This window comes from Marmoricola sp. URHA0025 HA25 (assembly GCF_054059435.1).
Genome location: NZ_JBSSCD010000001.1, coordinates 2,135,215 through 2,191,236, shown reverse-complemented (window position 1 = coordinate 2,191,236; position 56,022 = coordinate 2,135,215). Strand labels below are relative to the sequence as shown.

Below are 56,022 nucleotides of genomic sequence, written 5' to 3'. Positions count from 1 at the left end.
GGATCGCGTAGTGCAGCCCCAGCACCTCGCCCACACGGTCGCGCAGCCAGCCGCTGTTGCCGTGGAAGCGGGCGAAGCGGCGGATGTCGACGGCGGTCAGGTCGGAGGTCGGGTCACCGTCGACGATCCACTCCGCCAGGGCGCGCCCGGCACCGCCTGCCGACGCGATGCCGACCGAGTTGAACCCGGCGCCGACGTAGAAGTTCCGCAGCTCCGGCGCGGGGCCGAGGATGAACTGGTTGTCCGGGGTGAAGCTCTCCGGGCCGTTGTAGAACTTCCGGACGCCGGTGTGCCCGAGCGCGGGGATCCGGTGCAGCGCGCTGTCCATCAGCACCGAGAAGTGCTCCCAGTCCTCCTCCAGCAGCTGGAACTCGAAGGGGTACGGGATGTCCTGCGGCGACAACCAGGGCTTGGCCGCCGGCTCGAAGCCGCCCACCACCAGGCCGCCGACCTCCTCCTTGAAGTACGTGTAGCCGTCCGGGTCACGGAGGATCGGGAGGTCGGGCCGCACCCCCTCGATCTGGTCGGTCACGACGTAGAAGTGCTCGGCGGAGTGGAGCGGGACGTTCACGCCCGCCATCGCACCCACCTGGGCGGCCCACTGGCCGGCGCAGTTCACGACGATCTCGGCCTCGATGTCGCCGGCATCGGTCCGTACGCCGGTGACGGCACCGTCCTCGGTCAGCACGTCGAGCACCCGGGTGCGCTCGAGGACGACGGCGCCGCCCTGGCGCGCGCCGCGGGCGAGTGCCTGGGTCACGTCCGTGGGGTTGGCAGTCGCGTCACCGGGCAGCCACAGCGCGCCGGTCAGGTCGTCGGTGCGCATCAGCTGCCAGCGCGCGAGCGCCTCGGCGGCGGTGAGCAGCTCGCACTCGAGCCCGTACGCCGCGGCCGACGCGGCCGTGCGGCGCAGCTGCGCCATCCGGTCAGCGGTCCGCGCGACGGTCACGCCGCCGACCCGCTTGAAGCCGGTCGACAGCCCGACGTCGGCCTCGAGCGACTCGTAGAGGGAGGCGGAGTACTGCACCAGCCGGGTGCCGCTCTCCGTGGCGCGCAGCTGCCCGATCAGGCCGGCGGCGTGCCACGTCGTACCGCCGGAGAGATGGCCCTGCTCGAGCAGCACCACCTCGGTCCATCCGAGCCGGGTGAGGTGGTAGGCGACGCTGGCACCGACGATGCCGCCACCGACGACGACGACGCGGGCCCGCGAGGGCAGCTCACCCACCACCGGCCTCCTCCAGGAGCTGCGTGAAGTCGGGGAGCGCGAACCCGGCGCGCGCCTTGTCGTACCGCTCGACGCCCCACGACCAGAAGTCGAAGTCGAGCGGGCTCGCCGCCGCCTGGATGAAGCCCCACAACGACCAGCCGTAGGAGCTGCACAGCGCCTGGAGCCGCACGCGCGCCAGGTCCGCCCGCGTCGGTGCGCCGAAGTACGCCTCGGTCCAGGCCTCGGTCATCTCGGGGCTGAAGCCACACTCGGCAACGGTGTTGCCCAGCTCGAAGCACGCGTCGTTGTTGCCGGAGTACTCGTAGTCGATCAGCCACACGCGATCGCCGTCGTCGATGAAGTTGGCGGCCAGCAGGTCGTTGTTGCAGGGCACCGTCGGCGGTGCGGTCGCCTTGAGCGCTCGCCGCACCCGCTCCCAGTCGTCGACGTGGTCGTCGTAGCCGGCCGGCAGCCGGAAGCCGCGCTCCGCGATCGTCGCCCGGTACGCCGCCTGCCGGGCGAACATGTCGAAGTCACCGACGAACCGCGGACCCGTGTGCAGGGCACGGACCGCAACCGCCGCCCGGCCGAGCACAGCGGGATCCGTGAAGTCCGCGTCGCACAGCGCACGGCCGGGGAGGAAGCCGATGACGAACATGCGGAGCTCGGGGCGGAACTCCACCACCGGCGCGCCCACTCCTGCGACGGCAGCGGCCACGGTGTTCCGGTACTCGGTCTCCCGGTCGATGCCCAGCAGGGAGGGATCACCACGCGAGCAGCGCACCACCACGTCGAGAGCGGGCTCCCACCCGTCGTCGGTCGTGACCCGGAGGTTGACGTTCGTGAGCCCGCCGGACAGCTCGACCGAAGACCAGGACCGCCCCGCCAGCACGGCGAGGCGGTCCATCCCCTCGGTCACCCCCAAAACGCTGCGTCAGCCGACGGGCTCGAGCGGCGGCTCGTCGACCGTCCGGACGGGTCCCTTGAACCAGTGCTTGACCGAGACCTCCCAGTAGATGGTGAGGAGCACGAGCGCGACGGGGACGACGATGATCGCGTAGTTGACGTACTTCATCGAGAAGCCGTCCATCCACGGCACGCCGACGCTCGCCGTCGGGAGCAGCCCGACGATGCTCATGATCACGATCTCGACGACCGCAATCGGGTTCATCCACCGGTACTTGCTGCCGTTGTTCCACGTCCCGACCTCGAACTTGTCGCCGTGTCGCCACCGCAGGAAGATCGGGATCCCGAACGCGAGGTAGAGGCCGATGACGCCGATCGAGACGACGGCGAAGAACGCGACCGGGACCGGGGCGCCGTTGATGTCGACGGTGATGAGTGCCGGCAGGGTCAGAACCAGCGCGATCACCGCCGAGGCGATCACGCCGTACACCGGGACCCGCTGGGCGTTGAGCCTGGACAGCAGCTGGTGGCCGGGAACGACCCGGTCGCGGCTGAACGCGAACATCATCCGGCTGGTGCTCGTCATGCAGGCACAGGTGCAGAAGAACTGGCCGGCCATCGAGATGAACACGACCAGGCCGGCGGTGTGCGCGCCGAGCGCCTGGTTGAAGATCCCGAAGATGCTCCCGCCCGCTGCGGTCTCGTCGCCGACCGACTGGACCGCGAAGAGGAAGGTGAGCAGGAGGATCCAGCCCCCGATCGCGGAGTACAGGATCGACTGCCAGATGCCGCGCGCCGCCGAGTCAGCGGCGTCGTGGGTCTCCTCGGAGAGGTGGACCGACGCGTCGTAGCCGGTGATCGTGTACTGCGTCAGGATGCCGGACAGCGGCAGCACGTAGAGGATGAAGCCGAGGCCCTTGTTCCCTCCGAAGAGGCCCGTGTTGTTGACCGTCGTGCCGAAGACGTCCTTCAGCGACGCGTGGTCCGCGCCGTCCTTGAGGAAGAACCAGAGGATCGCCACGACCACCAGGGATCCGATGACGTGCCACCACACCGAGACGTTGTTGATCACCGCGAGCAGGTGGCTCGAGAAGATGTTCACCAGCGCGGCGAGCGCGAGCACGATCACGAACTCGATGAACACCCGGGACAGGGAGTAGTGCTTCGCCCACGAGTCGCTGAAGTAGCCGAGGAACGCATCGAAGAAGCTCGCGCACCCGTACGCCACGGAGGCGTCGATCGCGAGCAGGCCGATCAGGTTGAGCCAGCCGGTGAAGAAGCCCGCCTTGGGACCGCCGAGCTTGGAGGCCCACCAGTAGATGCCGCCCGACGTCGGGTACGCCGAGACCAGCTCCGACATCGTCAGGCCGATGATCAGGATGAACACCGACAGGATCGGCCAGCCCCAGGCGATCGCGGCCGGGCCACCGTTGTTCCAGCCGAGCGCGAAGCTCGTGAAGCAGCCGGCGAGGATCGAGATGATCGAGAAGGAGATCGCGAAGTTCGAGAAACCGGACCAGCTCCGGGACAGGTCCTGCTTGTAGCCGAGCTTCGCGAGGTGCAGCTCGTCCGCGCTCAGGACGTGGTGCTCGGGGACGGGCTCGTGGGCTTCCGGCATGGTGCACCTCTCGGGTCGGCGGAATCTCTGACGGACGCTAGACCCGGCTTCGACGGTGTGTAAACAGGTGCCCGTAAAATTGGTATGAACTCCGACCTTTGTGCAGTCCTACCGTTGACAGCCCTCCCACTTGAATCGAGACTGACCCGATGCCCCGTGCCGCGCTCGACCTGCCGCGGGCGGTGCTGCGTCCGGTCCGGAGCCACCACGCGTTCGAGGCCTGCGTCGAGCAGCTGGCGACCGCGATCCGCCTAGGCGTGTACCCCTACGGGTCCTCGCTGCCGGCCGAGCGGGAGCTCGCCGAGCAGCTGGGCGTCTCGCGGGCCACGCTGCGCGAGGCGATCGCCGCGCTTCGGTCGGCCGGGATGGTCGAGACCACCCGCGGACGCGGCGGCGGCACGATGGTGCGACGACGCCCGGCCCGCCGCAAGACCGCTGCCCGGGCGGCGATCAGGGGCCGGCACGACGACCTGCTCGACTCCCTCCGGTTTCGGGGCGTCGTCGAGCCCGGCGCGGCCGCTCTGGCCGCGGAAGGTGATCTAGACCAGGCGACCCGCATCATGCTCGAGGAGAGCCTTGCCGCGGTCTCCGAGGCCGGGGCAGGTCCCGACCACCGCCAGTGCGACTCAAGGCTCCATCTCGCGATCGCAGCCGCCAGCGGTTCGCGACGGACGATGGCCGCCGTCACGGAGGTCCAGGCCGATCTCGACGAGCTGCTCCAGGCGATCCCGGTGCTCCCGGTGAACATCGCCCACTCGACCGCACAGCACAAGGCGATCGTCTCGGCGATCCTCGCGGGGAACGCGCGCAAGGCCAGCAGGGTGATGACCGAGCACTGCGAGGACACCGCGGCACTCCTGCGCGGTCTGCTCGGGTGACGACGAAGGACTGGGTGAACGGGACGATGGCAACGCCTCCACGGAACAAGCGCATGCTCACGGTCGAGGACCTGCGTGGCCGGATCGGCACCGGCGACGTCGACACGGTCGTCGTCGCCTTCACCGACATGCAGGGTCGGCTCCAGGGCAAGCGACTGCACGGTCAGTACTTCGTCGACTTCGTCCTCGGCCACGGCACCGAGGGCTGCAACTACCTGCTGGCGGTCGACATCGACATGAACACTGTCGACGGCTACGCGATCTCCTCCTGGGAGCAGGGCTACGGCGACATGGAGTTCGTGCTCGACCTGTCGACGATCCGGCTGCTCCCGCACCTGCCCGGCACCGCAATGGTGCAGTGCGACCTCGCCTGGCCGGACGGTCGCCCCGTGGTGCAGTCGCCGCGGGCCATCCTCGCGCGGCAGGTCGAGCGGGCGGCCGAGGCGGGCTTCATCGCACTTGCCGGCACGGAGCTGGAGTTCATCCTCTTCGACGCGACGTACGAGGAGGCGTGGAGCTCGGGCTACCGCGACCTGCAGCCCTCCAACCAGTACAACGTCGACTACTCGATCCTGGGCACCACGCGGGTCGAACCGCTGCTGCGCGACATCCGCAACACGACGTACGCCGCGGGCATGAACGTCGAGGGCGCGAAGGGGGAGTGCAACTTCGGCCAGCACGAGGTCGGCTTCCTGTACGACAACGTCGTGGTCACCGCCGACAACCACGCGGTCTACAAGACGATGGCCAAGGAGATCGCCTCCCAGCACGGCAAGGCACTGACGTTCATGGCGAAGTACAACGAGCGTGAGGGCAACTCCTGCCACATCCACCTGTCGCTGCGGGCGAGCGACGGCACGCTCGTCTTCGGCGAGGATGCCGGCCGGTCACCGGTCTACGACCACTTCATCGCCGGGCTGCTCGCGACCATGCGCGAGTTCACCCTGCTCTACGCGCCCAACGTGAACTCCTACAAGCGGTTCGCCGCCGGGTCGTTCGCGCCGACCGCGATCGCGTGGGGCCTGGACAACCGCACCTGCGCGATCCGGCTCGTCGGCACCGGCCCCTCGGCGCGCCTCGAGAACCGGGTGCCGGGCGGCGACGTCAACCCCGTACCTGGCGATCGCCGCGATGCTCGCCGGCGGCCTCCACGGCGTCGCCGAGGAGCTGCCGCTGGAGCCGGAGCTCGTCGGCAATGCGTACGCCTCGGACAAGCCGCACGTCCCCTCCACGCTGTCGGAGGCGCGCGACGCGTTCCACGGCTCGGCGATCGCGCGGAGCCTGCTCGGCGACGAGGTCGTCGAGCACTACACGAACATGGCCGACGTCGAGCTCGCCGCGTTCGGCGCCGCGGTGACCGACTGGGAGCTGCGGCGAACCTTCGAACGCATGTGAGAAGCCAGTGACACAGCGAACGGATGTGAGAAGCCAGTGACACAGCGAGAGGATGTGACGTGAGCCAGACCGTGCACGAGGTCGTCAACCCGGCGACCGAGGAGACCGTCACCGAGGTCAGGCTGGCCTCGCTCGCCGACGCGGACGCCGCGATCGAGCGGGCCCACGAGGCTTTCGGGTCGTGGCGGTCGGTCGCGCCGGGGGAGAGGGCGCGGCTGCTCCGCCGGTTCGCAGCGCTGGTCGACGACGCGGTCGAGGAGCTCGCCGAGCTCGAGGTCCGCAACTCCGGCCACACCTGGGGCAACGCCGTCTGGGAGGCGGGCAACGTCCGCGACGTCCTCAACTACTACAGCGCCGCGCCGGAGCGGCTGTCCGGCCGGCAGATCCCGGTCGCCGGCGGCCTGGACGTCACCTTCCACGAGCCGCTGGGCGTGGTCGGGGTGATCGTGCCGTGGAACTTCCCGATGCCGATCGCCGGCTGGGGCTTTGCACCCGCGCTGGCGGCCGGCAACACCGTGGTCCTGAAGCCCGCAGAGCTGACCCCGCTGACCGCCGTCCGGCTCGCCGAGCTCGGGCGCGAGGCGGGGCTGCCGGAGGGCGTGTTCACGGTCCTCCCGGGCAAGGGCTCCGTCGTCGGCGAGCGGTTCGTCACCCACCCACTGGTCGCCAAGGTGTGCTTCACCGGCTCCACGGAGGTCGGCAAGCAGATCATGCGCGGCTGCGCCGACCAGGTGAAGCGGCTGACCCTCGAGCTCGGCGGCAAGAGCGCCAACATCGTCTTCGCGGACGCCGACCTCGCCAAGGCGGCCGCGACGGCGCCGTACGCAGTCTTCGACAACGCCGGCCAGGACTGCTGCGCCCGGTCCCGCATCCTCGTGGAGCGCTCGGCCTACGACGAGTTCGTGGGCCTGCTCGAGCCCGCGGTCACCGGCCTCCGGGTCGCCGACCCCAGTGACCGCGACAGCGAGATGGGTCCGCTGATCTCGGCGCAGCAGAAGGCCGTCGTCCAGGGCTTCGTCGACGAGGTCGAGGTCGCGTTCGCCGGCAGCGCACCCTCGGGGCGCGGCTACTGGTTCCCGCCGACCGTGGTGCTGGCGAGCTCGACCCAGGAGCGGATCTGGCGCGAGGAGGTCTTCGGGCCGGTGGTCGCGGTGATGCCGTTCGACGACGAGGCCGACGCGATCAGGCTGGCCAACGACACGGAGTTCGGCCTCTCCGGGTCGATCTTCACCCGCGACCTCGGCCGCGCGCTGCGCGTCTCCCGCGCCGTGGACGCCGGCAACCTCAGCGTCAACTCGCACTCGTCGGTCCGCTACTGGACGCCCTTCGGCGGCTTCAAGCAGTCCGGTCTCGGCCGCGAGCTCGGACCGGACGCCCCGAACGGCTTCACCGACGTCAAGAACGTCTTCTACGCACACGACTGAGCAGCTCTCACCGCACCAGGAAAAGGATCCCCGCCATGCCAGGACGCCTCGCAGACCGCACCGCCGTGATCACCGGTGGCAGCTCCGGCATCGGTCTCGCCACCGCGCGGCGCTTCGCCGAGGAGGGTGCCCACGTCGTCGTGGCCGACATCGACGACGCCCGGGGTGCGGAGGTCGCCGAGGAGATCGGCGGGCTCTACGTGCACACCGAGGTGACCGACAAGGAGCAGGTGGACGCACTGTTCGCCCGGGCCAAGGAGGCCTACGGCTCGGTCGACGTCGCCTTCAACAACGCCGGCATCTCGCCTCCCGACGACGACTCGATCCTCGACACGGACCTCGACGCGTGGCGCCGGGTGCAGGAGGTCAACCTCACCAGCGTGTACCTGTGCTGCAAGGCGGTGCTGCCGTACATGCTCGAGCAGAAGCGCGGATCGATCATCAACACGGCTTCGTTCGTCGCGGTGATGGGCGCCGCCACGTCGCAGATCTCCTACAGCGCCTCGAAGGGAGGCGTCCTGTCGATGTCGCGCGAGCTGGGGGTGCAGTTCGCCCGCGAGGGCGTCCGGGTGAACGCGCTCTGCCCGGGCCCGGTGAACACACCGCTCCTGCAGGAGCTCTTCGCGAAGGACCCGGAGCGCGCGGCCCGTCGCCTCGTGCACGTGCCGATGGGCAGGTTCGCGGAGCCCGAGGAGATGGCCAACGCCGTGCTCTTCCTGGCCTCGGACGAGTCCAGCTTCATCACGGCCAGCACGTTCCTCGTCGACGGCGGCATCGCCGGCGCCTACGTCACGCCACTGTGAGGACGCCGTGACAGCCGTGCCGGTGATCGGGATCACCACCTACCGCGAGCAGGCGCGCTGGGGCGTCTGGGACGAGATCGCCGACCTGCTGCACGCGGCGTACGCCCAGACGCTCGAGGCAGCGGGCGCTGCCGTCGTGCTGCTCCCGCCGGGCGATCCGTCCCGGGCCGCGACGGTGCTGAGCCGCCTGGACGGCCTCGTCGTCGCCGGCGGTGCGGACGTCGACCCGGAGCGGTACGCCGAGCCGCGGCACCCACGCACCGGCGGGATCCGTCCCGACCGTGACGCCTGGGAGCTCGCGCTCCTGGACGTGGCGGCCGAGAGGGACCTGCCGACGCTGATGGTGTGTCGCGGCATGCAGCTCGAGGCGGCCCGCGTGGGTGGCGCACTCGACCAGCACACGCCCGACGTCGTGGGCCACGAGCGGCACTCGCCGGGCGGTCCGGTGTACGGCGAGATCGAGGTGGCCACCGTGCCCGGGACGGCACTCGCGGCACTGATCGGCGATGCCCAGCGCGTCCACTGCCACCACCACCAGTCGGTGCGCGAGCACCCCGGCCTGGTGGTCGGTGCGCGGGCGGACGACGGCACGGTGGAGGCAGTGGAGCACCCGGGGCGCCGGTTCTGGATCGGCATCCAGTGGCACCCCGAGACCCTTGCCGACGTCGGCCTGTTCCAGGGGCTCGTGGTGGCCGCCCGCCCGTCCGACTGAGGTCCGGATCACGTTTGTGGCCGGGGTCGGCGGGTACTCGCCGGGATGACCGCGCGTGCGGTCCGACCGGATCCGAAGAGGATCGACCCGAGCAAGGATGGGGGACCCCGATGGGTACCGACGACAAGCTCGAGAACAAGACCGACGAGGCCATGGGCAAGGCGAAGGAGACCTTCGGCAGGGCCACGGACAACGAGGACCTCGAGGCCGAGGGCAAGGGCGACCAGACCGAGGCCAACGTCAAGCAGGCCGGCGAGAAGGTCAAGGACGCAGCCGGCAAGGTGAAGGACGCGTTCTCCTGACCTGCTGATCCACAGTCCCTGCGGGTGATGGAAACCGGGGACCGGCGACACCGCGTATGTCGCGGTTGCGCCGGTCCTCGGCCGTCGCCGGCCTGTTAGGATCTGCCCTGTTCGACATCCTTTAACGATCCGTCCCGTGAGGCGGAGAAGGAGGTCAGGCGCGATGTCGCCTACCCGACCCGAGCTCGCCGCCCAGTCCGACGCCGCTGCGCCGTCCGATCCGGGCCGCACGGTGCTCGACGCCCGTGACGTCACCCGGGCACTGACCCGCATCTCGCACGAGATCCTCGAGCGCAACCGCGGCTCGAGCGACCTGGTGCTCCTCGGCATCCCCACCCGCGGTGTGCACCTCGCCCGCCGGATCGCCGAGAAGATCTCCGAGGTGGAGGGCATCGAGGTGGCGGTCGGCTCGCTCGACGTGACCATGTACCGCGACGACCTCCGGATGCGCCCGGCGCGCACGCTGCTCCCCACCGAGATCCCATCCGGCGGCATCGACGACAAGACCGTCGTGCTGGTCGACGACGTGCTCTACTCCGGCCGCACCATCCGGGCCGCGCTCGACGCGATGAACGACATCGGCCGTCCCCGCGCGGTGCGCCTCGCGGTGCTGGTCGACCGCGGCCACCGCGACCTGCCGATCCGGGCCGACTTCGTCGGCAAGAACCTGCCGACCTCGACGGCCGAGTCGGTCGCCGTACGCCTGAGCGAGCACGACGGGGAGGACTCGGTGACCATCAAGTGAAGAAGCACCTGCTGAGCGCAGCGGACCTCAGCCGCGACGACGCCGAGCTGATCCTCGCCACCGCCGAGGAGCTCCGCTCGCTCGCCGACCGGCCGATCAAGAAGCTGCCCGCCCTGCGCGGTCGCACGATCGTGAACCTCTTCTTCGAGGACTCCACCCGCACCCGGATCTCCTTCGAGGCCGCGGCCAAGCGACTGTCGGCCGACGTCATCAACTTCTCCGCGAAGGGCTCCTCGCTGAGCAAGGGCGAGTCGCTCAAGGACACCGCCCTGACCCTCGAGGCGATGGGCGCCGACGCCGTCGTCGTACGCCACTGGGCGTCCGGCGCACCGCACAACCTGGCCAACGCCGGCTGGTCGCGGTCGAGCGTGATCAACGCCGGCGACGGGACGCACGAGCACCCGACCCAGGCGCTCCTCGACGCCTTCACGATGACCCGGCACCTCGCCCCGGAGAAGGGGCAGAGCCTCGACGGGCGGCGGGTCGCGATCGTCGGCGACGTGCTGCACAGCCGGGTGGCGCGCTCCAATGCCCTTCTCCTGCACACGCTGGGGGCCGAGGTCACCCTGGTGGCGCCGCCGACGCTGCTCCCGTACGGCGTGGACACCTGGAACGTCCAGACCTCCTACGACCTCGACGCCGTGCTGCCCAAGACCGACGTGGTGATGATGCTGCGGGTCCAGCGCGAGCGGATGAACGCGTCGTACTTCCCCAGCGTCCGGGAGTACTCCCGCCGCTACGGCCTCGACGCGCGCCGGATGGCGACCTTGCAGGACCACACGATCGTGATGCACCCGGGCCCGATGATCCGCGGCATGGAGATCACCGCCGACGTCGCCGACTCCGAGCGTTCGGTGATCGTCGAGCAGGTCACCAACGGGGTCGCGGTCCGGATGGCCGTCCTCTACCTGCTGCTGGGCGGCAACGAGCCGGCCCTCTCGACGACCGAGGCCGTGCCGGCCGAGGAGGGCTCCGCATGAGCGAATACCTGATCAGGAACGCACGGGTCCTCGGTGGAGACCCGGTCGACATCTTCATCGAGGACGGCAGGATCGCGGCCATCGGTGGTCGAGCAGCGAGCGCCAGCGAGCGATCAGTCGAGACCCGACCAGTCGAGACGATCGACGCCACCGGCCTGATCGCGCTGCCGGGCCTCGTCGACCTGCACACCCACCTGCGTGAACCGGGTCGCGAGGACGCCGAGACCGTCGAGACAGGCACGCGTGCCGCGGCCATGGGCGGCTTCACTGCCGTGCACGCGATGGCGAACACCGACCCGGTCGCGGACACGGCCGGTGTCGTGGAGCAGGTGTGGCGGCTGGGGCGCGAGGCCGGCTACTGCGACGTGTTCCCGGTCGGCGCCGTCACCGTCGGGCTCGCGGGGGAGCGGCTCGCCGAGCTCGGCGCGATGGCCGACTCGGCCGCGCGCGTGCGGGTCTTCTCCGACGACGGCAAGTGCGTCTCCGACCCGGTGCTCATGCGCCGCGCGCTGGAGTACGTCAAGGCCTTCGACGGCGTGATCGCCCAGCACGCCCAGGAGCCGCGGCTCACCGAAGAGGCGCAGATGAACGAGGGTGAGCTGAGCGGCCGGCTCGGTCTTCGGGGCTGGCCCGCGGTGGCCGAGGAGGCGATCATCGCCCGCGACTGCCTGCTGGCCGCCCACGTCGGGTCGCGGCTGCACGTCTGCCACGTCTCGACCGCCGGATCGGTGGAGATCCTGCGCTGGGCGAAGGCGCAGTCGCAGAAGGACGGTGGCTGGAGCGTGACCGCCGAGGCCTGTCCGCACCACCTGCTGCTCACCGACGAGCTGGCCGCCACCTACGACCCGATCTACAAGGTGAACCCGCCGCTGCGCACGCAGGCCGACGTGACGGCGGTGCGTGCGGGCCTGGCAGACGGGACCATCGACGTCGTCGCGACCGACCACGCCCCGCACCCCCACGAGGACAAGGACTGCGAGTGGCAGGCCGCCGCCTTCGGGATGCTCGGGCTGGAGACGGCGCTGTCGATCGTGCAGCAGACCATGGTCGACCCGGGACTGGTCGACTGGGCCGGGGTCGCCGAGCGGATGTCCTACGTGCCGGCGCGGATCGGGCGGCTCGACGGCCACGGCCGGCCGATCGCCGAGGGCGAGCCGGCCAACCTGGTGCTGTACGACGCCTCCGCGACCCGCACCGTCGAGGCCAGCGAGATGGCGTCGCTCTCCCGGAACACCCCGTACGCCGGCCTGGAGCTGCCCGGTCGTGTCGTCGCCACGTTCCTCCGTGGCAAGCCGACCGTGCTCGACGGAAAGCTCACCTGATGACCCCACCCCGGATCTCCCTGCTGCGCAGGCGGGCGCCGCGATTCCCGCCGCTGGTCGCGCCCCCTCCGGTGGCCGACCTGCCGACGGCGAAGCTGCAGGCGGCCGCCCGCTATCTCGGCACCGTGGACGAGTCCGGCGAGACGGTGATCGGGCAGTCCCTCTCGGCGCGCAGCGCTGCCCGGCTGTCGCTGTCCACCGAGGCGCTCGACGTGATCCGCATCGCCGGCTCGTTCCGCATCCCGGTCGGCGCGCTCCGGGGTGCTGCCGGTGGTGAGAGGTTCAAGGGCAAGGTGGTGCCGGACCTGCTCCTGGTCCGCTGGGCGCACGGCGGGCACCGCTGGGAGACCGGCTTCCGGATGGAGCCCAGCAAGACGGTGAAGGACGGCACCCGCGCCCCGGACGTGGGCGCCTGGGTGCGGACGATCTCGAAGATGGCAAGGGGCAACGATGACTGAGGCGATCCTGGTCCTGGAGGACGGGCGCACGTTCCGCGGCGAGTCCTACGGCGCGACGGGGGAGACCTTCGGCGAGGCGGTGTTCTCGACCGGGATGACGGGCTACCAGGAGACGCTGACCGATCCGTCGTACCACCGCCAGGTCGTGGTGATGACCGCGCCGCACATCGGCAACACCGGGATGAACGACGACGACCCGGAGTCCAGCCGCATCTGGGTCAGCGGGTACGTCGTCCGCGACCCGGCCCGGATGCCCTCCAGCTGGCGCTCGACCGGCACGCTGGACGACGCGCTCCGCGACCAGGGCGTGGTCGGGATCAGCGGCATCGACACGCGCGCCCTGACGCGGCACCTGCGCGAGCGCGGTGCGATGCGCGTCGGCATCTCGAGCGTCGAGAGCAACCCGAGGGCACTGCTCGAGCGCGTGCTGGCGAGCGCGGAGATGAGCGGCGCTGAGCTCGCCGACGAGGTCACCACCTCCGAGGCCTACGTCGTCCCCGCGGTCGGCCCGAAGGTGGCCACCGTCGCGGCCGTCGACCTCGGCATCAAGGCGAACACCCCGCGGATGATGAGCGAGCGCGGCATCGAGGTGCACGTGCTGCCGGCGACGGCGACCATCGACGACGTCCTGGCCGTGCAGCCCGACGGCCTGTTCTTCTCCAACGGGCCGGGTGACCCGGCGGCGACCACCCATCAGATCGCCCTCCTCCAGGACGCCCTGGAGCGCGGCCTGCCGTACTTCGGGATCTGCTTCGGCAACCAGCTGTTCGGCCGGGCGCTCGGGTTCGGCACCTACAAGCTCAAGTACGGCCACCGGGGCATCAACCAGCCCGTGATGGACCGCACCACCGGCAAGGTCGAGGTGACGGCGCACAACCACGGGTTCGCCGTCGATGCCCCGCTCGAGGGCAGCACGACGACGCCCTACGGGGAGGCGACCGTGAGCCACGTCTGCCTCAACGACGACGTGGTCGAGGGCCTGGAGCTGCGGGACGCGGACGGCCGGCTCGCCGCGTTCTCGGTGCAGTACCACCCGGAGGCGGCCGCCGGTCCGCACGACGCGGCCTACCTGTTCGACCGCTTCCTCGACCTCATGAACGACCGGAAGGCCTGACCCGTGCCGAAGCGCGAAGACCTCAAGTCCGTCCTGGTGATCGGCTCCGGGCCGATCATCATCGGGCAGGCGTGCGAGTTCGACTACTCGGGCACGCAGGCCTGTCGGGTGCTCAAGGAGGAGGGCCTCCGGGTCATCCTGGTCAACTCCAACCCGGCCACGATCATGACCGACCCGGAGTTCGCCGACGCCACCTACGTCGAGCCGATCACGCCCGAGTTCGTCGAGAAGGTGATCGAGAAGGAGCGCCCCGACGCGCTGCTCGCGACGCTGGGCGGCCAGACCGCGCTCAACACCGCCATCGCGATGGCCGAGAACGGCGTCCTGGAGAAGTACGGCGTGGAGCTGATCGGCGCGAGCATCGAGGCGATCCACCGCGGGGAGAACCGCCAGTCGTTCAAGAAGATCGTCGAGGAGCTCGGGGGAGAGGTCGCCAGCAGCGTCATCTGCCACTCCATGGACGACTGCCTCGGTGCGGCGGAGCAGCTCGGCTACCCCGTCGTGGTCCGGCCGTCCTTCACGATGGGCGGCACCGGCTCGGGCATCGCCTACGACGAGCGCGACCTGCACCGGATCGCCGGTGCCGGACTCTCCGCCAGCCCGACCACCGAGGTGCTCCTCGAGGAGTCGATCATCGGCTGGAAGGAGTACGAGCTCGAGGTCATGCGCGACCAGGCCGACAACGTCGTGATCGTGTGCTCCATCGAGAACCTCGACCCGATGGGCGTGCACACCGGTGACTCGATCACGGTGGCGCCGGCGATGACCCTCACGGATCGCGAGTACCAGCACCTGCGCGACCTCGCCATCGGGATCATCCGCTCGGTCGGCGTCGACACCGGCGGCTGCAACATCCAGTACGCCGTGAACCCGGCCGACGGCCGGGTCGTCGTGATCGAGATGAACCCCCGGGTGTCGCGGTCCAGCGCGCTGGCGTCGAAGGCGACCGGCTTCCCGATCGCGAAGATCGCCGCGAAGGTCGCGATCGGCTACACACTCGACGAGATCCCCAACGACATCACCCTCGAGACCCCGGCGAGCTTCGAGCCGACGCTGGACTACGTCGTGGTGAAGGTGCCTCGGTTCGCGTTCGAGAAGTTCCCGACGGCCGACACCACGCTCACCACCCACATGAAGTCGGTCGGCGAGGCCATGGCGATCGGCCGCAACTTCACCGAGGCGCTGCAGAAGGCCCTGCGCAGCCTGGAGAAGAACGACGCCGCCTTCGACTGGCACCACCGCTGGGTCGACCTCGACAAGCAGGCGCTCCTCGAGCAGATCCGGCGGCCCACGGACGGCCGGCTGAAGGTGGTGATGGACGCGATCCGGGCAGGTGCCACGCCGGAGGAGGTCCACGAGGCCACCGGCATCGACCCGTGGTTCGTCGACCAGCTCGCGCTGATCAACGAGATCGCCATGGAGGTCATCGACGCCGAGGAGCTGACCCCGGCGCTGCTGCGCAGGGCCAAGCGGCACGGCTTCTCCGACGCCCAGCTCGCCAAGATGCGCAACCTGGGCGAGGACGTCGTCCGCGGTGTGCGGCACGCCCTCGGCATCCGGCCGGTCTACAAGACCGTGGACACCTGCGCGGCCGAGTTCGCGGCGCGCACGCCGTACCACTACAGCTCCTACGACGAGGAGACGGAGGTGCAGCCGAGGGAGAAGCCGGCCGTCATCATCCTGGGCTCCGGACCCAACCGGATCGGGCAGGGCATCGAGTTCGACTACTCGTGCGTCCACGCGTGCCTGGCGCTCTCGGAGGCCGGCTACGAGACCGTGATGGTCAACTGCAACCCCGAGACGGTCTCCACCGACTACGACACCTCCGACCGGCTGTACTTCGAGCCGCTGACCCTGGAGGACGTGCTCGAGATCGTGCACGCCGAGACCAAGGCGGGCCCGGTGGCCGGAGTGATCTGCCAGCTCGGCGGGCAGACCCCGCTGGGACTCGCCCAGGGCCTCGAGGACGCCGGCGTCCCGATCGTGGGCACCACGCCTGAGGCGATCGAGCTGGCCGAGGAGCGCGGCGCGTTCGGCCGGGTGCTCAAGGAGGCCGGGCTGGTCGCGCCGAAGCACGGCACTGCGAGCTCGTTCGCCGAGGCGCAAGAGATCGCCGCCGAGATCGGCTACCCGGTCCTCGTGCGGCCGTCGTACGTGCTCGGCGGCCGGGGCATGCAGATCGTGTACGGCGACGACGCGCTGCGCGGCTACATCGCGGCGGCGACCGAGGTGAGCCCTGACCGCCCCGTCCTGGTCGACCGGTTCATCGACGACGCCGTCGAGATCGACGTGGACGCGCTGTTCGACGGCACCGACCTCTACCTGGGCGGGGTGATGGAGCACATCGAGGAGGCCGGGATCCACTCGGGCGACTCGGCCTGCGCGCTGCCGCCGATCACGCTGGGTGCGCGGGAGATCCTGCGGATCCGCGAGGCCACCGAGGCGATCGCCCGGGGCATCGGGGTGGTCGGCCTGCTGAACATCCAGTTCGCGCTCGGCGCCGACGTGCTCTACGTGCTCGAGGCCAACCCGCGGGCCAGCCGCACGGTGCCGTTCGTCTCCAAGGCGACGGCGACGCCCCTTGCCAAGGCGGCCGCCCGGATCATGCTCGGCGAGTCGATCGCGTCGTTGCGCGAGGCCGGCGTCCTGCGGGTCAAGGACGGCGGCGAGCTGCCCGGTGACGCTCCCATCGCCGTGAAGGAGGCGGTGATGCCGTTCAACCGGTTCCGCACCCCCGACGGCGGCCACGTCGACACCCTCCTCGGACCGGAGATGAAGTCGACGGGTGAGGTGATGGGGTTCGACGCCGACTTCGGCACCGCCTTCGCCAAGTCGCAGGCCGCGGCGTACGGATCGCTGCCCACCTCGGGTCGCGTGTTCGTGAGCATGGCCAACCGTGACAAGCGCACGATGATCTTCCCGATCAAGGTGCTGGCCGACTCCGGGTTCGAGATCTACGCCTCCCAGGGCACCGCCGACGTGCTGCGCCGCAACGGCATCAAGGCCACCGTGGTCCGCAAGCACTTCGAGGGCACCGGGCCGAACGGCGAGCCGACGTCGGTGCAGCTGATCCTCGACGGCCAGGTCGACCTCATCGTGAACACGCCGGCAGGCAGCGGCGCGGGCGGCGACTCGCGCATGGACGGCTACGAGATCCGCACGGCCGCGGTGCTGGCCGGGGTCCCGTCGATCACGACCGTGCAGGGGCTCGCCGCCGCCGTGCAGGGGATCCAGGCGCAGCGGGCCGGGTCGATCGGGGTGCGCTCGCTGCAGGAGTGGGCCGCCGCCGCCATCGTGCCCGCGCTGGACGGTCCTGGATGACCGGTCCGTACCGTGCGCTGTTCGACCGCGTGCTGACCCGGGTCGACCCCGAACGCGCGCACCATGCGGCCTTCGCCGGCATCCGGGCGGCCGCACCCGCCCTGCGCGGCTTCGACAGGCTCGACCACCGTCGGGGGCGGACCGGCGTGCACACCATGGGCATCGACTTCCCCGGTGTGCTCGGGCTCGCGGCCGGCTTCGACAAGAACGCCGTCGGCATCGACGCACTGGGCGCCCTCGGCTTCGGGTTCGTCGAGATCGGCACCGTCACCGGCGAGCCGCAGCCCGGCAATCCGCAGCCCCGCCTGGTCCGGCTGCCGGCCGACCGGGCGGTGGTCAACCGGATGGGCTTCAACAACGACGGTGCCGAGGCGGTGGCGAGGCGACTGGCGCGACGCAGGCGGACCCGGCGTGGACCCGTGCTCGGGATCAACATCGGCAAGACCAAGGTCGTGCCGGAGGACGCCGCGATCGGCGACTACGAGAAGAGCACCGGGCTGCTCGCGCCCCACGCCGACTACCTGGTCGTCAACGTGTCCTCGCCGAACACCCCCGGACTCCGCGACCTGCAGTCGGTGGTCAAGCTCGAGCCGCTCCTGCGCGCCGTACGCCGTCGCGCCGACGAGGTCACCGAGAGGCGGGTGCCGCTCCTGGTGAAGATCGCCCCCGACCTCGACGACGACGACGTGCTGGCCGTCGCCGACCTGGCGCTGGCGATCGGGCTCGACGGCATCGTCGCGACCAACACGACGACCAGTCGCGAAGGTCTCTCCTCGCCCCCGGAGGCGGTCGAGCGCGCCGGTGCCGGCGGTCTCTCCGGAGCGCCCTTGCGACGCCGCGCCCTCGAGGTGATCGGGTTGCTCCGGGAGCGGGTGGGCGACGAGGTCACGCTGATCGGCGTCGGTGGCATCGCCTCCGTCGACGACGCCGTCGAGCGGATCGCCGCCGGCGCCGACCTGCTGCAGGCCTACACCGCATTCGTCTACGAAGGACCACTCTGGCCGCGGCGCATCAACGCCGCCCTCGCTGAGGAGCGACGTCGATGACCACGTTCGGAGCCCGGCTGCGTGCCGCCATGGACACCCGCGGACCGCTGTGCGCCGGCATCGACCCGCACTCCGGCCTGCTGGCCGCGTGGGGCCTCCCCGACACCGTCGAGGGGCTCGAGCGCTTCTCGCTGACCGCGGCTGAGGCCTTCGGCCCGACTGTCGCGGCGGTCAAGCCGCAGTCCGCGTTCTTCGAGCGGTTCGGGTCGCGCGGGATCGCGGTGCTCGAGCGGGTGGTGCACACCTGCCGCGAGGCCGGCGCCCTGGTGGTGCTCGACGTCAAGCGCGGCGACATCGGCTCGACGGCCCAGGGCTACGCCGACGCCTACCTCGACCCGTCGTCCCCGATCGCGGCCGACGCCATCACCGCCAGCCCGTTCCTCGGCTTCGGCAGCCTGGCGCCGATGCTCGACAGCGCGGCCAAGCACGACGCCGGCGTCTTCGTGCTGGCCCTGACCTCCAACCCGGAGGGCGCCCAGGTGCAGCGGGCCACCACGCCCGACGGCCGGATGGTCGCCGCGACCGTGCTCGACTCCTTGCGCGCGGCCAACGCAGGGGCACAATCGCTCGGCTCGTTCGGTGCGGTCGTGGGCGCCACCATCGACGCTCCCGGCGGCGAGATCGATCTCGACGTCAACGGCCCGCTGCTCGTGCCCGGGATCGGCGCGCAGGGCGGCACCGCTGACGACGTACGCCGGATCTTCGCCGGCGTCCTCGACAAGGTCCTGCCGAGCAGCAGCCGCGAGATCCTCGGCGCCGGGCCGGACCCGGCGTCGTTGCGAGCGGCCGCGGAGCGCGCAGCCGCCGAGTTCGCGGCGCTCGTCGGATGAGCCGGGCCCGCCTAGCGACTCTCGGTGCTGTCCTGCTGCTCTCGCTGCAGGCGTGCGGCGGCGGCAGCGACAAGGGCTACTGCGACGCGCTGAAGGCCGACCAGCCGCTCTTCGCCCAGATGCAGGACGACACCAGTGGGCTCGGGCTGCTGAAGCACCGGGCCGCGCTGCACGCGCTCGCCGACAAGGCTCCGGACGACCTCGGCGACGAGTGGCAGACGTTCCTCGGGGCGCTGGACGCCTTTGCCGGGACGCTGAGCGACCTGCACGTGGCGCCGGGCGACTTCGTGGACGGCAAGCCGCCGGCCGGCCTCGGCGAGGACGCCCGCAACCGGATCGCGTCGGCGGCCAGTGAGCTGTCGTCGGCCGACGTGGTCGAGGCAGCCGACGGCATCGAGCAGCACGCGAAGGACGTCTGCAAGCTGCAGCTGGGCCTGTGAGACCTGCGTTTCCGGTGGCCCGCGTTGCAGCCGGTGAGCACTGCTGACTACATTGCTGCACACCGCAGGTGCCCGCGCTGACCTGCACGTCGAGCATCGAGAAGAGGTCACGGCTGTGGCGTTGCCACCACTCACCCCCGAGCAACGCAGAGCGGCCCTGGACAAGGCCGCGGCCTCCCGTCGGGAGAGGGCCGCGGTCAAGAACCGGCTCAAGCACTCCGGCGCGTCGATCGCCGACGTTCTCGCCGAGGGCGAGCACAACGAGGTGATCGGCAAGATGCGCGTCAACGAGCTGCTGCAGTCCATGCCCGGCCTGGGCAAGGTCCGGGCCGCCCAGGTGATGGACCGGCTCAAGATCTCCGAGAGCCGCCGCGTGCGCGGCCTCGGCGCCAAGCAGGTCGCGGCACTGGTCGCCGAGTTCGGCTCCGGTGACTGACGCCGAGACAGCCCATCGCGAGGCGGACCGGCCCCCTGCACGACTGACGGTGCTGGCGGGCCCGACCGCAGTCGGCAAGGGCAGCGTCACCGCCTGGCTGCGCGAGCACCATCCTGAGATCTGGATCTCCGTCTCCGTCACCACCCGGAGGCAGCGTCCCGGCGAGGTCGACGGCGTGCACTACCACTTCGTGGACGACGAGGAGTTCGACCGGCTGGTCGCCGGCGGCGAGCTGCTCGAGTGGGCGGTGGTCCACCAGCACGCCCGCTACGGCACTCCCAGGCTGCCGGTGGACCAGGCGCTCGCGCAGCAGAGGCCCGCCCTGCTCGAGATCGACCTGCAGGGTGCCCGCCAGGTGCGGGACCGGATGCCGGAGGCCAGGTTCGTGTTCCTGGCGCCGCCCTCGTGGGACGAGCTGGTCCGCCGCCTCGTCGGTCGTGGCACCGAGGACGAGGCCGAGCGCGAGCGGCGGCTGGCGACCGCGCGCGCCGAGCTGGCAGCCGAGCCGGAGTTCGACGCGACGGTCGTGAACCACACGATTCCCGCTGCGGCCGAACAGTTGGTAGAGTTGATGCGGTCCTGAGGCCTTCTGCCCAGGACGCTGCGCACTGCAGACTTTCCAACCTCCGAGAGGCTCGATGAGCGTGTCCGGCTCCCTGCCCGTTGCCGAGGGGATCACCAACCCCCCGATCGACGACCTCCTGACCAAGACCGACTCCAAGTACAAGCTGGTGCTCTACAGCGCCAAGCGTGCTCGGCAGATCAACGCCTACTACTCCCAGCTCGGCGAGGGCCTGCTGGAGTACGTCGGCCCGCTGGTCGACACCCACGTCCAGGAGAAGCCGCTGTCGATCGCGCTCCGCGAGATCAGCGAGGACCTGCTGGTCTGTGAGGACATCGACCCCGAAGAGGCCGCCGCCGAGGCAGCGACCGAGTAGCACCCTCCGGGTCGTGACCACCAGCTCGTCGACCACGTCGACCGACCAGTCCCGCCCTCACGTCGTCCTCGGCGTGAGCGGCGGGATTGCCGCATACAAGGCCTGTGAGCTCCTCCGGCTGTTCAAGGAGGCAGGCCCCGGCGCCTTCGAGGTGACCGTCGTGCCGACCGAGGCGGCGCTGGAGTTCGTCGGAGCCCCGACGTGGGCCGCCCTGTCGGGCAAGCCGGTGGCGACCGACGTGTGGACCGACGTCCACCTGGTGCCGCACGTGCGGCTCGGCCAGACCGCCGACCTCGTCGTCGTCGCGCCCGCGACCGCCAACGTGCTGGCCAAGGCGGCGCACGGCCTCGCCGACGACCTGCTCACCAACACGCTCCTCACCGCGCGCTGCCCGGTGGTGTTCGCCCCGGCGATGCACACCGAGATGTGGGAGCACCCGGCCACGGTCGCCAACGTCGCGACCCTGCGCGAGCGTGGCGCCCTGGTCATCGAGCCGGCCGAGGGCCGCCTGACCGGGGCCGACACCGGCAAGGGCCGGCTGCCCGAGCCGGCGGAGATCTTCGCGATCGCCACCGACCTGCTCTCGCGGGTCTCCACCGGGGCCACGGCGACGCAGGACCTCGCCGGGCGGCACGTGGTCGTGTCCGCCGGCGGCACCCGTGAGTACCTCGACCCGGTGCGCTTCCTCGGCAACCGGTCCTCCGGGCTGCAGGGCTACGCCCTGGCCCGCACCGCTGCCGCGCGTGGCGCCGAGGTCACCCTGGTGGCGGCGAACGTCTCCCTCCCCGACCCTGCGGGCGTCAAGGTGGTCCGGGTGGAGACGACCGAGCAGCTGCAGGTCGAGGTCGTGGCTGCCTGCCAGTCGGCCGACGCCGTGGTGATGGCCGCGGCGCCCGCCGACTTCCGGCCGGAGAGCCTGGCGGAGGCCAAGATCAAGAAGACCGACGACGGGTCGGTGCCGGACATCCGCCTGGTCCAGACGCCCGACATCCTGGCCGGACTCGCGCACGACCGGCCCAACCCCGGGCTCGTCGTGGTCGGCTTCGCCGCGGAGACGGGCGACGAGTCGGGCACGGTGATGGACCACGCCCGGGCCAAGCTCGCCCGGAAGGGCTGCGACCTCCTGGTCGTCAACGACGTCGCCGGCGGAAAGGTCTTCGGCGCCGAGGACAACGAGGCCGTCGTGCTCGGTGCCGACGGCGAGGCCAGCCCCGTGGCCCGTGGCTCGAAGAGCGCGCTGGCGCAGGTGATCTGGGACCGCGTGACCTCCCTGCTGCAAGCGCGTTGACTGGTGCGGGAGTCGTCTCCTGAGATGCCGTCTCACGATGAGGACAGTCGGTTAGGCTGACCGTTCTTGCCCACCATGGATAGCCCTACCTACTGGTCGAGATCCGGCCAGGGAAACTGCAGGAGAACCAAGTGACTGGACGTCTGTTCACCTCCGAGTCGGTGACCGAGGGTCACCCGGACAAGATCGCCGACGCGATCAGCGACACCGTGCTGGACGCGATGCTCGCCGACGACCCTGACAGCCGGGTCGCCTGCGAGACGATGCTGACCACCGGCCTCGTCATCGTCGCCGGTGAGGTGACCACCAAGACCTACGCGCCGATCGCCCAGCTGGTGCGCAAGAAGATCCTCGAGATCGGCTACGACTCGTCGGTGAAGGGCTTCGACGGCAACTCCTGCGGTGTCCAGATCGCCCTGGGCACCCAGTCGCCCGACATCGCCCAGGGCGTGGACAAGGGCCACGAGGCCCGCGTCGGCGGCTCGGGCGACGAGCTCGACAGCCAGGGCGCCGGTGACCAGGGCCTGATGTTCGGCTACGCGTGCGACGACACCAAGGAGCTGATGCCGCTCCCGATCAGCATCGCCCAGCGCCTGGCCGAGAAGCTCACCGAGGTCCGCAAGAACGGCACGCTGGACTACCTGCGGCCCGACGGCAAGACCCAGGTCACCATCGAGTACGACGAGCAGGACCGCCCCGTCAAGGTCGACACCGTCGTCCTGTCGAGCCAGCACGCCGAAGAGGTCAGCCTCGAGCAGCTGCAGGCCGACGTGAAGCAGCACGTGATCGACCCGGTCCTCGCGACGTTCGACATCCCCTCCGAGGGCTACCGCCTGCTGGTGAACCCGACCGGCACGTTCGTGGTCGGCGGCCCGATGGGCGACGCCGGCCTGACCGGCCGCAAGATCATCGTCGACACCTACGGCGGCATGGCCCGTCATGGCGGTGGCGCCTTCTCTGGCAAGGACCCCTCGAAGGTCGACCGCTCGGCGGCGTACGCGATGCGCTGGGTCGCCAAGAACGTCGTGGCCGCGGGCCTGGCCCGTCGCTGCGAGGCCCAGGTCGCCTACGCGATCGGCAAGGCGGCCCCGGTCGGCGTCTTCATCGAGACCTTCGGCACCGGCGTGGTCTCCGACGAGACGATCCAGAAGGCGGTCCTCGAGGTCTTCGACCTGCGCCCCGCCGCGATCATCCGCGACCTCGACCTGAAGCGGCCGATCTACGCGCTCACCTCGGCCTACGGGCACTTCGGTCGCGAGCTCCCCGAGTTCACCTGGGAGCGCACCGACCGCGCCGACCAGCTCAAGAAGGTCGCCGGCATCTGAACCAACGCCGAGGCGGCGCAGGTGAAAGCCCGAACGACGCCGAGGCGGCGCAGATGAAAGCCTGAAACGCCTCGAGGCGGCGCAGATGAAAGCCGAGCTCTTTCATCTGCGCCGCCTCGGCGCTCCTGGGCAGTCACCGGGGGATCGGGACGTCGGGACCGGCTGGTTGGATGGCGCCATGACGGCGGGGCAGGAACCGGAGGGCGACACCCAGCTCTCGCTGCCCGGGGTCGCCCGTGCGGAGGCCCGGAAGGCCAAGCCGCCGGTGGAGAAGAAGCCGGCCGCGCTGGCCGCGGTCGATCCGGTCGCGCGCGTGCTGGTCGACGTCCCGCTCGCGCACCTGGACCGCGAGTTCGACTACGCGGTCCCCGAGACGATGGCGGAGGCCGCCGTGCCCGGGTGCCGGGTCAAGGTGCGCTTCGCCGGGCAGGACGTCGACGGGTTCGTCCTCGCGCGGGTCGCGGAGTCAGAGCACCCGGGCCGACTGCAGCCCCTGCGCCGGGTCGTCAGCCCGGAGCCCGTGCTGACCCCGGAGGTCGCCGACCTCGTGGCCGAGGTCGCCGCCCGGTACGCCGGCACGCGCTCCGACGTCCTGCGGCTCGCCGTCCCACCGCGGCACGCGACCACCGAGAAGGCACCCCGACCCGCCTTCCCCGTCCCGTCGGCGGAGCCCGAGCCCGGTCGTTGGTCGGCGTACCAGGGAGGCAGGGCGCTGATCGACGCCCTGGGTCGCGGTGAGCCGGCCCGGGCAGTGTGGACCGCGGCGCCCGGGGACGACTGGCCGGCGCTCCTCGCGGAGGCCGTGCTCGCGACCCGCCACACCGGTCGCGGCGCGCTGGTGTGCCTGCCCGACCGGCGTGACGTCGACCAGCTCGATGCAGCGCTCGTGCGGCGACTCGGCGCGGGCGCCCACGTCGTACTGGTGGCCGATGCCGGCCCGGCCCAGCGCTACGCGGCCTTCCTGGCCGTCTCCCGCGGCGACGCCCGCATCGTCATCGGCACCCGCGCCGCCGCGTTCGCCCCGGTGCACGACCTCGGCCTGGTCGCGGTCTGGGACGACGGTGACGACCTGCACGCCGAGCCGCGTGCGCCCTACCCGCACGTACGCGAGGTGCTGCTCATGCGCGCACAGCGCGCGGGAGTGGCCGCGGTGGTCGGCAGCCACGCGCGCAGCGTCGAGGCCGAGTACCTCCTGCACAGCGGCTGGGCGCAGGAGGTGACGCTGCCGCGCGAGGACCTGAGGCGCCGGGTCAGCGTGACCGTCAGTGGCGACACCAGCTTCGACCTCGCCCGCGACCCGGCGGCCCGCACCGCGCGGCTGCCCCGCGACGCGTTCGAGACGATCCGCACCGGGCTGGTCAGCGGACCGGTGCTGGTGCAGACGCCACGCGCGGGCTACGCGACCAGGCTGACCTGTGACCAGTGCCGCACGCCGGCCGAGTGCAGCGTGTGCCACGGCCCGCTGCGGATCACGGCCACGGGCCGTCCGCCCGAGTGCGCCTGGTGCGGCACCGTCGCGGACGCCTGGAGCTGCCGCGAGTGCGGCGGTCGCGGACTTCGCGCCCCGGTCGTGGGGGAGCGGCGGACCGCCGAGGAGCTCGGCCGCGCGTTCCCGTCCGTGCCGGTCCGCAGCTCCTCGGGCGACCGGGTGCTGACCGAGGTCCCCGCGAAGCCGGCGATCGTGGTCGCCACGCCCGGTGCCGAGCCGACGGTTCCCGGCGGGTACGCCGCCGTCGTGCTGCTCGACACCTGGCTCCTGCTGGCGAGGTCCGACCTGCGGGCGGCCGAGGAGGCCCTGCGCCGCTGGACCAACGCAGCCGCGCTCGTCGGCTCCGGGGCGGCGCCGCGGCACGTGATCGCGGTCGGCGATCCCGGCCACCCGGCGCTGCAGGCGCTGGTGCGCTGGGACCACTCCGGATTCGCCCGCCGCGAGATGGAGGAGCGTCGCACCGCGCACCTGCCGCCCGCCTCCCGGGTCGCGACCCTGTCCGGCGATGCCGACGAGCTCGAGACCGCGCTCGCCACGCTGTCCTTGCCGGCCGGTGCCGAGGTGCTCGGCCCGGTCCCGGAGGGGGAGGAGACCACGACGCAGCGGTACGTCGTACGGGTGCCGCGGGCTGCGGGCGCCGACCTGTCGGCGGCGCTGGTGCGGATGCAGGCGCAGCGCTCAGCACGCAAGGAGCCGCACCTGCGCGTCGAGGTCGACCCGGTCAGCCTGGGTTGAGTCTCGACTAGGCTCGACCACCGACGTTCCCGCCCGACCACCGACGTTCCCCGCCCGACCCGAGACGTTCCCCGCCCGACCCGAGACGTTCCCGCCCGACCCCACACGTTCCCCGCACGACCCCACGAGGAGAAGCACGTGTCCATCAGGCCGATCCGGCTGTTCGGCGACCCGGTCCTGCGCACCGCCGCGGCGCCGGTCACCGACTTCGACAAGGAGCTGCGCACCCTGGTCGCGGACCTGACCGACACGATGCTGGACGCTCCCGGAGCCGGCCTCGCCGCTCCGCAGATCGGTGTCGGCCTGCGGGTCTTCACCTGGTACGTCGAGGGACAGGTCGGCCACCTCGTCAACCCGCAGCTCCGGCTCTCCGAGGAGACGCAGGACGGCCCCGAGGGCTGCCTCTCGCTCCCGGGGCTGTCGATCGACTGCCTGCGGGCCCGCGACGTCGTCGCCCACGGCTTCGACGTGCACGGTGAGCCGCTGGTGGTCGAGGGCTCGGAGCTGCTGGCGCGGGCGATCCAGCACGAGACCGACCACCTCGACGGGATCCTGTTCATCGACCGGCTCGACCGCGAGGCTCGACGTGCGGCCATGAAGGCGATCCGCGAGTCCGAGTGGTTCGGGACCGACACCCAGGTGCGGCTGTCCCCGCACGCGACCGGCGGGCTCGGGCTCTGACCGTGCGAGTCGTCTTCGCCGGCACGCCCGAGGTGGCGATCCCCGCACTGGAGGCAATCGCAGCCAGCAGCCACGAGCTCGTCGGGGTGGTGACGCGTCCCGACGCGCCCGCGGGCCGAGGCCGTCACCTGGTCGCCTCCCCGGTGGCGCAATGGGTCGAAGAACGAGCGGAGGACGTACCGGTGCTCAAGCCCGCCCACCCCCGCGACGGCGACTTCCAGACGGCGCTGGCCGCCCTCGAGCCGGACTGCTGCCCGGTCGCCGCCTACGGGGCGCTGCTGCCCGAGTCCGCGCTCGCGATCCCGCGGCACGGCTGGGTCAACCTGCACTTCTCGGTGCTGCCGCACTGGCGCGGTGCCGCACCGGTGCAGCACGCCATCCTGGCCGGCGACGAGGTGACCGGCGCGACGACGTTCCGGATCGTCAAGGAGCTCGACGCCGGGCCGACGTACGGGCTGATGACCCAGACGATCCGCTCCGACGACACCGCGGGCAGCCTGCTCGCCAAGCTCGCGGAGGGCGGCGCCGGCCTGCTCGTCGCCACGCTCGACGGCATCGAGGACGGGTCCCTGGAGGCGCGCGAGCAGCCCGAGGAGGGCATCAGCTACGCACCGAAGGTGCTCGTCGAGGACGCCCGCGTCGACTGGACCGATCCGGGGCTCGCGATCGACCGGCTGACCCGCGCGTGCACCCCGGCGCCCGGCGCGTGGACGACGCACGCGGGCGAGCGGCTGAAGCTCGGGCCGGTCACGCTGGTGGACTCCTGGGCGGGCCACGACCCGCTGGCGCCGGGCGTCCTCGAGGTCGCCAAGGACGCCGTCCACGTCGGCACCGGCAGTGCACCGGTGCGCCTCGGCGAGGTCAAGCCGTTCGGCAAGAAGGCGATGCCGGCCGCCGACTGGGCGCGCGGCGTCCGGCTCGAGACCGGCGCCCGACTGGGTGAGTAGCCTCGCGTCATGAGCCGTCGTGCCATGCCTGCCGACGTCGACCAGATCTGCGGGTCGTTGCCCGAGACGTGGTTCGGCGCGAGCTGGGGCGACGTGCCGACCTGGCTGGTGCCGCACCGGTCCGGCCCCTCGGGCCCGAAGGGGCGCGGCTTCGTGATGTACCGCAAGCCCCACAAGACCGCGATCGACCCCGAGACCGGCGAGATGTACGACGACCTGCTGGTCATCCGCACCGGCAACGACGACGACACCCGCGCGCTCGTCGAGGCGAACGGCCCGTTCTTCACCGTCCCGCACTTCCGGGGTTACGACGCGGTGCTGGTCCGGCTCTCCCGGCTCGGCGAGATCTCCCGTGACGAGCTTGCCGAGGTGATCGCCGACGCGTGGCGGGCGTGCGCGCCGAAGAGCCTGGTCAAGGCGCACTCCGGAGATGCACTGGCCGCAGGTCGTGGCGAGGACTGACCCGGCGCGCCTGGTCGCGTTCGACGTGCTGCACGCCGTCGCCGAGCAGGACGCCTACGCCAACCTCGAGCTGTCCCGGCTGCTGCGGGAGCGCCGCATCTCGGGCCGCGACGCGGCGCTCGCGACCGAGCTGGTCGGCGGGACGCTCCGCCTCCGCGGCGCCTACGACGCCGTCGTGGACCAGCTCGTGCGCCAGCCGCTCGACGAGCCGGTGCGCAACGCACTGCGCCTCGGCGTCCACCAGCTCCTGTCGATGCGGGTGCCCACGCACGCCGCGGTCGACTCGTCGGTCGAGCTCGTCAAGGAGCGCATCGGGCGCCGCCCGGCGGGCCTGGTCAACGCCGTGCTCCGCAAGGTCGCGCAGCGGAGCCTCGAGGAGTGGCTCAGCGGCCGACCGGTCGCCGAGCGGCTCTCGCACCCCCAGTGGGTGGTCGACGCGCTCGACCGTGCCCTCGAGCGGCCCGACGAGCTCGAGGCACTGCTCCGGGCGGACAACGAGCGGCCCGCGGTCACGCTCGTCGCCCGGCCCGGCCTGGCGTCGCGTGAGGAGCTCGGCGGCACGCCGCTCGCGGTCTCGCCGTACGCCGTGACGCTGCCGGGCGGCGACCCCGGTGAGCTCGCCGCGGTCCGGGAGGGACGAGCCGGGGTCCAGGACGCCGGCTCGCAGCTGGTCGCCCTCGCGCTCACCCGGGCGCAGCTCGTCGGTGGGGACACCCGGTGGCTGGACCTGTGCGCCGGCCCGGGCGGCAAGACCGCCCTGCTCGCCGCGCTCGCCACCCAGACCGCGGCTCGGGTCCTGGCCAACGAGCGCCAGCCGCACCGTGCCGGCCTGGTCGCCCAGGCGACGCGAGCAACGAGGGCGGGTCTCGCCGGGGTCATCGCCGGCGACGGCACGGTGCCGGCCTGGAGCGCCGGGTCGTTCGACCGCGCTCTGGTCGACGCCCCCTGCACCGGGCTCGGGGCACTCCGGCGTCGTCCGGAGAGCCGGTGGCGACGGCGGGCAGCCGACGTCGACGAGCTGGTCCCGCTGCAGGTCGCCCTGCTGGAGAGCGCGGTCGACTCGGTGCGCGCCGGGGGAGTGGTGGTGTACGCGACCTGCTCGCCGGTGGTCGAGGAGACCGCCGGTGTCGTCTCCACGGTGCTCGGCCGGCGGTCCGACGTACGCCTCGAGCCCGCGTTGGACCTGGTGCCCGAGGTCGACGACGCGGAGTCGGCACACCTGGCCGGGGCGATCCAGCTCTGGCCGCACCGCCACGGCACGGACGCGATGTTCATCGCCCTGCTGCGCCGCACCTGAGGGCGACCGGTCAGGTGAGCCCTCGGCGCACCAACAGCGGCTCCAGGGCTGGCTCGTGCCCGAGCAGCGCGGCCGTCGCGGCCATCAGGTCGACGGTGTCGCCGCGCGAGAGCACGAGGTCGCGGAACCGGTCGCCGTTCGCCCTCGTCGGGCCGCCGTTGGCGCGGAACCAGTCCACCGTCTCGGCATCCAGCGTCTCGCTCCACATGTAGCCGTAGTAGTTCGCGGCATAGGTGTCGGGACCGTCGCTGAAGACGTGCACGAAGTAGGTGCTGCGGTAGCGCGGCGGGATCAGCGGGTCGCGCAGGCCGTGCCGCTCGAGCGCCGCGCGCTCGAAGGCCTCGACCTGGTCCGCGGACATGGGCTCTTCGGCGGGGGACACCTGGTGCCACTCCCAGTCCAGGACCGCCGCAGCGAGGTGCTCGTGGGTCGCGAAGCCCCGGCCGTGCGACTCCGCCGCGTGCAGGCGTTCCACGAGCTCGCCGGGAATCGGCTCGCCGGTCTCGTGGTGCACGGCGTACGCCGAGAGCAGGCTGGGCCACCAGGCCCACATCTCGTTCACCTGCGAGGGGAACTCGACGAAGTCGCGCGCGACGTGCGTGCCGGAGGTGCGCGGGTAGGTGCAGTCCGAGAGCAACCCGTGCAGGGCGTGGCCGAACTCGTGGAACGCCGTGGTGACCTCGGTGGTGGTCATCAGCGCCGGGTGGCCGGGCGCGGGCCTGGGGATGTTCAGGTTGAGGGTGACGACGGGGCGCGTGCCGAGCAGCCTGGACTGACCGACGAACTCGTCCATCCAGGCGCCGCCGCCCTTCGAGTCGCGGGTGAACCAGTCGCACACGAGGAGCCCGAGATGCGTGCCCGCGGCATCCGTGACCTCGAAGACCTCGGCGTCCGGGTGCGGCAGCGGCAGGTCCGTGCGCTGCTCGAATTCGAGCCCGTAGAGCTGGGCGGCGGCCGCGAAGATGCCTTCGCGCAGGACGTTCTCGAGGGCGAGGTACGGCCGCAGCCGCGACTCGTCGACGTCGTACTGCTCGGCGCGCACCCGCTCGCTGTAGTAGGCCCAGTCCCACGGTTCCAGGGGACCGGCGAGGCCGTCCGCCCGAGCTGCCTCCTCGAGCACTGACCGTTCCGTCGCGACGTTGCGGATCGCGGGTGCGGCAAGCGCTTCCAGCCGCGTCGTCACGGCCTCGACGCTTCCGGCGGTCTGGTCCTCGACGACGTACGCCGCGTGGCTCGGGAACCCGAGCAGGGCTGCCCGGCGCGCCCGAAGGGCGGCGATCTCCGCCAGCGTCTCGCGGGTGTCATGGGAGTTTCCGCGCATGGCTCGCGTGGTCGAGGCCTCGAAGAGCCGTCGGCGCACGTCGCGTCGGCGCAGCGACCCGAGCGCCGGCTGCACCGTGGGTGACACGAGCGACAGCAGCCAGCCCTCGACGCCTCGCTCCACGGCTGCTCGCCGCGCGGAGTCGACGACGTCGGCGGACAATCCGTCGAGGTCATCCGCATCGGTCAGGTGCAGCGCGAGGTCGTTGGCGTCCTCGAGCACGTGCTGGACGAACCGCTCGCCGAGGGCAGCGAGCCGGCTGTTGAGCCCGCGGAGGGTGGCCTGGTCGTCCTCGTCGAGTGCTGCCCCGGCGCGCACGAAGTCGGTGTGCAGGCGCTCGACAAGGTTGACCTGCTCGTCGGTCAACCCCGAGTCGTGACGCGTCGCGTGCACCGACGCGAGGCGCTCGAACAGCGCCGGGTCGAGGTGGACGGCGTCGCGGTGCTCGCTGAGCTCGGTCGCGAGCTCCACCGCGAGCTCGCGCATCGCGGGTGTGGAGTCGCTCGCGACGAGGTTGAAGAACACCCCGCCCACCCGCCGCAGGATCGCCCCCGAGCGCTCGAGCGCCTCCGCGGTGTTGGCGAACGTCGGCGGGTCCGGGTAGGCGCCGATGGCCGCGACCTCGGCGCGCTGCTCCGCCATCCCCGCGTCGAACGCCGGGCGGTAGTGCTCTAACCGGATCCGGTCGAAGACCGGGTACTCGTCGGGCAGCGGGCTCGCGAGCGCGAACGGGTTGTCAGCCGGCAGCATGCCGACATCCTGCCCCAACCCGCGTGGGCGCGCCCGCACGCGGGCGGCCTAGGATCAGCCCCGTCATGGGCATCCAGATCACGCCGAGCGTCCTCAACGCCGACCTCTCCCGCCTCGCCGACGAGGTGGCCCGCATCCCGAGCTCCGACTGGGTGCACCTCGACGTCATGGACAACCACTTCGTCCCCAACCTGACCATCGGGGTCCCGGTGTTCGAGTCGCTGGCCAAGGCGACCGACCTGCCCCTGGATGCGCACCTGATGATCGAGGACCCGGACCGCTGGGCGCCGGCGTACGCCGAGGCTGGCGCCGGGTCGGTCACCTTCCACGTCGAGGCGGCGAAGGCGCCGGTCCGGCTCGCGCGGGAGCTCCGGGCCAAGGGGGCCCGGGCGTCGATGGCCCTCAAGCCGGCGACCCCCATCGACCCGTACGCCGACCTGCTCGGCGAGCTCGACATGCTGCTGATCATGACCGTGGAGCCCGGCTTCGGCGGCCAGAAGTTCCTCGACGTGTGCCTGCCGAAGATCCGGCGCACCCGTGAGCTGATCTCCGCCGCGGGCCTCGAGGTGTGGCTCCAGGTCGACGGCGGGGTCTCGACGGAGACGATCGAGCGCTGCGCCGAGGCGGGCGCCGACGTGTTCGTGGCCGGCTCGGCGGTCTTCGCGGCGGACGACCCGGACGCCATGGTGCAGCGACTGCGCTCACTGGCGGCCGGCTCCGGCTGACATCCGTCTAGTCCGGCTTGCGACCTGAGTGCGGGCAAATGTCCGAAACTGCAACGATGCCCGTTATGCGCATTCTGGTCGCGTCCGACCTGCACTACCGGCTGCCGCACTACGACTGGCTGGTCGGTGCCGCCGACGACGTCGACGTGGTGGCCCTTGCCGGTGACCTCGCCGACGTGGTGAGCCCGGTGCCGCACGAGGTGCAGACCGTCGTGCTGACCAAGTACCTGCGCCTGCTCGCCGACCGCGCCTCGGTGTTCGCGGCCTCGGGCAACCATGATCTCGACGGTCCGGGAGCACATGGCGAGCAGACCGCGGGCTGGCTGGGCAGCTCCGACCACGAGTCCCTGCACCTCGACGGCTCCAGCGTCGACGTCGACGACACCCGGTTCACGGTCTGTCCCTGGTGGGACGGCCCGGTGACCCGCGACGAGGTCGGTGAGCAGCTGCGAGCGGCGGCCGTGGACCGTCCCGCGCGGTGGGTCTGGCTCTACCACGCACCGCCTGCCGGGACGCCGCTGTGCAACGACGGCCGGCGCACGTTTCCCGACCAGCAGCTGGCGGACTGGATCGAGGAGCTGCAGCCCGAGCTGGTCTTCTGCGGCCACATCCACCAGGCGCCCTGGATCGACGGCGGCACCTGGCACGCACGGCTCGGCCGGACGTGGGTGTTCAACGCCGGCAAGCAGATCGGCAAGGTGCCCCCGCACATCACCATCGACACGCACGCCGAGACCGCGCACTGGTTCGGGGTGTTCGAGTCCGAGACGGTCAGCCTCGCCTGATCACTCGTGGTCGTGCGGGTGGTCTCCCTCGGGATCGCGTGCCGATCCGGTCCGGGCGCTCGGGCCCTGGTGGTGCACGAGGTGGTCGAGGATCTGGCCGACCATGCCGAGGTGGCCGTCCTCCCCGCCGAACTGCTGCTTGACGTCGACGAGGTACTGGGTCAGCCCGTCCAGGCGTGATGCGGTCGTCCTGAGCACCGTGAGCGCGGCGCCGGGCGCATCGGTGAAGAACAGCATCGGATCGTCGACGACCCGCACCTCGACCTCGCCGACCGCACGCACCGTCGCGGTCGCGGGCTTCTCCAGCACCCAGGCCATCTCGCCGAAGACCGCTCCCGGGGTGTCGATCCGGGCGAAGGGGACGCCGTCGTGCTCGATCACGACCGCGCCCTCCTGGAGCACGAACATGCGTCCGGGGCTGGTGCCCTCCTCGATGAGCGTCTCGCCGGGTGCCACGCTCAGCAGCGGCAGCTCGGTGGCGTAGGCCAGCAGATCGGTCACGAGCCCTCCCAGGCGCCGTCGGGAGTCCCATCGTCTCATTCCGGGCGCGTGAGTCGTCTCACACGGCTTCCCGTCCCGCCATGTGGCAGGCTTGTCCCACGAGTGAAAGCTCGCGTGCTCTGGGATCGGTGTAATTCCGAGCCGGCGGTGACAGTCCGCGACCCGTTCGCAGCCAGCGATCGGTTGACCAGGTGGAAATCCTGGACCGACGGTGAAAGTCCGGATGGGAAGCAGCACGCTGGGTCGTCGTCGGGCTGTGGCCCGACGACCCCTGCGCCCCTCCCCGAGCCCGTGGGCCCGGAGGAGAGAGAGCGATGATCCCGACAGCAGTGCTCGAGTCGGCGATGCAGCGTGCCCTCGAGCTGGCTGCCTCGCCCGGCGTACCCCTCGGGCCGAACCCGCGGGTGGGCTGCGTGCTGCTGGCCCCTGACGGGTCGGTGGTCGCCGAGGGCTTCCACCGCGGTGCCGGCACGGCGCACGCGGAGGCGGCGGCGCTCGCGGAGGCCGGCGACGCTGCCCGGGGGACGACTGCCGTGGTCACGCTCGAACCGTGCAACCACACCGGTCGCACGGGACCGTGCGCGCGGGCGCTGATCGAGGCAGGCGTGGCCCGCGTGGTCTTCGCCCAGCCCGACCCGAACCCGGTGGCCGCCGGCGGGGCGCAGGCGCTCCGTGCCGCCGGCGTGGTGGTCGACATGGGTCTCTTCGAGCGCGAGGCACGCGCGGTGAACCGGGCCTGGACGTTCGCCCTTGAGCACGGCCGCCCCTTCGTCACCTGGAAGTTCGCCATCACGCTCGACGGCCGCAGCGCCGCCGGTGACGGCACCAGCCGCTGGGTCAGCTCACGCCCCGCTCGGCTGGACACCCACCGGTTGCGTGCCCAGTGCGACGTGATGATGGTCGGTGCGGGCACGGTCGCGATCGACGACCCGGAGCTCACGGTCCGCGACGAGTACGACGAGCCGCTGCCGCACCAGCCGCTGCGGGTGGTGATGGGGGAGCGGGACCTTCCCGAGGACCGGCGCATCTTCCGTCCCGTCCTCGCCAACGGCGTGGCCGCCGAGACCGTCCAGCTGCGCACCCGCGACCCCCTCAAGGCGCTGGCCGAGCTCCACGCGCGCGACCGTCAGCACGTCTTCCTCGAGGGTGGGCCCACCCTCGCGGCCGCCTTCCTCGAAGCCGGTCTCGTCGACGAGGTCGTGGTCTACGTCGCGCCGATGCTCCTCGGCGCCGGCACCAGTGCCGTCGGCGACCTGGGAATCACGACTCTGTCCGACGCCTTGCACCTTCGGATCACCGACGTGACCACTCTCGGCACCGGATCCGAGACCAACGTCCGCATCACGCTCGCACCATCGAAGGGCGAGCGCCCGACCCGCATGGTCGAGCCCCCAACCCAGGTGGTCGAGCCCAGTCGAGACCCAGAAGGAAGCTGACATGTTCACCGGAATCGTGGAAGAGCTCGGCCAGGTGGCCCACATCGAGCCGCTCGACGAGGCGGTCCGCCTCTCGGTGAAGGGCCCCGAGGTGGCCAAGGACGCCCGCACCGGGGACTCCATCTCCGTCAACGGCGTCTGCCTCACGGTGGTGACGAACACCAAGGGCGTGTTCACCGCCGACGTGATGCTGCAGACGCTGGCGCACACGTCGCTCGGCGCCCTGCGCGTCGGCGCCCCCGTCAACCTCGAGCGTGCCGTCACGCCCACGACGCGGCTCGGCGGCCACATCGTCCAGGGCCACGTCGACGGCACCGGCACGATCGTGCGCCGCGAGCCCAGCGAGCACTGGGAGCTGGTGGAGATCTCACTGCCCTCCGAGCTGAGCCGCTACCTGGTGGACAAGGGCTCGATCACCGTCGACGGCATCAGCCTGACGGTCGCCGAGCTCGGCCCGGAGTCCTTCACGGTCAGCCTGATCCCGGAGACGCTGGCCCGCACGACACTGGGCTTCAAGCAGGCCGGCGACGTCGTCAACCTCGAGGTCGACGTGATCGCGAAGTACGTCGAGAAGATGGTGGCCCGATGACCAGTCACATGCCCGAGACCCAGCACCCCGGCATCCGGCTCGATCCCGTCGAGGACGCGATCGCCGACATCGCCGCCGGCAAGGCGGTCGTGGTCGTCGACGACGAGGACCGCGAGAACGAGGGCGACCTGATCTTCGCCGCGTCCCGGGCGACCCCGGAGCTGATGGCGTTCACGATCCGCCACTCCAGCGGGGTGATCTGCGTGCCGATGCCCGCCGAGATGCTCGACCGGCTCGAGATCCCGTTGATGACCCCGCACAACAAGGACAAGCTGCGCACGGCGTACACCATCTCGGTGGACGCCCGCGACGGCGTCACCACGGGCATCTCGGCGGCCGACCGCGCCCACACCGCGCGCGTGCTCGCTGACTCGGCGACGGAGCCGTGGGAGATCACCCGGCCCGGACACGTCTTCCCGTTGCGCTACCGCGAGGGCGGTGTGCTCGTGCGCCGCGGCCACACCGAGGCCGCCGTCGACCTGGCCCGGCTGGCCGGGCTGACGCCGGCCGGAGTGCTGGTCGAGGTGGTCAACGACGACGGCACCATGAAGCGCGGCCAGCAGCTGCGCGACTTCGCCGACGAGCACGGGCTCAAGCTGATCTCGATCGAGCAGATGGTGCACTACCGCAGGCGCACCGAGACCCACGTCGAGCGAGTCGCCGAGACCCGGCTGCCGACGAGGTACGGCGACTTCACGGCGTTCGGGTACCGGATCACCGTCGACGACTCCGAGCACGTCGCACTCGTGTACGGCGACCCGACCGACCTCGGCGGCGAACCCGTCCTGACCCGGGTCCACAGCGAGTGCCTGACCGGCGACGTGTTCGGCTCGGCCCGCTGCGACTGCGGCCCGCAGCTGGACGAGGCGCTGAGCCGGATCGCCGCCGAGGGCAGGGGCGTGGTGATCTACCTGCGCGGGCACGAGGGCCGGGGGATCGGCCTGCTCGCGAAGCTGCAGGCCTACCAGCTCCAGGACGGCGGCCGGGACACCGTGGACGCGAACCTCGACCTGGGGCTGCCCGCCGACGCGCGCCACTACGGCGCGGCCACCCAGATCCTGCGCGACCTCGGCGTCGCCTCGGTGCGGCTGCTCACCAACAATCCCGACAAGACCACGAGCCTCGAGTCCTACGGCGTGCCGGTGGCCGAGCGGGTCGCCCTGACGCCACGGCCGAACGACCACAACCTGGCCTACCTGCTGACCAAGCGCGACCGGATGGGACACGATCTCCCTGACCTGACGGTCGACCGGCCGCCGTTGGTCGAGCAGCGCGCGCAGCGAGCGGACAGACGAGACCACACGGAGGAGACGAGCGCATGAGCGGAGAGGGCAGCCCCGGGGACCGCCCGTTCGACTGCCACGACCTGCGCGTCGCGGTGGTGGCGTCCAGCTGGCACGAGAAGGTCATGCAGGGCCTGCTCGACGGCGCCCTGGATGCGCTGCGGCGCCACCAGGTCGAGTCTCCGGTCGTGGTGCGGGTGCCGGGGTCGTTCGAGCTGCCGGTGGTGGCCAGCGCCCTGGCGGGCCAGGGGTTCGACGCGATCATCGCCCTCGGCGTGATCATCCGTGGCGGCACTCCGCACTTCGAGTACGTCTCGTCGGCAGCGACCGACGGCCTCACCAGGGTCGCCCTCGACCACGGCGTACCGATCGGCTTCGGGCTGCTCACCTGTGACGACGAGCAGCAGGCACTCGACCGTGCCGGGCTCGAGGGCTCCCGGGAGGACAAGGGCTACGAGGCCACCAGCGCCGCGCTTCTCACCGCGGTGACGCTGAAGCGGATCAGGCGACGCGAACATCTAGGCTAGGCGCGTGAAGACGTTCGAGGAGCTGTGGGCCGAGCTGAGTGCGAAGGCCGAGACCCGTCCCGCGGGCTCCGGGACCGTGCAGGCGCTCGACGCCGGCGTGCACGCCATCGGCAAGAAGGTGGTCGAGGAGGCCGCCGAGTCCTGGATGGCCGCCGAGCACGAGGGCCATGCACGGGCGGCCGAGGAGATCAGCCAGCTGCTGTACCACACGCAGGTGCTGATGCTCGCCGCCGGAGTCTCGCTCGACGACGTCTACGCACACCTCTAGGACCTGACCATGGCTGAGCCAAGAACGACCTCTGCGATGATCCCTGGCGCGCCGGGCGCCGACAACGGCCTGCTGCGCATCGCGCTCCCCAACAAGGGTTCGCTGTCCACCTCGGCCTCCGACATGCTCCGCGAGGCGGGCTACCGCCAGCGGGCGGACGCCAAGGAGCTGACCCTGCTCGACGCCGACAACGGCGTGGAGTTCTTCTACCTGCGCCCGCGCGACATCGCCCTGTACGTCGGCGAGGGCACGCTCGACGTCGGCATCACCGGCCGCGACCTGCTGCTCGACTCCGGCTCGAAGGCCGAGGAGGCGATGTCACTGGGCTTCGGCCGCTCGAAGTTCCGGTTCGCCGCCCGGACCGGCACGCTCGAGACGCTGGCCGACCTCAGCGGCAAGCGGATCGCGACGTCGTACGTCGGCGTCGTGCGCGCCTACCTCGAGGAGCACGGCGTCGACGCCGAGGTCGTCCGCCTCGACGGAGCGGTGGAGACCAGCATCCAGCTCGGGGTGGCCGACGTGATCGCCGACGTGGTCGAGACCGGCAGCACGCTCAAGCAGGCCGGTCTCGAGGTCGTCGGCGAGGTGATCCTCGAGTCCGAGGCGGTGCTGATCACCAGCGGCCGCATCGTGGATCCGGCGGCACTGGAGGTCTTCAAGCGCCGCCTCGACGGAGTGCTCGTCGCCCGCTCCTACCTGATGATGGACTACGACATCCCCGCCGACCGCGTCGAGGAGGCCGTCGCTCTGACCCCCGGACTGGAGAGCCCGACGGTCTCGCCGTTGCATCGCGAGGGCTGGGTCGCCGTGCGCTCGATGGTGCCGAGTGCCGGCGCGCAGCAGCTGATGGACGACCTGTACGGGATCGGCGCGCGGGCGATCCTGCTGACCGACATCCACGCGTGCCGGCTTTGAGCTCGACCGACGAGGTGTCGCTGCCGCACACCTGGCGCCCGTACGGCGCACGGATCGCCGGCGTCGTCGCCGGTGGGCTCCTGCTGGTCCTCGTGGTCGCGGTCTGGATCGCGTTCACGGCCGACCAGCGTGCCCGGTTCAGCCTGCTCCAACGGGGTTCGCTCGTCGGTCTCGGTGTCGTCGGGTTCATCGCCTGGTACGCACTGATGCGCTCCCGGGTCTCTGCCGACGAGCGCGGGGTGACCGTGGTCAACGGCTACCGGAGCAGGGTCCTGGAGTGGTCGCAGGTCGTCGCGGTCAACCTCCGCCGGGGTGCCCCGTGGGCCGGCATGGACCTCTCCGACGGCACCTCCATCTCGCTGCTCGCGATCCAGGGCTCCGACGGCCAGCGCGCGGTGCGCGCGGTCCGGCAGCTGCGCGGCCTGGTGGCCGAGCACTCCCGCACCGATCGCGACGACTGACGCTCAGCCCGCCCCGGTGGCACCCACTCGGGCTACGCCTGCGGGGCGGTCTCGAACACGAGGTCGGCGCGCGCACGTGTCTGCTCCCGGGAGAACAACCGGGCCTCGTCCGGCAGCCACCTCAGCCAGTGCTCACGCTGCTCCTGCCCGTCGCGGGCGAGACCGCGGGCCAGGCGGACGTCGTCCGGGGCCTCCACCCAGACCAGCGTGGTGACCAGATCGCTCCAGGCGCGGTTGCCCGAGCCCACGCCCTCGAGCACCAGGAGCGGGGCCGGCTCGACCAGGTGCGTCTCGCGATACTCTCCGGCGCTCCAGTCGAAGCGCCGGTAGGTGCCGGTCCGTCCCTCGCTGAGCGGCCCGAGCAGGCCGAGCACCTCCGGCTCCACGTCGAACAGGCCCTCCCAGCCCGGGTAGAGGTCGTCCATCCTCACGACGGGTGCTCCACAGAGCCGCGCGACCTCCCGCGCGAGCGTGGTCTTGCCCGAGCCGGCCGGCCCGTCGACACAGACCAGTCGGCCGTCGCCGAGCCGGGCGGGACGGGACCGGACGTGGGCCACGACCGTGGCTGCCCAGTCCGCCGGGGTGTTCACCAGGCGCAGCCGACGCCCCGGTACGACGGCACCGTGTCGACCACGGCGTCGCCCGAGACGAGGTGCACGACGTTGGTGTGCTCCGCGAGCTCGCCGGACTTGGCGTGCCGGAACCAGACCCAGTCGCCGATGGCGAGGCTCGGGGCACCTGGCCCGGTCAGCGGCGTCTGGACCTCGCCGGCGCCCTCGAGCCCGGTGAGGTGCAGGCCGGGTGGCGCCCACGGAGTCGGCGCGCGGTCCTTCCCGGTGGGCCCGCTGGCGACGAAGCCGCCGCCGGCCACGGTCGCGATGCCGTCGGCGGGGCGGCGGACGACCGGGAGCCCGTAGAAGGCCGCCGGACGTGGCCGGAAGCTCTGGTAGTGGTCGAACAGCGTCGGCGCCAGCAGGCCGGAGCCGGCCGCGACCTCCGTGACCGCCTCGTCCGCTGTCGTCGCCTCGACGCTCCCCGAGCCGCCGCCGTTCCAGAACTCGAGCTCGACCAGGTCGCCCAGCGCGCGGGCGATCGACCGCCGCCGATCGGCCAGCTGGGTCATCGAGGCGGCCTTGAGCCGGCGCACCACCAGTGACTTCGCACGCTGGTGCGGGACGTCGTCCGGTACGCCGGCCACCTGGCCCTCGTAGGTCATCACCCCGACCAGCGTGAACCCCGGCCGGTCCAGGACGTGCCGCGCGAACGCGGTCACCTCCTCGGGGTCGTGCAGCGGCGACCTCTTGGGGCCCACGTGGGACCGACCCAGGCGCAACCCCGCGTCGATGTCGATCGCGACCCGCACCGGGCCGGCGGAAGGGCCCTCCGCACGCACCTTGTCGACCAGGTCGAGCTGCGCGGGGTCGTCGACCATCAGCGTGACCGACGCACGTGCCCCGGCGTCCGAGAGCAACCGGCGCAGCGCTTCCCGGTCGACCGTCGGGTAGCCGAGGACCACGTCGTCGCCGATGCCTTCGGACACGAGCCAGAGCGCCTCGCGCAACGAGTAGGCGAGCACGCCGGAGAACCCCTGGTGCGCCAGCGCGCGGCTGATCAGCGCGGGGATGCGCAGCGACTTCGAGGCCAGCCGGATCGGCGTACCGGCGGCCCGGCGGGCCAGGTCGTCGGCGTTGGCGTCGAAGGCGTCGAGGTCCACGACGACCATCGGTGTGGCGGGGTCCTCGAGTCCGGCAACCGCGTCGCTGAGCCGCCGGGCGAGGCGCCGACGGTCGGACTCGTCGCCGCGGTCGTCCATGCTCAGGAGATCCCGTGCTTGCGGAGGATCGCCTCGATGTCACCGAGGTCGTCGTCCCCGATCGCCGCACTGCCCTTCGCCCTCTTGGCCCGCTTCTCCTGCTTCGCGGAGCCGGCGCCGAGCGCCGGCGGGGGAGTGCCGTCGCCGGAGGCCCCGATCCCGCGGTTGGTGAGCACGGCCGACGCCCCGAAGAGGACGGCCGACACCCCGGCCAGGACGATGCCGAGCCACACGACCGGGCTGAACACCAGGTGCACCGCCCAGTGGCCGACGCTGTCGGAGATGTCGAAGGCCAGCTCCAGCACACCCGTCAGCCACGCGGCGACCGGCACGATGGTCCACGCTGCGCCGCGCAGCCCGGCCGCGAGGCCGCGGCCGCGCCAGCGGTAGAACGTGACGACCCCGAGCAGGATGGAGAGCGCGAACGCGAGGGCACCCCACGCGGCGGAGTCGTAGCTCATGTCCTCAGCCTACGGAGCGTGCCCCGCCGCCGGGGCCAGGCGCCCTCGAGAGCGTGTCCCGGGCCCACTTGCGATGATGAGCGGGTGAGCGAACACCGCCGCGTCCTGGCCGAACCCGAGTTCCCCGGCGACGACGGCAGCGCGGACCCGGCGGTCGCCGCGGCCCTGGCGGCGTACGACGCCGCCCCCGAGCCCGGTCACCGCCCCGCCCTCGCGGCCCTCCAGGACAGCCGGCTCCTGGTGCCGGTCGTCGCCACCCTCGGTGAGGTCGAGCACGACGAGCGCGGGCTGGCCCACGACAAGACCAGCGACATGGCGGCGGTCCTGATCACCGGCAGGGACGGTCGCTCGGCGCTGCTGTCGTTCACCTCGACGGCGGCCCTGGAGGAGTGGAACCCCCAGGCGCGGCCCGTCGCGGTCAGCGCGCGCCAGGCGGCGCGGGCGGCGCTGCAGGACGGTGCCGACGCCCTGCTCGTCGACCTGGCGGGCCCGGTCATGTTCCCGATCGAGGGCCCCGACCTGCGCGACCTCGCCGACGGGCTCGTCTTGCGCCGGACGGAGGCTGGCTGGGCCTGGACGAGGGTCGTCGAGCGTTGACACCCGCAGAGGGTGGTCGAGCAGCGAGCGCCGAAGATGGTGGTCGAGCAGCGAGCGCCAGAGATGGTGGTCGAGCAGCGAGCGCCAGAGATGGTGGTCGAGCAGCGAGCGGCAGAGATGGTGGTCGAGCAGCGAGCGGCAGCGAGCGATCAGTCGAGACCCGATCACCCGAGACCCGATCGGTCGAGACCCAGCACGCACGCTGATTTCCCGAGAACCTGGCGTACCTGTACCCTTGTGAACGACCGACAGGTGGCCGGGTGAGATCCCCGGGCGTCCTGTCCGACAAGTGGAGGCCTCCTCCCACCCGCATCGACCGCCCGCTCGCAGTTCGGAGCACCAGGTCGTCGGGTCCGGTCGAAGCGGTGCGGCGCACGCGTCCACCGCGGCAACCAGGGGCTTCCGGTGCGTCGGCACGGAGGCCCTTTTTCGTATGAGGGCGCCTCCCGCGCGGTCAGACCAGGAGTTCCGACCCAGGAGGACACATCAGCACCGAGCTTCGCATCAACGACCGGATCCGGGTACCCGAGGTCCGGCTCGTGGGGCCCAACGGAGAGACCGTCGGCATCGTGTCGACAGAGCAGGCGCTCAAGCTCGCCCAGGAGGCCGACCTCGACCTCGTCGAGATCGCCCCGCAGGGGCGGCCACCGGTCGCCAAGCTCATGGACTACGGGAAGTTCAAGTACGAGAACGCCCAGAAGGCCCGTGAGACGCGACGCAACCAGACGAACACGGTGATCAAGGAGATGAAGCTCCGGCCGAAGATCGACAAGCACGACTACGAGACCAAGAAGGGTCACGTCGTGCGATTCCTCAGCCAGGGCGACAAGGTCAAGATCACCATCATGTTCCGCGGCCGCGAGCAGCACCGCCCCGAGCTCGGGTTCCGGCTGCTGCAGAAGCTGGCCGAGGACGTCACCGAGCTCGGCTTCGTGGAGTCCTCGCCCAAGCAGGACGGCCGCAACATGACCATGGTGATCGGGCCGCACAAGAAGAAGGCAGAGGCAAAGGCTGAGGTGAAGGCCGCGAAGCAGGAGCACGCAGCCGCACTCGAGGCCGAGCGAGCCGCGGAGCGTGCCGAGCAGAAGGCAGCGCACACCGGCCCCACCGCCGCCAAGAAGGAACGCAAGCGTTCAGAGAACCTCGATCCCGAGATCGAAGCCTGAGAGAGAGATAGGGAACATGCCGAAGAACAAGTCGCACTCCGGAGCCGGCAAGCGCTTCCGGGTGACCGGATCGGGCAAGATCCTGCGCGAGAAGGCGGGCAAGCGCCACAACCTGGAGAAGAAGGCCTCCAAGGTGACGCGCCGCATGACCGGGACGACCGAGGTCGCCAAGGCCGACGTCCCCCGCGCCAAGAAGCTGCTCGGCCTCTGACCTCCCGGCACCCGCCGAACCTGAACAAGGAGTAACACCACATGGCACGCGTCAAGCGGGCGGTCAACGCCCAGAAGAAGCGCCGGGTCGTCCTCGAGCGCGCCTCCGGATACCGGGGCCAGCGCTCGCGGCTCTACCGCAAGGCCAAGGAGCAGGTCACCCACTCGCTGGTCTACAGCTACAACGACCGCCGCAAGAAGAAGGGCGAGTTCCGCAAGCTCTGGATCCAGCGGATCAACGCCGGCGCGCGGGCGAACGGCCTGACCTACAACCGGTTCATCCAGGGCCTCGGTCTCGCCGGGGTCGAGGTCGACCGGAAGATCCTCGCCGACCTGGCCGTCAACGACCTGCCCGCGTTCGTCGCGCTGGTCGAGGTCGCCAAGGCAGCCCTGCCCGAGGACGTCAACGCCCCGGTCTCGGCCTGATCCATCCGGTGGTCGAGCCCGGTGATCGAGCAGCGACCACCCGCATGAAGCACGACGACGAGGCGAGCCCCTCCGCCGAGCCCCTGTCCGCCAAGAGCGGAAGGGTTAGGGCCGCGAGGAGGCTCGCCCGTCGCACGTCCCGGGAGGGGCTGCGGTTGTTCCTCGCCGAGGGGAGCAAGGCGCTGAGCGAGGCACTCCTCCTCGACGGCTGTGTGGTCGAGGTCTTCGCCACGGCGTCCGCATCGGAGGAGTACGCCGACCTGCAGCGCCACGTCGAGTCGCTCGGCCTGCCCTGGCAACAGGTCACCGACGCGGCCGTCGGCGCCCTCGCCGGCGCGGTCACTCCGCAGGGCATCGTCGCCGTCTGTCGGTTCCTCGACCGGCCGCTCGCCGACGTCCTCACCGGGGAGCTCGTGGTGATCTGCTCCGACGTACGTGACCCCGGCAACGCCGGAGCGATCGTCCGCACCGCCGACGCCGCCGGAGCCGCCGGCGTCGTGCTGGCCGGCCACAGCGTCGATCCGTACAACCACAAGACCGTCCGCGCGACGGTCGGCTCGCTGTTCCACGTGCCGCTCGCGGTCGAGCCGGACCCGGCTGCCGTCGTCCGCTCCGCCAAGGAGGCCGGCTACCTGGTGCTCGCCGCGGACGGCGCCGGAGAGGTGGACCTCTTCGACGCCGGCGACCTGCTGGTCGGCAAGGTGGCCTGGCTCTTCGGCAACGAGGCGTGGGGCCTCCCCGTCGAGCTCGCCGACCTCGCCGACCACCGCGTCGCCATCCCGATCCTGGGACAGGCCGAGAGCCTCAACCTCGCCACGGCGGCCGCAGTGTGCCTCTATGCCTCGGCCGCCGCGTCCAGGAGAGTGGGTCGATGAGGTCCTCGCTGCTGACGTCGCTGGGCCTGGTGGTGGTGCTCGTCGGGCTCGTCTGGACGGCCCAGGGGATCGGCTGGCTCGGCGGCAGCGCGATGAGCGGCGAGACGCTGTGGGCGGTCGTCGGGCCGCTGGTCGCGCTCGTCGGGGCGGCGATCGCGTACGCCGGCGTGCGCGGCCGCCGTTGAGGCGGCCGCAGCGGTCGCGAGCGGCGTACGCTCGAGGCGTGGAGCAAGAGGACTACCGGCACCTTCCCGATCCGATCCGGCTCGAGGACACCGTCGCGGAGGTGGACGTGCGCCCGGTGCCGGACCCTGAGGGCGGCATCGACCCGGAGTCGCTGTTCGCGGTCCGTTTCGGCCTCGCCTGATCGGGTCGGCCTGATCGCGCTCCGCCTCGTCTAGGGTCGAGCCGTGTCTCCCGACGACCAGGAACTCTGGAACGCGCTCCCTGACGGCGTGGTGATCGCCGACGCCGACGGCACCGTGCAGGTGGTCAACGCGACCGCCCGGCGGATGCTCGGGAAGGTCGCCAAGGTCGGGGCTGCGCTCACCGACGTGATGGCGCTGCAGGACCAGGACGCACGCGACTGGTACTCGGTGGCTGAGCCGTACGCCGGGCTCGACAGCCGCACCGGCATCCCCGAGCAGTCCTGGCTCCTGCCCAACGGCACGGAGGTGCTGGTCACCGCCAGGATCAGCCGCACCGGTCGTCACGGCCCGGTCGACGGCGTCGCACTGGTGCTGCGCTCAGGTCGCGGCCGGGCCCGGCTCGACCGCGAGCGCTCGGACCTGGTGGCGACGGTCGCCCACGAGCTGCGCTCGCCGCTGACCGGCGTCAAGGGCTTCGTGACCACGCTGCTGAGCAAGTGGGACCGGCTCAACGACGAGCAGAAGAAGCTGATGCTCACCACTGTCAACACCGACGCCGAGCGGCTGTCCCGGTTGATCACCGAGCTGCTCGACGTGGCCAGGATCGACACCGGTCGGCTCCCGCTGTACCCCAGGGAGATCGACGCCGTGCCCGTGGTGGACCGGGTGGTCGAGTCGGTGGGCGCCGGCACCAGCAGGACGATCGCCGCACGGCACGCAACCCCCGACGCACCGGCGTTCGCCGACCCCGACAAGTTCGTGCAGGTGGTCACCAACCTCGTCGACAACGCCGTGCGCCACGGCGAGGGCACCGTCTCGGTGACCACCGAGCCGGGCCCCCTCGGCCTGCGGCTCACCGTCGACGACCAGGGTGAAGGCATCCCGGAGGCGCTGCGTGCCCGCGCGTTCACCAAGTTCTGGAAGCACGGCGCCCAGGGTGGGTCCGGCCTGGGGATGTACATCGCGAACGGCCTGGTGCGCGCGCACGGCGGCGAGCTCGGCATCCTCGATGCCCCGGGCGGAGGAGCGCGGATCGTCGTGGACTGGCCGGCCACGGACCAGCGTCCTTGAAACCGGTTCGGTCCGGTCGACCCGGGCTCCTTAGACTGCACCCGCGAGACTCCCGCACCGACAGCCACGAGAGGCAGCCATGTCAGGCAGATCCAGCTCCTACGACCCCGTGCAGGTGACCCCGCTCGGGGAGGAGCAGGTCTTTGCCATGCGCGACCAGGCGCTCGCGGCGATCGCTGCAGCGACCGACCTCGAGGCGCTCAAGCAGGTCCGCACCGACCACGCCGGCGACCGGTCGCCCCTGGGGCTGGCCAACCGCGAGATCGGCGCCCTGCCGCCGCAGGCGCGCAAGGACGCCGGCATGCGGGTGGGCCAGGCGCGCGCGGTGGTCGCGGAGGCGCTCGCTGCCCGCTCCGAGGTGCTCGAGGCCGAGGCCGAGGAGCGGATGCTCGCCGAGGAGACCGTGGACGTGACGCTCCCGTGGGACCGCAGGCCTCGCGGCGCCCGGCACCCGATCACCACGATGTCCGACCACATCAGCGACATCTTCGTGGCGATGGGCTGGGAGGTCGCCGAAGGCCCTCTGGTCGAAGCGGAGTGGCTGAACTTCGACGCGCTCAACCTCGGCCCCGACCACCCGGCTCGCACGATGCAGGACACCTTCTGGACCGAGCCGGCCGAGCACCACGTCGTGCTGCGCACCCACACCTCCCCGGTGCAGGCGCGCACGATGCTGACCCGCGAGCCACCGATCTACGTGGTCTGCCCGGGCCGCGTGTTCCGCACCGACGAGTACGACGCGACGCACAGCCCGATGTTCCACCAGGTCGAGGGACTCGTCGTCGACGAGGGCATCACGATGGCCCACCTCAAGGGCTCGCTGGACCACTTCGCCCAGGCGGTGTTCGGCGAGGGCATCACGACCCGGTTCCGGCCGTCGTACTTCCCGTTCACCGAACCCAGCGCCGAGGTGGACCTGGTCTGCTTCGTGTGCCGGGGGAGCGGCGTCGCCGACGGCGTCACCTGTCGCACCTGCCGGGGTGAGGGCTGGATCGAGTGGGGCGGCTGCGGCGTGGTGAACCCGCGGGTGCTGGTCGCCTGCGGCGTGGACCCGGAGCGGTACACGGGGTTCGCCTTCGGCATGGGGATCGACCGCACGCTGATGTTCCGTCACGGCGTCGAGGACCTGCGCAGCGTCTTCGAGGGTGACGTCCGCTTCAGCCGGGCCTTCGGAACGGAGATCTGAGCGATGGCCACGACACCCTCGGCCATGGCCTGCTGCGCGACGCCGCGCGGGCGCGTGGACTTCGTTGCCGTCAGTCGCCGATGCTCCGCATCGGCTTCCTCCTCCGCCTTGCCAGGCACTCCGCGCGACGCCGCTCGCGACGGCCAGGACGAGAGTGACGTGACCCGATGAAGGCCCCCGTCTCCTGGATCCGCGAGTACGTCGACCTGCCGGCCGACGTCTCGACCGACGACCTCGCCCGCCGGCTGACCGCCCTCGGCCTCAAGCTCGAGGCGATCCACCGCTCGGGCGCCGAGATCACCGGTCCCCTCGTGATCGGCCGAGTGCTGACGATGGACCCCGAGCCGCAGAAGAACGGCAAGACGATCAACTGGTGCACTGTCGACGTCGGCACTGCCAATGGCACCGGCGACCCGCAGGGGATCGTGTGCGGTGCGCACAACTTCGCTCCGGGCGACCTGGTCGTCGTGGTGCTCCCGGGCGGCGTGCTGCCTGGAGGGTTCGAGATCTCGGCCCGCAAGACCTACGGCCATGTCTCCGCCGGCATGATCTGCTCGGCCAGCGAGCTGGGCCTCGGCGACGACGCCGCGCAGTCCGGGAGCGCAGGCATCATCGTGCTGCCGCCGGGCGCCGGCGAGCCGGGCGACGACGCGTTCGCGGCCCTGCACCTGCGCGAGGAGGTCATCGAGTTCGAGATCAACCCCGACCGCGCCTACGCGCTCTCGCTGCGGGGAGTCGCCCGGGAGGCTGCGCTCGCCTACGACGCGCCCTACACGGACCCGGCCGCGCGCCGGACGCCCCCGCCCGGGGACGACGGCTACCCGGTCGTCGTCGATGACCCTGAAGGCTGCCCGGTCTTCGTCGCCCGCACCGTCTCCGGGTTCGACCCGGCGACGCCGACGCCGGACTGGATGGCACGCCGCCTCACCCAGGCCGGGATGCGCCCGATCTCTCTGGCCGTCGACGTCACCAACTACGTCATGCTCGAGCTCGGGCACCCCATCCACGGCTACGACCTCGACCGGCTCGCCGGCCCGATCCGCGTCCGCCGGGCCACCGAGGGCGAGCAGCTGACCACGCTCGACGGCGCCCACCGCACGCTGGCGGCCGAGGACCTGGTCGTCGTCGACGACTCGGGGCCGATCGGCCTGGGCGGAGTGATGGGCGGCGAGACCACCGAGATGTCGGGATCGACCACCCGGATCCTCGTCGAGGTCGCCTCCTGGGACCCGGTGTCGATGTTCCGCACCGGCAAGCGCCACAAGCTGACCTCGGAGGCGGGCAAGCGCAACGAGCGCGGCGTCGACCCGACGATCCCGGAGGCGGCGGCCGACCGGGTGGTCGAGCTGCTCGTGGCCCACGGCGGAGCGACCGCCGACCCCGGCGTCACCAAGGTGGGCGAGGCACCGCAGAGCCCGGCCATCCGGATCACCGCAGGCCTTCCGGCCCGGATCACCGGCATGCAGGTCGAGACCCATCGCGTGGTGGAGTGCCTCGAGGCAATCGGCTGCTCGGTCGACGGCGACGGTGCCTCCGAGCTGGGCGACCTCGTCGTGGTTCCGCCCCCGTGGCGCCGCGACGTCACCGACCCGTTCGACCTGGTCGAAGAGGTTGCCCGGATCGTCGGCTACGACCAGGTTCCCTCGATCCTGCCCGCGGCTCCGGCGGGGCGGGGCCTGACCCAGGGCCAGCGACTGCGTCGCCGGGTCGGTCGCACGCTCGCGGGCTCCGGCTACGTCGAGGTGCTGACCTTCCCGTTCGTCGGCAGTGCCGCGTTCGACGCTCTGGGCCTCGACGCGGACGACTCGCGCCGGACGGCGCTGCGGCTGGCCAACCCGTTGTCCAGCGAGGCCCCGCTGATGACCACCACGCTGCTGCCCGGACTGCTCGAGACGGCCGCGCGCAACCGCGGGCGCGGCAGCGCCGATCTCGCGCTGTTCGAGGTCGCGACGGTCACGTTGCCCCAGCTCGACGTGGCCGCGCCGATCCTGCCCGTCGACCGGCGCCCCACCGACGGCGAGTGGGACGACTTGCAGAAGGCGGTCCCCGAACAACCCCTCCACCTCGGCGTGGTGCTCACCGGCGACCGGGAGCCGGGCGGCTGGTGGGGTCCCGGACGCCAGGTCTCCTGGGGCGATGCCGTCGACGGGGTCAGGGAGGTGGCCGAGTCGCTCGGTGTCAGCGTCGACGTCCGGTCCGGACGCCGGGCGCCGTGGCACCCGGGCCGGTGCGCCGAGATCGTCGTAGCGGACCAGGTCCTCGGGTACGCCGGGGAGCTGCACCCCCGGGTCTGCCGGGCCTTCGGTGTCCCGACCCGGACCGCGGTGGCCGAGATCGACCTCTCGGCGCTCCTCGACCACGCGGTCGCGGTCGTCCGGTCGCCCGTGCTGTCGGCCTACCCGGTGGCGAAGGAGGACGTGGCCCTCGTGGTGGACCTCGACGTGCCCGCCGAGACGCTGGCGCGCACGCTGCGCGAGGGCGCGGGGGAGCTGTGCGAGTCGGTGCGGCTCTTCGACGTCTACACCGGCTCCCAGATCGGAGCCGGCCGCAGGTCGCTGGCGTTCGCGCTGCGGTTCCGGGCCCCCGACCGGACCCTCACCGAGGCCGAGACGGCGGCTGCCCGAGACGCTGCCGTCGCTCTCGCGGCCGAGCGGCACGGAGCCGAGCAGCGCACCTGAGCACGTCGAGGCGGTCGCCGGCGGCTCCGTTCAGGAGCGCTTCGCCCCGCTGAGCTGTGCGGTCACGACGAGCGCCTTGTCGAGCCGGTCACCGGAGTCGTCGTACCGGATCCCGACGAGCACCAGCCTCCCGGCCTTGTGCGTGCGGAAGAGCGGGTCCTGCTCGAGGCTGGTCACGGCGCGCTGCGACGCCCGGCCGACGGTGTAGGTGAGGGTCCCGTTGTCGGTCCGGATCGACACCTTCGACCCTGCCGACACCTGCGGAAGACCGGCGAACGCACTGCCCGTGCCGTGCACCTCGCCGACCAGGTACACCGTGTCGGTGCCCGGGCTGCCCGGCGATCCACGCGACTCCCAGCGGGCCACCTCGCTCCGTGAGGCCGGCTCGAGGGTGGTCACCGCGCTGTCCAGTCCGGAGTCGATGAGACCTCCGGCCGTGACCCGCCGCGGCGCAGCCGCGGCGACGCGGGGGAGGTGGGGCTGTGCGGCCGCCGTCCCGGTCGGTGAAGGACCTGTGGGTGACGGACCGGCGGTGGGCGTGGTCGCGGTGGCGCTCGGCGTGACCGGCGGGATGGGGAGGTCGGTCGAACGGCTCGAGGGCGCGTCCTTCGACCCCGGGCCGATGAGGTGGCGCGCGCCGAGCACGGCAGCCGGCACGAGTGCGACCACGACCGCGATCACGACCGCCCGCGCGGTGACGGCCGCGGAGCGCCCTGGCCGGGTGCGCGGCTTGGAGTCGCGGGGGGCGCGGTGGCTGCCTGCCAAGTTCCTGACCTGTAGTGGGGCCTGTCTGGTCGCGGAGTCTAGTGTGGGCAGCGCCGGTTCCGCGGGGAGCGCGCCGGGCCCTCGCTCGCGAAGGCATGCAGAGTTCTGTATAGTCATGCACATGAGTCCGATCAGCGTCGCGGTCGCCGGAGCCAGCGGGTACGCCGGCGGCGAGGTCCTGCGCCTCCTGATCGGCCATCCCGACGTGCGCATCGGAGCGGTCACCGGGTCTTCGAACGCCGGCCAGGCACTCGGCCTGCTGCAACCGCACCTGGTTCCGCTCGCGGATCGCGTGCTCGAGGAGACCACGGTCGAGGTGCTGGCCGGCCACGACGTCGTGTTCCTCGCGCTCCCGCACGGGGAGTCCGCCCGCTTCGCAGAGGCCCTCGGCGACGACGTCGTCGTCATCGACTGCGGCGCCGACTTCCGGCTCACCGACCCGGCGGACTGGGAGCAGTTCTACGGCTCGCCGCACGCCGGATCATGGCCCTACGGGCTCCCCGAGCTGCCGGGGCAGCGCGAGCTCCTTCGCGGCGCGCGGCGGATCGCCGTGCCGGGCTGCTACCCGACGATCTCGACCCTCGCCCTGGCGCCCGCCGTGGCGGCCGGACTGGTCGACCCGGCCGACGTCGTCGTCGTCGCCGCCTCGGGCACCACCGGCGCCGGCAAGGCGGCCAAGCCGCACCTGCTGGGCAGTGAGGTGATGGGGAGCGTCTCGGCGTACGGCGTCGGCGGCACCCACCGGCACACGCCCGAGATCGTGCAGAACCTCTCCGGCCTCACCGACCAGGAGGTGAGGGTCAGCTTCACGCCGCTCCTCGTGCCGATGCCTCGGGGCATCCTGGCGACCTGCAGCGCGCCGGTCGTCACCGGTGTCGGTCCGGACGACGTTCGGGCGGCCTACCAGAAGGCCTACGCCGAGGAGCCCTTCGTGCACCTGCTGCCGGACGGCCAGTGGCCGGCGACCAAGGCAGTGCTCGGGTCCAACAGCGTGCACCTGCAGACCGCCGTGGACACGGCTGCCGGACGGATGGTGACGGTGGGCGCCGTGGACAACCTGGCCAAGGGCACCGCGGGAGCGGCGGTGCAGTGCATGAACCTCGCCCTCGGGCTGCCCGAGACCACCGGACTGCCCGTGGTCGGAGTGGCGCCGTGAGCGCCGACGCGGGACCGACCCACACGCTGCACCAGTACCCCGAGAAGATGGTCGTCGCGAGCCTGCCGCCCGGGTCCGAGGTCCCGGAGTGGGCGGAGTCCGCCTCGCTGTTCTCGATCAGCGCGACCGCGACCGAGACCACCGTCGTGTGTGCGGGACGCTCGATGCCGCGGAAGGTCGTCCACGCCGGCCCGTTCAGCGCCTTCGCCGTGGAGGGTCCCCTCGACTTCGGCCTCACCGGTGTCCTGCACGCCCTGCTGGCGCCGCTGGCGGAGGCCGAGATCAGCGTCTTCACGATCTCGACGTACCCGACGGACTGGATCCTCGTGCCGATCGAGCGCGCGGAGGCCGCGGCGGACGCCTGGCGACGACGAGGGCACACCGTCGTCCCCGCCCCCGTCGCTGCTCGCAGGAAGAACTGACCCGATGACCGTCACCCACCCCGCCGGCTTCCAGGCCGCCGGTGTCACCGCCGGGCTGAAGTCCACCGGCGCTCTCGATCTCGCCCTGGTCGTGAACCAGGGACCCACCTTCGACTCCGCGAGCGTCTTCACCGCCAACCGCTGCAAGGCGAACCCGGTGCTGTGGAGCCAGGAGGTCGTCAAGGACGGCACGGTCCGTGCTGTGGTGCTGAACTCCGGTGGCGCCAACTGCTACACCGGCCCGGAGGGCTTCCAGACGACCCACGCCGTCGCGGAGCAGGTCGCAGCCGGGCTCGGGATCGGCGCGATCGACGTGGTGGTCTGCTCGACCGGCCTGATCGGTCTCACCAATCCTCGCCAGCAGCTGGTGGACGGGGTCGATGCGGCGGTGGCCGGCCTGGGCGCCCACGGGGAGGACGCCGCGCGCGCGATCATGACGACCGACAGCGTCCCCAAGCAGGTCGTCGTCGAGGGCGCCGGCTGGAGCATCGGCGGAATGGCGAAGGGTGCGGGCATGCTCGCTCCCCAGCTGGCCACGATGCTGGTCGTGCTCACCACCGACGCGATCGTGCCCGCCGGCGAGCTCGACGAGGCGCTGCGGGCTGCGACCCGGGTGAGCTTCGACCGGCTCGACTCCGACGGCTGCATGTCGACCAACGACACCGTGACCGTGCTGGCCAGCGGTGCCAGCGGCATCACGCCGACGGTCGAGGACTTCACGCACGCGCTCGCCCAGGCCTGCTCCGACCTCGCCATGCAGCTGCTCCGCGACGCCGAGGGAGCCGAGCACGACATCGCGATCACCGTCCTCAACGCGGCATCGGAGGACGACGCCGTCGAGGTCGGCCGGAGCGTCGCGCGCAGCAACCTGTTCAAGGCGGCCGTGTTCGGCAAGGACCCGAACTGGGGCCGCGTGCTCGCGAGCATCGGCACGACGGGCGCCGCATTCGACCCGAGCGACCTCGACGTGGCGATGAACGGCGTCTGGGTGTGCCGGTCCTCCACGCCCGCCGAGGACCCCGCCGGCGTCGATCTCGGCGGCAGGGAGGTCACCGTGACCATCGACCTGAAGGCAGGCGCGGAGAGGGCGACGGTCTGGACCAACGACCTCACCCACGCCTACGTCCACGAGAACAGCGCGTACTCCTCATGAGCACCATCCAGAAGGGCGGGCCCGACCCCGCCAAGGCGGCCACCCTCGCGGCGGCGCTGCCGTGGCTGATGAAGTACCACGGCAAGATCATCGTGGTGAAGTACGGCGGCAACGCGATGATCGACGAGGGGCTGAAGAAGGCGTTCGCCGAGGACATCGTCTTCCTGCGGATGGCCGGGTTCAAGCCGGTCGTCGTCCACGGCGGCGGGCCCCAGATCTCCGACATGCTCGACCGGCTCGGGATCGAGAGCGAGTTCAAGGGCGGACTCCGGGTGACCACCGACGAGGCCATGGACGTGGTCAGGATGGTCCTCGTCGGCCAGGTCCAGCGTGAGCTCGTCGGCCTGGTCAACCGCCACGGCCCGCTGGCCGTCGGGCTCTCCGGCGAGGACGGAGGCCTCTTCACCGCCGAGCGCACCGAGCTCGTGATCGACGGCGAGCAGGTCGACCTCGGCCTGGTCGGCGAGGTCGCCTCCGTCCGCCCCGAGGCGGTCCTCGACGTGATCGAGGCCGGCCGGATCCCGGTGATCTCCTCGGTCGCGCCCGACCCGGAGGGCGCGGTGCACAACGTCAACGCGGACACGGCGGCCGCCGCCCTCGCCGTCGCCCTGGGAGCGGCGAAGCTGCTGATCCTCACCGACGTCGAGGGCCTCTACGAGAACTGGCCGGACAGCGAGGACGTCATCGGCGAGATCGGCCCGGAGGCGCTGCGCGAGATGCTGCCCGGGCTCGCCAGCGGGATGGTGCCGAAGATGACCGCCTGCCTCGTCGCGATCGAGGGCGGGGTGCCCCGCACGACGGTCGTCGACGGCAGGGAGCCGCACGCGGTGCTCCTGGAGATCTTCACCGACGAGGGCGTCGGCACCCAGGTGCTGCCCGGCGTGGAGACGAAGACCCGGAAGGCGAGGGCAGCACAGTGAGTGATCCGGCGAGCATCAAGGACCGGTACGCAGCGTCGCTGATGAACACCTTCGGGCCCCCCAAGCTGGCGCTCGTGCGCGGCAAGGGCGCCCACGTCTGGGACGAGGACGGCAAGGAGTACGTCGACCTGCTCGGCGGCATCGCGGTCAATGCGCTCGGCCACGGCCACCCGGCGCTGGTCGCGGCGGTCACCGAGCAGCTCCAGACCCTCGGGCACGTGTCGAACTTCTTCACCAGCGGTCCGCAGGTCGACCTGGCCGAGAAGCTCCTCGAGCTCTTGGATGGTGGTCGAGCAGCGAGCGGTGAAGAGGGTGGTCGAGCAGCGAGCGCCAGCGAGCGGACAGTCGAGACCCGATCAGCCGAGACCCCCGGCAAGGTCTTCTTCACCAACTCCGGCACGGAGGCCAACGAGGCCGCCCTGAAGCTGACCCGGCGCACCGGGCGCACCCACCTGGTCGCGGCCGAAGGAGCGTTCCACGGGCGCACCATGGGCGCGCTGGCCCTGACCGCGAAGGCGGCGTACCGGGAGCCGTTCGAGCCGCTGCCCGGCCACGTCACGTTCGTCCCGTACGGCGACACCGCCGCCCTCGCGGCCGCCGTCACCGACGAGACCGCGGCCGTCGTGCTCGAGCCGATCCAGGGTGAGGCCGGAGTCGTCGTGCCGCCCCTCGGCTACCTGGCCGCCGCCCGGCAGATCACCCGCGACCGCGGCGCCCTGCTCTGGCTGGACGAGGTGCAGACCGGCATCGGACGGACGGGCCGCTGGTTCGCCCACCACTCGGTGGTCGAGCTCGTCGAGACCCCGCCCGACATCGTGACCGTCGCGAAGGGCCTGGCCGGAGGCTTCCCGATCGGCGCCTGCATCGCCCTCGGTGCCGCCGCCGACCTGCTGCAGCCCGGCAACCACGGGACGACCTTCGGGGGCAACCCGGTCGCGTGCGCGGCCGCACTGGCCGTGATCGGCACGATCGAGAGCGAGGGCCTCCTCGAACGGGTGACCGCGCTCGGCCAGAGGATCCGCGACGCCGTCGTCGCCGACCCGCGGGTGTCCGAGACGACCGGTGCCGGGCTCCTCATCGGGATCGTGCTCGGCGGCGGTGGTGCTGCCCCGGTCGCGGACGCGGCGCTTGCCGACGGGTTCATCATCAATCCGGCGACGGCCGAGCGGATCCGGCTCGCGCCGCCGCTGGTCCTGACCGACGAGGATGCCGACGCCTTCCTCGAGGCCTTCCCGACCTGGCTCGACAAGGTGCTGTGATGACCCGACACTTCCTCCGCGACGACGACCTGGCTCCCGACGAGCAGGCCGCGGTCCTCGACCTGGCCGTCCGGCTCAAGGCTGCGCCGTTCGCGAGCCGTCCCCTCGACGGCCCGCGGACCGTCGCGATCGTCTTCGACAAGCCGACGCTGCGCACCCAGGCATCGTTCGTCGCCGGGATCGCCGAGCTGGGCGGGTTCCCGATGGTCGTCGACGGCAACCTCGCCCAGATCGGCACCCGCGAGTCGGTCCCCGACGTCGCGCGCGTGCTCGGGCGCCAGGCCGCGATGATCGTCTGGCGGACCTTCGACCAGAGCCGGATCGACGAGATGGCCGCCTATGCCGGCGTACCGGTCGTCAACGCGCTCACCGACCAGTTCCACCCCTGCCAGACCCTGGCCGACCTGCTCACGATCCGGGAGCACAAGGGGGACGCCGCGGGCGGCGTGGCCGGCCTGACCATGACGTTCCTGGGGGACGCCGCGAGCAACATGAGCCACTCGTACCTGCTCGCGGGCGCCACGGCCGGGATGCACGTCCGGGTCAGCGGGCCGGACGACTACCGGCCCGATCCGCAGGTCCTGGAGCGCGCGCAGGCGATCGCCGCGACCACCGGCGGCTCCGCGGACTTCGTCGCCGGTCCGCAGGAAGCGGCCTCCGGCGCCGACGTGCTGATCACCGACACCTGGGTCTCGATGGGCAAGGAGCAGGAGGCGGCCGACCGGGCCGCGGAGGTGTTCGGCCCCTGGCAGCTCGACGACCGCCTGGTCGCTCTCGGCGCAGACCCGATCGTCCTGCACTGCTTGCCCGCCTACCGAGGCAGGGAGATCACCGCT

Annotated in this window: 59 protein-coding genes and 1 riboswitch (2 of these 60 cut by a window edge); of the genes, 50 read left to right on the top strand and 9 right to left on the bottom strand. The window is 71.7% G+C overall.

Annotation, left to right across the window (positions count from 1 at the left end; genetic code table 11):
• The 3 genes in view from ACVW00_RS10755 to ACVW00_RS10745 are tightly spaced (at most 15 nt apart) and all read right to left on the bottom strand, a layout consistent with a single transcriptional unit that may run on beyond the window.
• Positions 1–1,225, bottom strand: partial view of a GcvT family protein gene (locus tag ACVW00_RS10755; protein WP_457110889.1) — the 5' portion only. It extends 1,217 nt beyond the left edge of the window; the window shows 1,225 of its 2,442 coding nt (coding positions 1–1,225); its start codon is at positions 1,223–1,225; the stop codon falls past the left edge of the window.
• Positions 1,218–2,126: a phosphotransferase gene (locus ACVW00_RS10750; RefSeq protein WP_457110888.1), complete on the bottom strand. Its 909-nt coding sequence runs from the start codon at positions 2,124–2,126 to the stop codon at positions 1,218–1,220. The genes ACVW00_RS10755 and ACVW00_RS10750 overlap by 8 nt, the downstream gene beginning before the upstream one ends.
• Before the next feature lie 15 nt (positions 2,127–2,141).
• Positions 2,142–3,731: an amino acid permease gene (locus tag ACVW00_RS10745; protein ID WP_457110887.1), complete on the bottom strand. Its 1,590-nt coding sequence runs from the start codon at positions 3,729–3,731 to the stop codon at positions 2,142–2,144.
• Between the two features lie 149 nt (positions 3,732–3,880).
• On the opposite strand from ACVW00_RS10745, the gene ACVW00_RS10740 reads away from it, so the two are divergent.
• From ACVW00_RS10740 to ACVW00_RS10620, 25 genes are all read left to right on the top strand, one after another.
• Positions 3,881–4,609, top strand: a complete 729-nt coding sequence (locus ACVW00_RS10740) for a FadR/GntR family transcriptional regulator (RefSeq protein WP_457110886.1) — start codon at positions 3,881–3,883, stop codon at positions 4,607–4,609.
• A gap of 53 nt (positions 4,610–4,662) precedes the next feature.
• Positions 4,663–6,015, top strand: coding sequence for a glutamine synthetase family protein (locus tag ACVW00_RS10735; RefSeq protein WP_457110885.1), 1,353 nt, complete (start codon positions 4,663–4,665; stop codon positions 6,013–6,015).
• 48 nt (positions 6,016–6,063) lie between these two features.
• Positions 6,064–7,428 carry an aldehyde dehydrogenase family protein gene (locus tag ACVW00_RS10730; RefSeq protein WP_457110884.1) on the top strand — a complete coding sequence of 455 codons (1,365 nt, stop codon included), beginning with the start codon at positions 6,064–6,066 and terminating at the stop codon, positions 7,426–7,428.
• A gap of 35 nt (positions 7,429–7,463) precedes the next feature.
• Positions 7,464–8,231 (top strand): 3-oxoacyl-ACP reductase, encoded by a 768-nt coding sequence (locus ACVW00_RS10725; RefSeq protein WP_457110883.1) that lies wholly within the window; start codon positions 7,464–7,466, stop codon positions 8,229–8,231.
• Positions 8,232–8,238: 7 nt separating this feature from the next.
• Positions 8,239–8,943, top strand: a complete 705-nt coding sequence (locus tag ACVW00_RS10720) for a gamma-glutamyl-gamma-aminobutyrate hydrolase family protein (protein WP_457110882.1) — start codon at positions 8,239–8,241, stop codon at positions 8,941–8,943.
• Positions 8,944–9,053: 110 nt separating this feature from the next.
• Positions 9,054–9,245: a CsbD family protein gene (locus ACVW00_RS10715; RefSeq protein ID WP_457110881.1), complete on the top strand. Its 192-nt coding sequence runs from the start codon at positions 9,054–9,056 to the stop codon at positions 9,243–9,245.
• Between the two features lie 163 nt (positions 9,246–9,408).
• Positions 9,409–9,990 (top strand): bifunctional pyr operon transcriptional regulator/uracil phosphoribosyltransferase PyrR, encoded by a 582-nt coding sequence (gene pyrR / locus ACVW00_RS10710; RefSeq protein ID WP_457110880.1) that lies wholly within the window; start codon positions 9,409–9,411, stop codon positions 9,988–9,990.
• Positions 9,987–10,970, top strand: a complete 984-nt coding sequence (locus ACVW00_RS10705) for an aspartate carbamoyltransferase catalytic subunit (protein ID WP_457110879.1) — start codon at positions 9,987–9,989, stop codon at positions 10,968–10,970. Before pyrR ends, ACVW00_RS10705 begins: the two co-directional genes overlap by 4 nt.
• Positions 10,967–12,292: a dihydroorotase gene (locus ACVW00_RS10700; RefSeq protein WP_457110878.1), complete on the top strand. Its 1,326-nt coding sequence runs from the start codon at positions 10,967–10,969 to the stop codon at positions 12,290–12,292. The genes ACVW00_RS10705 and ACVW00_RS10700 overlap by 4 nt, the downstream gene beginning before the upstream one ends.
• The gene (locus ACVW00_RS10695; RefSeq protein ID WP_457110877.1) at positions 12,292–12,750 is read left to right on the top strand and encodes a PH-like domain-containing protein; all 459 of its coding nucleotides are present in this window, start codon (positions 12,292–12,294) and stop codon (positions 12,748–12,750) included. The genes ACVW00_RS10700 and ACVW00_RS10695 overlap by 1 nt, the downstream gene beginning before the upstream one ends.
• Positions 12,743–13,864, top strand: a complete 1,122-nt coding sequence (carA, locus tag ACVW00_RS10690) for a glutamine-hydrolyzing carbamoyl-phosphate synthase small subunit (RefSeq protein ID WP_457110876.1) — start codon at positions 12,743–12,745, stop codon at positions 13,862–13,864. The genes ACVW00_RS10695 and carA overlap by 8 nt, the downstream gene beginning before the upstream one ends.
• 3 nt (positions 13,865–13,867) lie before the next feature.
• Positions 13,868–17,185, top strand: coding sequence for a carbamoyl-phosphate synthase large subunit (gene carB, locus ACVW00_RS10685; RefSeq protein WP_457110875.1), 3,318 nt, complete (start codon positions 13,868–13,870; stop codon positions 17,183–17,185).
• Positions 17,182–18,231 (top strand): quinone-dependent dihydroorotate dehydrogenase, encoded by a 1,050-nt coding sequence (locus ACVW00_RS10680; protein ID WP_457110874.1) that lies wholly within the window; start codon positions 17,182–17,184, stop codon positions 18,229–18,231. The genes carB and ACVW00_RS10680 overlap by 4 nt, the downstream gene beginning before the upstream one ends.
• A complete protein-coding gene (gene pyrF / locus ACVW00_RS10675; protein WP_457110873.1) occupies positions 18,228–19,061 on the top strand; it encodes an orotidine-5'-phosphate decarboxylase in 834 nt (277 codons plus the stop codon). The genes ACVW00_RS10680 and pyrF overlap by 4 nt, the downstream gene beginning before the upstream one ends.
• A complete protein-coding gene (locus ACVW00_RS10670; protein WP_457110872.1) occupies positions 19,058–19,501 on the top strand; it encodes a hypothetical protein in 444 nt (147 codons plus the stop codon). Before pyrF ends, ACVW00_RS10670 begins: the two co-directional genes overlap by 4 nt.
• A 115-nt stretch (positions 19,502–19,616) precedes the next feature.
• Positions 19,617–19,937 (top strand): integration host factor, actinobacterial type, encoded by a 321-nt coding sequence (gene mihF, locus ACVW00_RS10665; RefSeq protein ID WP_457110871.1) that lies wholly within the window; start codon positions 19,617–19,619, stop codon positions 19,935–19,937.
• Positions 19,930–20,520, top strand: coding sequence for a guanylate kinase (gmk, locus tag ACVW00_RS10660; RefSeq protein WP_457110870.1), 591 nt, complete (start codon positions 19,930–19,932; stop codon positions 20,518–20,520). The genes mihF and gmk overlap by 8 nt, the downstream gene beginning before the upstream one ends.
• A 55-nt stretch (positions 20,521–20,575) precedes the next feature.
• Positions 20,576–20,875, top strand: a complete 300-nt coding sequence (gene rpoZ, locus ACVW00_RS10655; protein WP_457110869.1) for a DNA-directed RNA polymerase subunit omega — start codon at positions 20,576–20,578, stop codon at positions 20,873–20,875.
• A 13-nt stretch (positions 20,876–20,888) separates the two neighbouring features.
• Positions 20,889–22,163, top strand: a complete 1,275-nt coding sequence (gene coaBC, locus ACVW00_RS10650) for a bifunctional phosphopantothenoylcysteine decarboxylase/phosphopantothenate--cysteine ligase CoaBC (protein ID WP_457110868.1) — start codon at positions 20,889–20,891, stop codon at positions 22,161–22,163.
• A 131-nt stretch (positions 22,164–22,294) separates the two neighbouring features.
• Positions 22,295–23,488: a methionine adenosyltransferase gene (gene metK, locus ACVW00_RS10645; RefSeq protein ID WP_457110867.1), complete on the top strand. Its 1,194-nt coding sequence runs from the start codon at positions 22,295–22,297 to the stop codon at positions 23,486–23,488.
• Positions 23,489–23,666: 178 nt separating this feature from the next.
• Positions 23,667–25,712 carry a primosomal protein N' gene (locus tag ACVW00_RS10640; protein WP_457110866.1) on the top strand — a complete coding sequence of 682 codons (2,046 nt, stop codon included), beginning with the start codon at positions 23,667–23,669 and terminating at the stop codon, positions 25,710–25,712.
• 138 nt (positions 25,713–25,850) lie between these two features.
• Positions 25,851–26,393, top strand: a complete 543-nt coding sequence (gene def, locus ACVW00_RS10635; RefSeq protein WP_457110865.1) for a peptide deformylase — start codon at positions 25,851–25,853, stop codon at positions 26,391–26,393.
• A 2-nt stretch (positions 26,394–26,395) separates the two neighbouring features.
• The gene (gene fmt, locus ACVW00_RS10630) at positions 26,396–27,340 is read left to right on the top strand and encodes a methionyl-tRNA formyltransferase (protein ID WP_457110864.1); all 945 of its coding nucleotides are present in this window, start codon (positions 26,396–26,398) and stop codon (positions 27,338–27,340) included.
• A 9-nt stretch (positions 27,341–27,349) separates the two neighbouring features.
• Positions 27,350–27,802 carry a hypothetical protein gene (locus ACVW00_RS10625; protein ID WP_457110863.1) on the top strand — a complete coding sequence of 151 codons (453 nt, stop codon included), beginning with the start codon at positions 27,350–27,352 and terminating at the stop codon, positions 27,800–27,802.
• Entirely contained in the window at positions 27,771–29,099 is a 1,329-nt protein-coding gene (locus ACVW00_RS10620) for an RsmB/NOP family class I SAM-dependent RNA methyltransferase (protein ID WP_457110862.1), read from the top strand. Before ACVW00_RS10625 ends, ACVW00_RS10620 begins: the two co-directional genes overlap by 32 nt.
• 10 nt (positions 29,100–29,109) lie before the next feature.
• On the opposite strand, the gene ACVW00_RS10615 is transcribed toward ACVW00_RS10620, so the two are convergent.
• Positions 29,110–31,170, bottom strand: a complete 2,061-nt coding sequence (locus tag ACVW00_RS10615) for a M3 family metallopeptidase (protein ID WP_457110861.1) — start codon at positions 31,168–31,170, stop codon at positions 29,110–29,112.
• Between the two features lie 65 nt (positions 31,171–31,235).
• On the opposite strand from ACVW00_RS10615, the gene rpe reads away from it, so the two are divergent.
• Entirely contained in the window at positions 31,236–31,895 is a 660-nt protein-coding gene (rpe, locus tag ACVW00_RS10610) for a ribulose-phosphate 3-epimerase (RefSeq protein WP_457110860.1), read from the top strand.
• Positions 31,896–31,960: 65 nt separating this feature from the next.
• Positions 31,961–32,680 (top strand): metallophosphoesterase family protein, encoded by a 720-nt coding sequence (locus ACVW00_RS10605; RefSeq protein WP_457110859.1) that lies wholly within the window; start codon positions 31,961–31,963, stop codon positions 32,678–32,680.
• Here the strand turns inward: ACVW00_RS10605 and ACVW00_RS10600 are convergent, their stop codons facing one another.
• Positions 32,681–33,181, bottom strand: a complete 501-nt coding sequence (locus ACVW00_RS10600) for a cyclic nucleotide-binding domain-containing protein (RefSeq protein ID WP_457110858.1) — start codon at positions 33,179–33,181, stop codon at positions 32,681–32,683.
• Between the two features lie 110 nt (positions 33,182–33,291).
• Positions 33,292–33,422: riboswitch (FMN riboswitch) on the top strand.
• 73 nt (positions 33,423–33,495) lie between these two features.
• On the opposite strand from ACVW00_RS10600, the gene ribD reads away from it, so the two are divergent.
• From ribD to ACVW00_RS10565, 7 genes are read left to right on the top strand one after another with little or no spacing between them, the layout of a single operon-like run.
• The gene (ribD, locus tag ACVW00_RS10595; protein ID WP_457110857.1) at positions 33,496–34,617 is read left to right on the top strand and encodes a bifunctional diaminohydroxyphosphoribosylaminopyrimidine deaminase/5-amino-6-(5-phosphoribosylamino)uracil reductase RibD; all 1,122 of its coding nucleotides are present in this window, start codon (positions 33,496–33,498) and stop codon (positions 34,615–34,617) included.
• Between the two features lies 1 nt (position 34,618).
• A complete protein-coding gene (locus ACVW00_RS10590) occupies positions 34,619–35,206 on the top strand; it encodes a riboflavin synthase (protein WP_457110856.1) in 588 nt (195 codons plus the stop codon).
• Positions 35,203–36,528 (top strand): bifunctional 3,4-dihydroxy-2-butanone-4-phosphate synthase/GTP cyclohydrolase II, encoded by a 1,326-nt coding sequence (locus ACVW00_RS10585; protein ID WP_457110855.1) that lies wholly within the window; start codon positions 35,203–35,205, stop codon positions 36,526–36,528. Before ACVW00_RS10590 ends, ACVW00_RS10585 begins: the two co-directional genes overlap by 4 nt.
• Positions 36,525–37,016, top strand: a complete 492-nt coding sequence (ribH, locus tag ACVW00_RS10580; protein WP_457110854.1) for a 6,7-dimethyl-8-ribityllumazine synthase — start codon at positions 36,525–36,527, stop codon at positions 37,014–37,016. Before ACVW00_RS10585 ends, ribH begins: the two co-directional genes overlap by 4 nt.
• 4 nt (positions 37,017–37,020) lie before the next feature.
• Complete coding sequence (locus tag ACVW00_RS10575) at positions 37,021–37,284, top strand: phosphoribosyl-ATP diphosphatase (protein ID WP_457110853.1); 264 nt, start codon at positions 37,021–37,023, stop codon at positions 37,282–37,284.
• Between the two features lie 9 nt (positions 37,285–37,293).
• Positions 37,294–38,199 carry an ATP phosphoribosyltransferase gene (gene hisG, locus ACVW00_RS10570; RefSeq protein ID WP_457110852.1) on the top strand — a complete coding sequence of 302 codons (906 nt, stop codon included), beginning with the start codon at positions 37,294–37,296 and terminating at the stop codon, positions 38,197–38,199.
• Positions 38,196–38,660: a PH domain-containing protein gene (locus ACVW00_RS10565; protein ID WP_457110851.1), complete on the top strand. Its 465-nt coding sequence runs from the start codon at positions 38,196–38,198 to the stop codon at positions 38,658–38,660. The genes hisG and ACVW00_RS10565 overlap by 4 nt, the downstream gene beginning before the upstream one ends.
• A gap of 32 nt (positions 38,661–38,692) precedes the next feature.
• On the opposite strand, the gene ACVW00_RS10560 is transcribed toward ACVW00_RS10565, so the two are convergent.
• Genes ACVW00_RS10560 through ACVW00_RS10550 form a run of 3 tightly spaced genes read right to left on the bottom strand, consistent with a single transcriptional unit; the run spans position 38,693 to position 40,934 of the window.
• Positions 38,693–39,250, bottom strand: coding sequence for a uridine kinase family protein (locus ACVW00_RS10560; protein ID WP_457110850.1), 558 nt, complete (start codon positions 39,248–39,250; stop codon positions 38,693–38,695).
• A complete protein-coding gene (locus ACVW00_RS10555; RefSeq protein ID WP_457110849.1) occupies positions 39,247–40,473 on the bottom strand; it encodes an amino acid deaminase/aldolase in 1,227 nt (408 codons plus the stop codon). Before ACVW00_RS10555 ends, ACVW00_RS10560 begins: the two co-directional genes overlap by 4 nt.
• A gap of 2 nt (positions 40,474–40,475) precedes the next feature.
• Positions 40,476–40,934: a hypothetical protein gene (locus ACVW00_RS10550; RefSeq protein ID WP_457110848.1), complete on the bottom strand. Its 459-nt coding sequence runs from the start codon at positions 40,932–40,934 to the stop codon at positions 40,476–40,478.
• 84 nt (positions 40,935–41,018) lie between these two features.
• On the opposite strand from ACVW00_RS10550, the gene ACVW00_RS10545 reads away from it, so the two are divergent.
• The 10 genes from ACVW00_RS10545 (at position 41,019) to pheT (ending at position 49,511) form a co-directional block, all read left to right on the top strand.
• The gene (locus tag ACVW00_RS10545; protein WP_457110847.1) at positions 41,019–41,531 is read left to right on the top strand and encodes an SseB family protein; all 513 of its coding nucleotides are present in this window, start codon (positions 41,019–41,021) and stop codon (positions 41,529–41,531) included.
• A gap of 485 nt (positions 41,532–42,016) precedes the next feature.
• Positions 42,017–42,697 (top strand): translation initiation factor IF-3, encoded by a 681-nt coding sequence (gene infC / locus ACVW00_RS10540; RefSeq protein WP_457113102.1) that lies wholly within the window; start codon positions 42,017–42,019, stop codon positions 42,695–42,697.
• A 16-nt stretch (positions 42,698–42,713) separates the two neighbouring features.
• Positions 42,714–42,908 (top strand): 50S ribosomal protein L35, encoded by a 195-nt coding sequence (gene rpmI / locus ACVW00_RS10535; RefSeq protein WP_123225294.1) that lies wholly within the window; start codon positions 42,714–42,716, stop codon positions 42,906–42,908.
• Between the two features lie 41 nt (positions 42,909–42,949).
• Positions 42,950–43,333, top strand: a complete 384-nt coding sequence (gene rplT / locus ACVW00_RS10530) for a 50S ribosomal protein L20 (protein WP_123225295.1) — start codon at positions 42,950–42,952, stop codon at positions 43,331–43,333.
• A 44-nt stretch (positions 43,334–43,377) separates the two neighbouring features.
• Positions 43,378–44,208: a TrmH family RNA methyltransferase gene (locus tag ACVW00_RS10525; RefSeq protein ID WP_457110846.1), complete on the top strand. Its 831-nt coding sequence runs from the start codon at positions 43,378–43,380 to the stop codon at positions 44,206–44,208.
• Positions 44,205–44,393, top strand: coding sequence for a hypothetical protein (locus tag ACVW00_RS10520; RefSeq protein WP_457110845.1), 189 nt, complete (start codon positions 44,205–44,207; stop codon positions 44,391–44,393). The genes ACVW00_RS10525 and ACVW00_RS10520 overlap by 4 nt, the downstream gene beginning before the upstream one ends.
• Before the next feature lie 38 nt (positions 44,394–44,431).
• Positions 44,432–44,575 carry a hypothetical protein gene (locus tag ACVW00_RS10515; RefSeq protein WP_457110844.1) on the top strand — a complete coding sequence of 48 codons (144 nt, stop codon included), beginning with the start codon at positions 44,432–44,434 and terminating at the stop codon, positions 44,573–44,575.
• Between the two features lie 43 nt (positions 44,576–44,618).
• Positions 44,619–45,647 (top strand): ATP-binding protein, encoded by a 1,029-nt coding sequence (locus tag ACVW00_RS10510; protein ID WP_457110843.1) that lies wholly within the window; start codon positions 44,619–44,621, stop codon positions 45,645–45,647.
• A 79-nt stretch (positions 45,648–45,726) separates the two neighbouring features.
• A complete protein-coding gene (pheS, locus tag ACVW00_RS10505; RefSeq protein WP_457110842.1) occupies positions 45,727–46,833 on the top strand; it encodes a phenylalanine--tRNA ligase subunit alpha in 1,107 nt (368 codons plus the stop codon).
• A 167-nt stretch (positions 46,834–47,000) separates the two neighbouring features.
• A complete protein-coding gene (pheT, locus tag ACVW00_RS10500) occupies positions 47,001–49,511 on the top strand; it encodes a phenylalanine--tRNA ligase subunit beta (RefSeq protein ID WP_457110841.1) in 2,511 nt (836 codons plus the stop codon).
• A 30-nt stretch (positions 49,512–49,541) separates the two neighbouring features.
• Here pheT and ACVW00_RS10495 read toward each other — a convergent pair whose 3' ends face one another.
• Positions 49,542–50,276: a class F sortase gene (locus tag ACVW00_RS10495; protein ID WP_457110840.1), complete on the bottom strand. Its 735-nt coding sequence runs from the start codon at positions 50,274–50,276 to the stop codon at positions 49,542–49,544.
• Between the two features lie 115 nt (positions 50,277–50,391).
• Here ACVW00_RS10495 and argC point away from each other — a divergent pair, with 115 nt between their 5' ends.
• The 6 genes in view from argC to argF are tightly spaced (at most 41 nt apart) and all read left to right on the top strand, a layout consistent with a single transcriptional unit that may run on beyond the window.
• Entirely contained in the window at positions 50,392–51,432 is a 1,041-nt protein-coding gene (gene argC, locus ACVW00_RS10490; RefSeq protein WP_457110839.1) for an N-acetyl-gamma-glutamyl-phosphate reductase, read from the top strand.
• Positions 51,429–51,854, top strand: a complete 426-nt coding sequence (locus ACVW00_RS10485; protein WP_457110838.1) for an ACT domain-containing protein — start codon at positions 51,429–51,431, stop codon at positions 51,852–51,854. Before argC ends, ACVW00_RS10485 begins: the two co-directional genes overlap by 4 nt.
• Before the next feature lie 4 nt (positions 51,855–51,858).
• Entirely contained in the window at positions 51,859–53,007 is a 1,149-nt protein-coding gene (gene argJ, locus ACVW00_RS10480; protein ID WP_457110837.1) for a bifunctional glutamate N-acetyltransferase/amino-acid acetyltransferase ArgJ, read from the top strand.
• Positions 53,004–53,927 carry an acetylglutamate kinase gene (gene argB / locus ACVW00_RS10475; RefSeq protein ID WP_457110836.1) on the top strand — a complete coding sequence of 308 codons (924 nt, stop codon included), beginning with the start codon at positions 53,004–53,006 and terminating at the stop codon, positions 53,925–53,927. Before argJ ends, argB begins: the two co-directional genes overlap by 4 nt.
• A 41-nt stretch (positions 53,928–53,968) precedes the next feature.
• A complete protein-coding gene (locus ACVW00_RS10470) occupies positions 53,969–55,186 on the top strand; it encodes an acetylornithine transaminase (protein ID WP_457113101.1) in 1,218 nt (405 codons plus the stop codon).
• Positions 55,186–56,022, top strand: the 5' portion of a protein-coding gene (gene argF, locus ACVW00_RS10465; protein WP_457110835.1) for an ornithine carbamoyltransferase. 126 nt of this gene lie beyond the right edge of the window; only the first 837 of its 963 coding nucleotides appear in the window; it begins with the start codon at positions 55,186–55,188; the stop codon falls past the right edge of the window. The genes ACVW00_RS10470 and argF overlap by 1 nt, the downstream gene beginning before the upstream one ends.

Excerpts from the sequence above, each read along its gene's own strand:
- ACVW00_RS10745 (WP_457110887.1), bottom strand. The coding sequence starts at position 3,731 with ATGCCGGAAGCCCACGAGCCCGTCCCCGAGCACCACGTCCTGAGCGCG.
- ACVW00_RS10740 (WP_457110886.1), top strand. The coding sequence starts at position 3,881 with ATGCCCCGTGCCGCGCTCGACCTGCCGCGGGCGGTGCTGCGTCCGGTC.
- ACVW00_RS10735 (WP_457110885.1), top strand. The coding sequence starts at position 4,663 with ATGCTCACGGTCGAGGACCTGCGTGGCCGGATCGGCACCGGCGACGTC.
- ACVW00_RS10725 (WP_457110883.1), top strand. The coding sequence starts at position 7,464 with ATGCCAGGACGCCTCGCAGACCGCACCGCCGTGATCACCGGTGGCAGC.
- ACVW00_RS10715 (WP_457110881.1), top strand. The coding sequence starts at position 9,054 with ATGGGTACCGACGACAAGCTCGAGAACAAGACCGACGAGGCCATGGGC.
- pyrR (WP_457110880.1), top strand. The coding sequence starts at position 9,409 with ATGTCGCCTACCCGACCCGAGCTCGCCGCCCAGTCCGACGCCGCTGCG.
- ACVW00_RS10700 (WP_457110878.1), top strand. The coding sequence starts at position 10,967 with ATGAGCGAATACCTGATCAGGAACGCACGGGTCCTCGGTGGAGACCCG.
- ACVW00_RS10695 (WP_457110877.1), top strand. The coding sequence starts at position 12,292 with ATGACCCCACCCCGGATCTCCCTGCTGCGCAGGCGGGCGCCGCGATTC.
- carA (WP_457110876.1), top strand. The coding sequence starts at position 12,743 with ATGACTGAGGCGATCCTGGTCCTGGAGGACGGGCGCACGTTCCGCGGC.
- ACVW00_RS10680 (WP_457110874.1), top strand. The coding sequence starts at position 17,182 with ATGACCGGTCCGTACCGTGCGCTGTTCGACCGCGTGCTGACCCGGGTC.
- pyrF (WP_457110873.1), top strand. The coding sequence starts at position 18,228 with ATGACCACGTTCGGAGCCCGGCTGCGTGCCGCCATGGACACCCGCGGA.
- ACVW00_RS10670 (WP_457110872.1), top strand. The coding sequence starts at position 19,058 with ATGAGCCGGGCCCGCCTAGCGACTCTCGGTGCTGTCCTGCTGCTCTCG.
- rpoZ (WP_457110869.1), top strand. The coding sequence starts at position 20,576 with ATGAGCGTGTCCGGCTCCCTGCCCGTTGCCGAGGGGATCACCAACCCC.
- ACVW00_RS10640 (WP_457110866.1), top strand. The coding sequence starts at position 23,667 with ATGACGGCGGGGCAGGAACCGGAGGGCGACACCCAGCTCTCGCTGCCC.
- ACVW00_RS10625 (WP_457110863.1), top strand. The coding sequence starts at position 27,350 with ATGAGCCGTCGTGCCATGCCTGCCGACGTCGACCAGATCTGCGGGTCG.
- ACVW00_RS10620 (WP_457110862.1), top strand. The coding sequence starts at position 27,771 with ATGCACTGGCCGCAGGTCGTGGCGAGGACTGACCCGGCGCGCCTGGTC.
- ACVW00_RS10615 (WP_457110861.1), bottom strand. The coding sequence starts at position 31,170 with ATGCTGCCGGCTGACAACCCGTTCGCGCTCGCGAGCCCGCTGCCCGAC.
- rpe (WP_457110860.1), top strand. The coding sequence starts at position 31,236 with ATGGGCATCCAGATCACGCCGAGCGTCCTCAACGCCGACCTCTCCCGC.
- ACVW00_RS10605 (WP_457110859.1), top strand. The coding sequence starts at position 31,961 with ATGCGCATTCTGGTCGCGTCCGACCTGCACTACCGGCTGCCGCACTAC.
- ribD (WP_457110857.1), top strand. The coding sequence starts at position 33,496 with ATGATCCCGACAGCAGTGCTCGAGTCGGCGATGCAGCGTGCCCTCGAG.
- ACVW00_RS10590 (WP_457110856.1), top strand. The coding sequence starts at position 34,619 with ATGTTCACCGGAATCGTGGAAGAGCTCGGCCAGGTGGCCCACATCGAG.
- ACVW00_RS10585 (WP_457110855.1), top strand. The coding sequence starts at position 35,203 with ATGACCAGTCACATGCCCGAGACCCAGCACCCCGGCATCCGGCTCGAT.
- ribH (WP_457110854.1), top strand. The coding sequence starts at position 36,525 with ATGAGCGGAGAGGGCAGCCCCGGGGACCGCCCGTTCGACTGCCACGAC.
- hisG (WP_457110852.1), top strand. The coding sequence starts at position 37,294 with ATGGCTGAGCCAAGAACGACCTCTGCGATGATCCCTGGCGCGCCGGGC.
- ACVW00_RS10555 (WP_457110849.1), bottom strand. The coding sequence starts at position 40,473 with ATGGACGACCGCGGCGACGAGTCCGACCGTCGGCGCCTCGCCCGGCGG.
- ACVW00_RS10550 (WP_457110848.1), bottom strand. The coding sequence starts at position 40,934 with ATGAGCTACGACTCCGCCGCGTGGGGTGCCCTCGCGTTCGCGCTCTCC.
- rpmI (WP_123225294.1), top strand. The coding sequence starts at position 42,714 with ATGCCGAAGAACAAGTCGCACTCCGGAGCCGGCAAGCGCTTCCGGGTG.
- rplT (WP_123225295.1), top strand. The coding sequence starts at position 42,950 with ATGGCACGCGTCAAGCGGGCGGTCAACGCCCAGAAGAAGCGCCGGGTC.
- ACVW00_RS10525 (WP_457110846.1), top strand. The coding sequence starts at position 43,378 with ATGAAGCACGACGACGAGGCGAGCCCCTCCGCCGAGCCCCTGTCCGCC.
- ACVW00_RS10520 (WP_457110845.1), top strand. The coding sequence starts at position 44,205 with ATGAGGTCCTCGCTGCTGACGTCGCTGGGCCTGGTGGTGGTGCTCGTC.
- pheS (WP_457110842.1), top strand. The coding sequence starts at position 45,727 with ATGTCAGGCAGATCCAGCTCCTACGACCCCGTGCAGGTGACCCCGCTC.
- pheT (WP_457110841.1), top strand. The coding sequence starts at position 47,001 with ATGAAGGCCCCCGTCTCCTGGATCCGCGAGTACGTCGACCTGCCGGCC.
- argC (WP_457110839.1), top strand. The coding sequence starts at position 50,392 with ATGCACATGAGTCCGATCAGCGTCGCGGTCGCCGGAGCCAGCGGGTAC.
- argJ (WP_457110837.1), top strand. The coding sequence starts at position 51,859 with ATGACCGTCACCCACCCCGCCGGCTTCCAGGCCGCCGGTGTCACCGCC.
- argB (WP_457110836.1), top strand. The coding sequence starts at position 53,004 with ATGAGCACCATCCAGAAGGGCGGGCCCGACCCCGCCAAGGCGGCCACC.
- ACVW00_RS10470 (WP_457113101.1), top strand. The coding sequence starts at position 53,969 with ATGAACACCTTCGGGCCCCCCAAGCTGGCGCTCGTGCGCGGCAAGGGC.